The organism is Microcoleus sp. Pol10D4 (genome assembly GCF_036701555.1).
Classification (GTDB): Bacteria; Cyanobacteriota; Cyanobacteriia; order Cyanobacteriales; family Microcoleaceae; genus Microcoleus.
Window position 1 is genome coordinate 1 of the sequence record NZ_JAUBRA010000052.1, and the last position, 50,199, is coordinate 50,199.

The following is a 50,199-nucleotide window of genomic DNA, read 5'->3' on the forward strand; positions in this document are numbered from 1 at the left end:
AGCAGGCATTCACTTTTTCTGAATATTATTATGTTATATTATACCAATATGCGTTTTAAATGCACAACAGCTTAAGCACCAGTTTATGATTTATCAGGAGTATCGATTAACGATTCCCTCTAATGATGAGTATTCTGTCCCTCAGCTACGGATGATGATTCGAGAGACCGAGGAGATTATAGAAAGGCAAATTACTCTTGAAGAATGGAATAGCTTGTGAACTACCACACACTCCTCCCAAAAAAGTTTATGGTATTTTTGCCATCTGAAATAGCTGTGAAGCCGTAAATTCTAATCCATCAAAAAGTGTATCTATTAATAGCGTATCTCCCATATAAGTCTGCGGTGCTGCATCGGGGTAAAAAACTGTAATGCTTCTCGCCTTGCTATCTACTACCCAAACCCGCAATACCTTAGCATCTAAATAATCTCTCGCTTTAGCAGCTAACTGACCGAAAGTTTGTTCGGGTGAAATAATTTCTATGACTAATTCTGGGGCTACAGGACAGGCTTCATCTTGATTCCAGTCAGGAGATAAGCGTTCGTAAGAAACATATAAAAGGTCTGGTACTGGCACCCAGTCTCGCCCCAGTCTGGTTAATCTTACCGCCCATTCTACACCAATTTCTCCCCGTTCCTCACCCCACTGTTCGAGGATTTTTATTAGGCTTCGGGTGAGGCGAGAATGAAATTTTTTAGGTGACATCTTCGGTACTGCTTGCTCGTCAATAAGTTCGTAGGTAATATCGCCTTCTCCTTCGGGAAGAGTGAGAAACTCTTCCAAAGTGAGTTGAGTTTTTGTCTGGAGCATAATATTCCTCTGCTGTGGGCAGGCAAGTTAGTATTATTTTAACTTAAATATTCGTTGACATAATACAAATGTTATGATAAAGATTGGCCAAGTCTCAGATTTTAACGGTCAAATTTGCGATCGACTCCTAGATCGACACCCCCGAAAGGTTAAGATTCTAATCTGACCCTCCTGCAATCATTGCTTCACCTCCTATGGCAGAAACCTTATTGTTCAACGCCCTCCGCGAGGCGTTAGACGAAGAAATGGCCCGCGACTCCGCCGTATTCGTACTCGGCGAAGACGTAGGTCAATACGGCGGTTCCTATAAAGTCACCAAAGACCTCTACAACAAATACGGCGAACTTAGAGTGCTCGACACCCCGATCGCCGAAAATAGCTTTACAGGCATGGCAGTAGGCGCAGCAATGACGGGATTGCGACCGGTCATCGAAGGCATGAACATGGGCTTTTTGCTGCTGGCCTTCAACCAAATTTCCAACAACGCCGGAATGCTGCGCTACACATCCGGTGGCAACTTCAAAATGCCAATGGTAATTCGTGGGCCTGGCGGCGTGGGCCGACAACTCGGCGCCGAACACTCCCAACGCCTAGAAGCATATTTCCAAGCAGTACCGGGTTTGAAAATAGTCGCTTGTTCGACTCCCTACAACGCCAAAGGACTCTTAAAATCAGCCATCCGCGACGATAACCCCGTTCTGTTTTTCGAGCACGTCCTTCTTTACAACCTCAAAGAAAATTTGCCAGAAACAGAATATTTAGTGCCGCTGGACAAAGCAGAAATTGTGCGATCGGGCAAAGATGTCACCATCCTGACTTATTCCAGGATGCGGCACCACGTCTTGCAAGCCGTGCCAGCCCTGGTAAAAGAAGGTTACGATCCAGAAGTAATCGACCTAATTTCTCTCAAACCCCTGGACATGGAGACCATCGGCGCATCCATTCGCAAAACTCACAAAGTAATTATTGTAGAGGAGTGCATGAAAACAGGAGGCATTGGTGCCGAACTCATTGCTTCGATTAGCGATCGATTTTTTGACGAACTCGACGCACCGGTTTTGCGCCTGTCTTCACAAGATATTCCCACACCTTACAACGGCAATTTGGAAAGACTGACAATTGTCCAACCCAATCAAATTGTCGAAGCAGTCCAAAAAATGGTAGCTTTGCGAGTATAAATAGTGATTAGTCAGTAGTCATTGGTTGACTGTTGACTGTTGACTGATGACTGTTGACTGATGACTGATGACTGATGACTAAAATCTGCCAACTGCCAACTGTCAACTGACAACTGCCAACTGACCAATGACTAATAATTAAATATGCAAAAACAACGTTCGCTATTAGCCCTAATTTTTGTTCTAATCATCGCCGCCATTACTGTAATAGTAACAATTCCGACGCGGCTGGGATTAGACTTGCAAGGAGGGTCGCAACTCACAATTCAAGTAAAAACTACGCCCACAATTCCCAAAATTGACCCGGGAATGTTAGAAGCAGTGCGGCGGATTGTCGAAAACCGCGTCAACGGTTTGGGTGTTTCCGAAGCATTAGTCCAAACAGTAGGAGAAGACCAGATTCTCGTGCAGTTGCCCGGAGTAAATGACCCGCAGCAAGCAGAACGAGTTTTGGGCGGCACGGCAAAGCTAGAATTTCTGGAACAACTGCCTGGAACCGAAGCACAATTAGCCATTGAGAGGCAGTTGCAGCAGGAATTGCTGGTCAAACAAGAAGAATTGAGAACTAGCAATAATGAGGCCGCTATTAAAGAAAATCAGGCTGCTTTGACAAGAAGCAATGAGGCGATCGCCAAACTCTTCAAAAGCAGCGGCCTCGGCGGCGAAAACCTCAAAGACGCTCAACCTCAACCCTTGGCCTCTGGGAACAACTGGAACGTTGCTCTTGTTTTCGATACCAAAGGAGGCGAACTATTTGCCCAACTCACTAAAAATTTAGCAGGCACTGGACGCAGTATCGGTATTTTCCTAGACGAAAGAATGATCAGTTCTCCAGTCGTCGGCGTTGAATTTGCCCAAGCAGGAATTACTGGTGGGAGTGCCGTAATTCAAGGCAACTTTACAACGCAAGAAGCCAACGATTTAGCAGTGCAATTGCGGGGCGGCGCTTTGCCTGTGCCGGTCGAAATTGTAGAAAACCGCACGATCGGCGCTAGCTTGGGTAAAGACAGCATTCAAAGCAGTATTAACGCAGGTATAGGCGGCTTAGTTTTAGTCTTGATTTTCATGGTTGTCTACTATCGGCTCCCCGGCGTAATTGCCAATATTGCGCTGTTAATTTATGCTCTGTTAACTTGGGCAGCTTTCGTGCTTTTGGGAGTGACATTAACGCTGCCGGGAATTGCTGGTTTTGTGCTCAGCATCGGGATGGCTGTGGATGCTAACGTGCTGATTTTTGAGCGCACGCGGGAAGAATTACGGGCGGGGAAATCGCTTTATCGATCGGTAGAATCGGGTTTTTACCGCGCTTTTTCCAGCATTTTAGACGGCAACGTCACAACAGTTATTGCTTGTGCTGCTTTGTTCTGGTTGGGCGCTGGTTTAGTTAAAGGGTTTGCTGTAACTCTGGCATTGGGCGTAGTAGTGAGTATGTTTACTGCTATTACTTGCAGCCGCACTCTACTTTTGGTAGTGTTGGGCTTTCCGGCCCTGCGGAAACCTCAGTGGTTCTGTCCCGATTTGTCTAAAACTGCTAATAGTTAACAGTTAACAGTTGACTGTTGACTGTTAACAGTTGACTGTTGACTGTTAACTTCTTCCTTCCTTCTTACATCCGTTACACAATCCGTTGCCGAACTTCCCTATTCCTTCAAATTATGAAATTCAGTGTAATCAAATATCGATCGCTCTGGTGGAGTATTTCCGCCGCTATAATCCTCGCAGGTATAGTGTCGATGGCGATTTCTTGGACTCGTCCAGACATCCGCGCACCGCTGCGGCCGAGTTTGGACTTTATCGGCGGCACTCGCCTGCAATTTGAACTTGACTGCACGAAACCGGAAAATTGTAAACCCATCAATCTTGCTGCTGTCCGTGAAGTCCTCGACGCCCAAGGTTTAGGCGGCAGCAGCATTCAAGTTATCGGTCAAGAACAGCGAGGTTTGTCGCTGCGAACAAAAACTTTGGATGTCGAACAGCGGACTAATTTGCAAACAGCTTTGAGCGAAAAGATAGGCGCTTTTTCTCCTCAATCTACTCAAATTGATACGGTTGGGCCTACCCTCGGCAAACAGTTGTTTACTTCGGGTTTGCTGGCTTTGTTGATTTCTTTTGCGGGAATTACTGCTTATCTGACATTCCGATTTCAGTTGGATTATGCCTTTTTTGCTTTTGTGGCTGTGTTTCACGACGTGTTGGTCACGCTTGGTGTTTTCTCGTTTTTGGGTTTAGTTCAAGGAGTGGAAGTTGACAGTTTATTTGTGGTCGCGCTCTTGACACTTATCGGTTTTTCTGTTAACGATACAGTGGTAATTTACGATCGCGTGCGCGAAGTAATCAAGCTAAATCCGGGACAGTCGATCGATCAAATTGTCGATGATGCTGTCATGCAGACGCTGGGAAGGTCAATTAACACAACGTTTACCACGCTGCTGACATTGTTTTCAATCTTTTTGTTTGGTGGCGAAACCCTCAAATACTTTGCTTTAGCTTTGATTGTCGGTTTTATTGCTGGTTCGTATTCCAGTATTTTCGTTGCCAGTACGCTGCTAGCTTGGTGGCGCAGTCGCACCGGTCACTCCATCCCCGTCCCCGCAGAAGGAATCAACCAGTCAGAGGAAGTTTAATTGACTGTTGACGGTTAACTGTTGACGGTTAACTGTTGACGGTTAACTGTTGACTGACTAATAATAAATCCTCAATAATCAATAACCAATGATAAATGACAAATGACAAATAACAAATGACTACTGACCAAACTTTTCAAATTGAAGTCCAAAGGCTTCACAAACTAACAGTTTACGGCCGCTGGTTAACTGTGATATTGCTGTGGATTAGCGTCGGTTCTTTGAGCATTTGGGGTTTGCGCCGCGAAATAGCTTTGTGGTTAGAACACTTCACTTGGGCGGCGGTGCGCTACGGTTTATCTTTTCATCGCTGGCCCACTCTCGGTTTGGGTTTGTGCTTGGGGATGACTTTAGGAGTGCTAACTTGGCAAAGTCGCAATATGATGCGAGGATTGCCCCACCGGGAAAAACAGGGTTTGGAACAACAAGTGCGCCGCATTCGCCAACAGGGGCCGAGTCATCCTTTGTGGAAGTGGGTTTGCAAAGGTTCACGATAGCAATGGGCTTTATTCTTTAGTCTCAAGCGAGAGGAACGAAAGTTTGACAAGAAGCGGTTTCAACGGCCGAATCCCTAACTTTTATTGCTTCTGCCTTCTTCCTTCTTCCTTCTATCCTTTACATCCGTTACATCCGTTACATCCGTTACATAATCCGTTGCCGAACTTCCTTCTATCCTTTACATCCGTTACATCCGTTACATAATCCGTTGCCGAACTTTCTTCTGCTATATCACGCAAAGGGAGGCAAAATCTGTGCTAGGGAAGACTGTTGAAGTGGAATTTCGATCGCAAATTCTGCTCCTTTTCCCAGTTCCGAAAAACACTTCAATGCGCCGCCGTGTTGGTTCACAACAATTTCATAGCTAATCGACAGTCCCAAACCCGTTCCTTGACCGACCGGCTTAGTAGAAAAGAAAGGGTCAAACAACCGCTTCCGAACATCTTCTGTCATCCCCGGGCCGTTGTCAGAAATTTTAATTATTACCTTTTTTTTATCAATTAACTCGGTGCGAATACGAATCGTAGGAATCAGGCAGGTAGACTTATAAACTGATGATTTAGTCTTTGTACAAGACTGATTTTGCTCGCATGATTGCGACTTTTTCGCGCTTTTATTATCGACATTTTCGTGTTTATTAGACTCAACAAGAGCGTAAATTGCATTAAGTAAAATATTCATAAATACCTGATTGAGCTGTCCGGGATAGCACTGCACCAGCGGCAAGTCGCTGTATTCTTTGTGAATTTCGATCGCCTCGTGCCCCGGTTTCCCTTTAAGCTGGCTTTGCAACAGCATAATCGTGTTGTTGATACCGTCGTGAATGTTGACCTGCTTCATTTCAGCTTCGTCTAATCTGCAAAAATTCCGCAGCGACAAAACGATGTCGCGCACTCTTTCTGCACCTTGCTGCATAGAATTTAAGACTTTCGGCAAGTCTTCTAGCACATAATCGAGTTCGATTTTTTCTGCTTCCGCTTCAATTGCTGCGATGGGTTCGGGACAGTGCTTTTGGTAGATGTCGAGCATCCGCATTAAACCTTGCGTGTACTCTTTAGCGTGGTGCAAATTGCTGTAGATAAAGCCGATCGGATTGTTGATTTCGTGAGCTACTCCTGCTACTAACTGCCCCAAAGAAGACATTTTCTCCGTTTGAATTAGTTGAGTTTGAGTGCGCTGAAGTTCCAGCAGGGCAAGTTCGAGCTGTTGGGCTTGATGTCTCAATTGCGCTTGCGACTCGCGCATCGCCACGGTTGATAACTCGTGAATTTGCAACTGAGAAAGCAGTAGTTGGTGTACGTCTAAAAGTTTGTAAATTTCCGGCTCTACTTGTACTACAATTGGTTCGTGGATTAGTTCGGGCGATCGCTCCAAAGACTGCCGCACTGCCGTCATAATTGAGGTTTCGCGATCGAGAACCAACATATCAGTTTTAGTAAAGCGGTAGAGTATGAACAAAGGCTGTTGAGAAAATAACTCCAAGCTGTAGGGGCGGCTCATATGTTCAAAATAACGCCGCCGCGAAATCATCCCTATAAACTTTCCTTGCTGAGTGATGATGATGCCCGGAACTAAAGGGTTTGCTTGAAAAATTTTAGCAACTTCGTCCCCCAGACACTCAGATTCTAGGAGAAAGTCGTACAGGGTTAATTCCTGTAGAGTCGATCGCAAACCAAGCGGCGATTTTAGGGGACTCAACCCGTCAGTTTCATACACTGCTCCCTCCTTTGGTAATTGGCAGTTGCGGTTGGCTGCTGGAGTCTTGCCTACTATTTAGAAAGCCTTTTCAACTCTTTTTATAGCTTAGTCATCAACTTTCCTCTGCTCCCTCAAATCAGTTAATTCAGCAGGATTATTTTTTGCCTTAAATCGTGCTGGTGTCCCCCGAAACGATATTGCAGGTGAGATTGATTTAACAGCAGACACCCCTTTGAAATCTGACTATGTATTGAATTTTATATATCCAAGATTTTACTAATCCGAATATAACAGTCATAACTATTTTTAATGTTTGATGACATTAATTTGGTTCAGATGGATAGACATCTGCGACCTGTGGCAGTACATTTCGTATTGCCCCTTGCGTAAAATTATATTACAATAAGACAAGAATAGCGACAAATCTGCAGCCGATCGCCCAATTTTAAAATTCAGGCAAAACAGGTTTCCGGCAATTGCCAATAAATCTCAATTGTCAGTTTTTTCGCACAAATGCCGATCGCACTCAACCCGAATATTGTATTGTAGGTAGTCTTCCAGCCAGGGACAGCCGATGGCGAGCAATTTGTCAAGTTCGGCAGCTTATACTTTAGCCGCATCGACACTCCAAAGCTTCACCAACGAAATTTTTCCCGACAGATGCTAAAGTTGTGCGATCGCAACTAAAACTCACATTCCACACATCCGCTTAATGTGCCTTAAAAATTTGCATAAAAGTACCATCTGGCTGCCAACTTGATATTTAAATTCTCTCGCTGGCAAATCCGATACGGAGAATCAAGAGGAAGCAGAAAGAAATAATTCTACTTTACCCGACTTTTCCCCAACTTCAACTTCACTTTGAGGAAATTGGTTTGGTTATGATAATATTTCGATCATTATTATTTCTCCTCCCCCTTGATTTTAGGCAATTCTCATTAGAAACTCTAAGATGTTGATTTGAGGAACCTCCGGGGGTCGGGTTTGATTTGGCGATCGCACTGATCTAAATTGAAATAACATTTGAGGAAAGTAAGCAACGGTTTCCATGTGCGGTTTCCCGAACGAGAGGTGGTAATTGTATACACGGCGGGACGATCGTACTTTCAGTACAATGTCAGTATTTCAACCTGTACACCTGTTGAGCCTGAGTCTCTGAGAGTGTGAAAGTCGCTCTCATCCTTTCGTTGTCTGGATTTGAAGTTTTTCAAGGATTAGGCGGTGCGAGGGTTAGAAGCAGACAGTTAACTAAACGGCACAAGGAGAAAGGGACAGATGGGATAAGCCCAAAAGCGAGAGAGTGAGGGAATTTTCATCATCATACCTTCAGAAAATCACGACAGCAGCAGCAAGATCACCCAAAAGAATGATTGATTCAAAAAAAGTTGCGTGTTATATTTCAATATAATTCTATACAAAAATACTTTTACCTAAAAGGAGAACAAAAAATGGACACACCTACAGAACGCCTACAAGAACCAGTCGGGACAAGAGAACTCGAATCAATACCTGTATCTGAAAAAGTTTCTGCCGACAAAATGAGTGAGGTTAATTTTGAAACGACTCCTTTAGAAACCCCTACTTATACTCAGGAAAAAGTTAGCGTCGAGGAGTTGAAGATTAACGGCGACGATTTGGTTGCTAAAGTTAAAGAACTGATGCACGAAGGCCATATCCGCCGCATCATTATCAAAAATGAAGAGGGACGGATCTTGGTAGAAGTTCCTCTGACTGTGGGAGTAGTCGGCGGAGTCATCGGTGCGGCGTTGTTTCCAGTCATTGCAGCAATAGGAGCGATAGGTGCATTAGTCGCTCACCTTACCATCATCATTGAAAGAACCGAGTAAAAAAAACTCAATTGTCAGTAATGCTGATGTCCGGTTAATTTCCTGTAATAAAGCTTGTTTGTAGTGAGTACGACTATCCTCTGTTGATGGATGAGAAAAAACTTGGCTTTATTACTAAAAACTTAATTGTGGCTATCTAATCGGACTTAAACACATTTCAAGCACAAACCGGCTTTATAAATATAGCAATCCTTGCAGCAGTCGTAATTTTTTTTACGACTCCTGCAAAGGATTGCTATATGCTTGCACAGCAAACATTATAAATAACTCATTTAGCGGGTATTCTTTGTTGAAGTCGGGCTCATCCTATTCCTTTGAGGAGTTGGGGAATCACTCTGAGGGTAGAGCCTGGTTAATACCTTAACGAGTTAGATTCGATACAGATGAAGGAAAAGCCAAAAGTTCTCTAAACTCCCTAAGCAGAAAGCTGTTAAGCACTTAAACTGGGTATGACCAAAACGCCAAATGCTTACACATGAATCTTGCCTGAATCTTGACAATACTGAACAGCTTAGCTCAAGTTTTCCAACCAGAGCATCTCCTACAGACAAATATTTTTTGAATAGTTGTGGCGAAGATAATTATGAAACCTAACGAAGAAAATAGTTCTAGCCGTGAAATTCATCAAGAAGTTCACACAGATGCAAGTAACGGTCACGTCAGTACAACGCGAACCACTACAAGTGTTCCGGGTACAACGGGGAAGGCTTCTAAAGAAGCAGCTCATCACCAAGGTTATGTACAGGGTCAAATGGCGGAAAACCACCGCCAACTTGGAGTCCAAGAAGTCCGCGATAATGAGAATGCTGGTCGCGGGTTACTGTTAGGGATTCTTCTTACTTCTTTGGTAGGCTTAGTTCTGGGCACTGTATATTACTTCAATCGGGGTGAGGAGGCTCCTACTCCTGCTTCTGCTCCTGTGATTGTTGTACCGAAAGCGAATCAACCTTCAGCAACACCTGCTCCGACTCGGACTATAGAGAGAGAAAAAACGATCATTGAAAAGGTTGTTCCGGTTCAACCAAGTCCAGCTCAAAACGCTACGCCTGATCCTCAACCAAGTCCAGCTCAACAGGCAACTCCGGCTCCTCAAGCAAATCCGTCTCCCAATATCAATATTACAATTCCAAATTCACAGCAGCAAGATGCACCCGCTCAGGAAGCAGCGCCGTCTCCATCTTCGCCGTCAAATAATACCAATACTACGGTTCCGACTCCGCAGAATGAGCCAGCTTCGACTCCGCCAACTCCAGCACCTGAGAGTTCAGCTACTCCACCCCCAACTCAGGGTGAGGGCGCTCCAGGAGCAGGTACCAGCGGCGAAACTAATACCGAAAGCCGGAGCGATTCTAATCCTACAGATACGGCTGTACCTGAGAACAAATCCGGCGCAGAGGGTGCGACTGGTTCACCGCAATAGAAGTTGGATGTCGAATTAGTCCGCCAGGGGTTCAAACCCCTGACTCATAGCTAAAGTCCTTGAAAGCTGATATCTGGCACCATTCTCAATTAGCCTTTTAGGAACAAGCTTTCGGGCCTGTTAAGCGAGAATGGTGCAACAATCTCAGACTAACCGGACATTGTGGCTCAACTCAAGAAACCTGGTGTCTGCGATGGAAAACGTTTTAAGATTGTGCCAACCTATCCTAAGAAACTGTTTGGTGAACTAATTTAACTTTCCCTAAAGCCGTCTTCCTGCTGTCAAAGAGTTTCATCACCCCGGAGGAGATGGTCTCGATGACATCGGGAGAACAATAAGACAGAAACTCTTCCGAGGAAATATGACCGGCAAAAAACTCTTGAGCTTTCTTCAAAAAGTTTTCAGTTTCAGCAAAGCCGATAGATTTGATAATAAACGTAGCTACGGGAGAGTTTTTAATATCATAGGGAGATTCTTGATTTCTTCCTATTGCTAACAAATTTAAAACCTCTTTTTCCAACTGAGTGTCTAATGGGTAGGCGATCTGCTTGTTGGGCAAGTAATCCTCCAAAACCGAGGTCTTAAATCCGGGTGCGCGCAATTCTCCCATCATAGTAGAAAGCGGAATATCGCGCCCCAATCGGTAGGAAAGAGCTTCTAAAATGGCGATGGTAATTAGCTTGATACCCAGATAAAGTTTAGCAACTTCGATATTTTTGCGAGTTCGGGCAATCAGGTTAGCGTAGGTTTCATCGTCCGGCTCTTGCATAAACTGCTGGAAAACCAGTTCGGGTTTGAGGAAGTTCAAAAATCCTTCCATTTTTTGCAGAGACCTGCGATATCCGGCAACAGTATAGGAATTAACATTGCTCAATTCGTGGTTAGTTTCTGGCATCAAATTCCAGGTATTGTCTAAGAAATTAGAGGAATTTGGAGATGCAAAATTCTCGACATCTCTATTTGCTAACCTGACAGAACGCTTGACAATTTCTACGGTTTGGGCATCGCTCCATCCGAAGTTAAAATCGCGCTTTATACTTACCAAACGCTGGTACAAAAGTTCGATCGCGCTCAAACCGCTGGGCGAAACGGGACGAAAAGGAATAGTAGCTTCGATGCAAGCTGTTATCTCAGCGATCGTACTAGCTGGCAAAAAAGGCTCCAAAGATTTGCCCGCAATAACGGCACTCAAAAATTCGTTTTGGCCGCCAAACGGAGAGAGAGCCTTGCCGGGAATAAACCCAAAGACTGAGGCCACTAGGTGATACATGGCATCGTCGGGCAGTTCGGTTTCATCTCTAATAACTAACTGCGATCGCACTTCTTTGACAAATGGACAAAGGGCGCTACTAATATTGAAACTAACGCCCTGATCGACTTGCACGTACACGAGGTCGTGAAACAGCGCAGCCAGCACCTCGATCGGATCGACTGACCCTCCGACCTCAAAAATGTGTTCCGACGTGTGAAAGTAGCGCCAAGGCCCTCTCATCGTTTGAATGATTAGCTCAGCTATCTGCTCCAGCTTTGGAATGTCTACTCGACCTCCCAATTGCTCGATCGAGCTTACCAAGCAATCCAAGCACCGTTTTTGTTCTGCCAAAAGCTCCATTTACACACCTCCAGTGCATTCCCTGATTGTCTTGCGCTTGATTGCATGGTATCAAAACGCGCTGCGATCGTGCCATGATTTGTCACTCAAAAATTTCAAATTTTAGGGGGAAACAGGGAGAGGGGGCGAGGGAAAGAGGAAGAGGGAGGAAGAACGAGGGAGAGGGAGGGAGAGCGAGAGCGAAAAATTAAATATTAAAAATTCGGCCGTTGTGGAGATTCGGGCAACTTGGGCGATCGGTATCATAAATTACAGTAAAAATGACAAAAAGTGGGTAAAAACTTGATGAATTTTAGATGAAATTATCAGGGGTTTTTGACAAAAGCTGTGGGTGGGTGGCATTGACACCAGCTTCAAGCTGCGGTGGTATAAATACTGCGTCCTGCCTCAGAATAAGATTCGTAGACGTGCTGATAAACCTCTTGATATTGGGGCTGATACACTTCAGTTGAGTAGCTTTCGGGAAATCTATCTAAAGCTTCCTCGATCGCCACTTTAACTGCTGCCTTGGTTTGCTGTCGCCTCCCCCACTCTAACACTAACAGAAGTTACACAACTGTCACCAGTGATCCTGGCACCATGCAGCACAAAATCAGACAATAAACATGGGAAAATCGGGGCGTTTCAGTGGCTCAATTAAATAATTGGACAACATCAATCCAGCTTAAATACCCCCTTAATTCCTTAGTCCCCCTCTGCTGGGACTTCGTATGTTTAGAAGTGATTTAAATCCCCGAATCAACTGTTAAAGACCCAACTTCTTTAAGAATTCGGCGATCGGGGTATTGTGTCTTTGGAGACGTTGCTGACTTACTGCATCCGATCGATCGTCCGATACTGCACCGCCTCCGCCACATGATTCGTTTTCAAGCTTTCATCCCCCGACAAATCAGCAATAGTTCTAGCAACCTTCAAAATGCGATCGCTAGCCCTCGCCGAAAGCCCCAACTTCCGAATCGCCATCTCCAATAAATTCCGAGAAGCATCATCCAACTGACACCATTTGTTAATGTGACTGCTTTGCATCTCCGCATTACAGCGCAAACTAGATTCCGACTGAAAACGGCGAGTAGCGATCTCTCGCGCCCGCTGCACCCTCACCCGCACCGGTTCCGACTCCTCGCCAGTCGGCTGTCGGGTAATTTCCTCGGGTTTCAAACGATTAACTGCCACTTGCAAATCGATCCGATCCATCAAAGGCCCCGAAAGTTTTGCCCAATATTGCTCCCTCTTTTGCGGCGAACAAGTACACTGTTGGATAGAATCGCCGTAATAACCGCAAGCGCAAGGATTCGTACTAGCAACTAAAGTGAATTGAGCCGGAAACATCACTGATTGTCTAGTGCGAGAAATCGTCACATAACCATCTTCCAGCGGTTGTCGCAAAAACTCCAAAACATCTCTTTTAAACTCAGTTAATTCATCCAGAAAAAGAATGCCGCGATGTGCTAAAGAAATTTCACCCGGACGGGGAAAACTGCCACCACCTACCAAAGAAGGGCCAGATGCTGAATGGTGAGGACTGCGAAAAGGTCGATCGCCCACCAAGCTGCCCCGATCCTTCAACAACCCTGCCACCGAATGAATTTGAGTTACATCCAAAGCTTCTTCAAAAGTCAGCGGCGGCAAAATACCCGGCAAACGCCTCGCTAACATAGTTTTACCGCTTCCAGGCGGCCCGACAAAAATTAAATTGTGTCCACCAGCGGCCGCTATTTCCAAAGCGCGGCGGGCGTGAATTTGTCCCTTGACATCCTTTAAATCTAAACCGGGAAACCGCGTTTTTGCTAACTGTTCTCGACCGTTTACTTCTACCGGCGAATACACATTAGGATTGTTTAAAAAATCAGTAACTGCAAAAATATTTTCAAAACCATAAACAGATATTCCGTGTACCAAAGCCGCTTCGGCTGCATTAGCAGCCGGTACAATCAATCCCGAAATACCCATTTCTCGTGCAGCAGCGGCGATCGGCAAAACCCCAGCCACAGCCCGCAAACTCCCATCTAAAGAGAGTTCCCCTAAAAACAAATGATCTCCCAAAAGTTCAGCGCTGACTTGTTCGGATGCTGCTAAGATGCCAATGGCGATCGGCAAATCAAAACTCGGCCCTTCCTTCCGCAAATCCGCCGGAGTTAAATTAATCACAATACTCCGCATAGGAAAACCATATCCCGAATTTTTTAGGGTAGCCTTAACCCTTTCTTTAGCTTCTTGCACCGCAGAATCGGGCAATCCCACAACCACAATTTTCGGTAGCCCGCCTGACACATCAGCCTCAACACCCACTTTTACCGCGTCAATTCCAACGATCGATGCACTCCACACCCTAGCAAGCATTTTTCTTAATCCTTAATTTGCCTGTCCTTGATTCATCATCTATTATGATTAAGAATGACTAATGAATATCGGGAGAGGCAAGAAAAACTTTTCCTTGTCTCTTCTTTTTCTCCTCTTCCCTCTCTCCTGCTGGGTCTTCCCTCTTCCCGACATCCGTTACATCCGTTACATCCGTTACAAAATCCGTTGCCGAACTTCGTTAACACCCATGACAACTCAAGAAACGCTTTTCAGTAAAATCATCCGTAAAGAGATTCCGGCAGACATCGTTTATGAAGACGACTTGGCCCTGGCGTTCAGAGATATCCATCCGCAAGCACCCGTCCACATCCTCGTCATTCCCAAACAGCCTATTGCCAAATTAGCGGATGCCGAGTCGCAAGATCATGCTCTCATGGGACACTTGCTGCTGACTGTCAAACGGGTAGCAGAACAACTCGGACTTAGCAACGGCTATCGCGTCGTCATTAATAGCGGCAGCGACGGCGGCCAAACTGTAGACCACCTCCACCTTCACATTCTCGGCGGACGGCAGATGAAGTGGCCCCCAGGCTAAAGGCTAATTTTTACTCAGAAGTTACGGACTCATCCTCGGAAACCCGGTTGATTTCTATTGCCAAGCGCCTCAGAAACCGGGTTTCTTCTTTCGTCAATAAACCCGGTGGATTGGAGATTATTGAGAATGCAGCCCGATCGCACGAGACACCAGGTTTTCACTATTTTACCGCTAAAAAATTACGATCTAAGAATCCACAGGTTATATGTGAATAAATATTAAAAAAAATCTCTTCAATACCTAATTAAGAGATATTTAAATAGAAAGAATCTCGACCTGAACCCAAATAATTGGCTCGAACTGCTGAACCACCTTACATACAATAGATTCAGCACTTCTGTTCGCTGTACTTAAGCCGTGTTCTTTCTGTAAAATTACTTGATAAATAACCATAAATCTTTACTAAAAATCAAGGTTTGTAAATGTTTGTAAAACATTTAACTTATCAGCAGTAATCCCTTGGCAAACTTTAGAGAATGGTGTTACTAATATAAGTGTGGGGCATCCCCACAACGAACCTTGAAAATTCAATTAAGCAATCATAAACCAAATGACAACAACCGTACAGCGTCGCGAAAGTGGCAACGTTTGGGAGCAGTTTTGCAATTGGGTAACTAGCACGGACAACCGCATTTATGTGGGTTGGTTCGGGACTCTGATGATTCCTACTCTGCTGAGTGCCACCGTCTGCTACATTATTGCCTTCGTCGCGGCTCCTCCTGTGGACATCGACGGCATCCGCGAACCAGTTGCAGGTTCATTGATGTACGGCAACAACATCATTACTGGTGCTGTTGTTCCTTCCTCTAATGCGATCGGCCTTCACTTCTATCCCATCTGGGAAGCAGCTTCCCTCGATGAATGGTTGTACAACGGCGGCCCCTACCAATTGGTAGTATTTCACTTCCTGATCGGCATTTTCTGCTACATGGGTCGTGAATGGGAACTGTCCTACCGCTTAGGAATGCGTCCTTGGATCTGCGTCGCTTACTCTGCACCAGTAGCAGCAGCAACCGCAGTATTCTTGATTTACCCGATCGGACAAGGCAGCTTTTCTGACGGTATGCCCTTGGGTATCTCCGGCACATTCAACTTCATGATCGTGTTCCAAGCAGAGCACAACATCCTGATGCACCCCTTCCATATGTTGGGAGTGGCTGGTGTCTTCGGCGGTGCTCTGTTCTCCGCCATGCACGGTTCCTTGGTAACATCTTCTTTGGTTCGCGAAACAACCGAAACTGAATCTTTGAACTACGGTTACAAATTCGGTCAAGAAGAAGAAACCTACAACATCGTTGCAGCCCACGGCTACTTCGGTCGGTTAATCTTCCAATACGCGAGCTTTAACAACAGCCGTTCTTTGCACTTCTTGTTAGGTGCATGGCCAGTAGTCGGTATCTGGTTTACCTCTTTGGGTATTTCCACGATGGCGTTTAACTTGAACGGTTTCAACTTCAACCAATCGATTATCGACTCGCAAGGTCGCGTGATCAACACTTGGGCTGATGTCATCAACCGCGCTAACCTGGGTATGGAAGTAATGCACGAGCGCAACGCTCACAACTTCCCCCTCGACTTAGCCGCCGGTGAAGTCACCCCAGTAGCAATGGTTGCTCCTTCCATCAACGGCTAAATTTAGCTTTTGATTAACAAAAAGCGCTCCTAGAAATAGGGGCGCTTTTTGTTTGGGCAAGTAGAATTTGATAGATTTCCTTCTGTTAAATCCATTAAGGAATGAAAAATAAATAAGGTGACTAATAGAGCAATAGTTTACCTTGTATCAAGGCTTCTGGGGTTTAATTGTGAAAGTTATTGATTTTTCATTCCTAAATCGGTTAAATCCCATACACTGCACCTTGCCGAACTTCCCGATCGATCTGATATATTGATTAAGAATTATTATTTTTGGCAATCATCAAAGTGGCGATATTTAACAGGCACAAATTTGAAAAACTCACGGTTCATAAATCCAAAACATTAGCCTGGGCGATCGCACTTTTCAGCGGCATTTTGATGGCATTGACAACCGCACCAGTAAATGCTTGGCTATTGGCTTGGGTAGCATTAGCTCCCCTGTGGGTTTTGGTTGTCAGTTATGAAAACCCAAAAATAGAAGAACAAAAACAAAAATTTCTCTTTCTTCCTTCTTTCCTCAACATCCATCCGTTACATCTTGTACAGTGCTCGTTGCCGAACTTCCTTCTTCCTTCACTCTGGGGAATTGGCTATCACGGATTAGCTTTATCTTGGATTATGGGAATTCACCCGATGACTTGGTTGGGAGTTCCTTGGTGGCCGAGTTTGGCGATCGCACTTTTTTGCTGGGCATTCATCACCCTCTGGGGAGCCGCCTTAGTCGCCGTTTGGGCGTGGCTATTTGTAATTCTCAACTCCCTCACTTTACCCGGCAAAAATCCTATTGTTATTCTTAACTCCCCCCCTTTACAACGGGTGGCTGGCGCGGGTAGCTCCGATCTTATTCTTAACTCCCCCCCTTTACAAGGGGGTGCTGGCGCGGGTAGCTCTCAATTTTCAGCATTAACTCGCGTTTTAATTGGCACAGCTTTATGGTGCGCCTTAGAAAGTATTTGGAGTACAGGTTCGCTGTGGTGGACATCCCTATCATATACGCAAAGCCCGCACAATTTAGCAATATTGCACCTCGGTCAACTCTCCGGGCCCAGCGCAGTAACAGCCGCTATTGTAGCAGTAAATGGCTTAATCGCAGAAGCTTTTATTGAAGGAAGAAGGAAGAAGGAAGAAGGAAGAAGGAAGAATTGGATTGCTTATATTTTGCCTGCTAGTTTGTGTTTAGTTTTGCATATTGCAGGATGGAGTTTATACAATCGCCCTTTGAATCAAGAAGCCGCAACAGCTTTAAAAATTGGCATTATTCAAGGCAATATTCCTAACGAGATTAAGTTTGATTCAGGGGGTTGGGGGCGCGCTTTGGAAGGTTACACCAGTGGATACAAAGAGTTAGCCGACAGGAAAGTCGATGCTGTGTTAATTCCAGAGACGGCTTTGCCTTTTATCTGGACCAATGAGTATCAACGTTCTACTCTTTCCTTTTACAAAGCTATTCTCGAACGCGGCGTTGTCGCTTGGGTTGGAGGATTCGGACAGCAAGATAATAGTATCACTAACAGCTTATTGGCGATCGATCGCACAGGAGAAATTGTCGGCCGCTACGATAAACTAAAGCTAGTGCCTTTAGGCGAATATATCCCTTTTTACGAAATTTTAGGCGGGATTATTAATCGGCTTTCTCCCTTAGATGCTCATTTAGTACCCGGCAATTCTCAACAATTGTTTGATACGCCGTTTGGTCGCGCCATTGTTGGAATTTGTTACGATTCAGCCTTTGCTGAAAATTTCCGATATCAGGCGGCGAATGGAGGCGAATTTATGATCACCGCTTCCAACAATGCCCATTACAAACCGCCAATGTTGGCTCAACATCATGCTCTCGATGTGATGCGGGCAATTGAAACTGATAGATGGGCAGCTATCGCAACTAATACGGGTTACTCTGCTTTTGTAAATCCTCGCGGCGAGACAGTTTGGAAGTCTGGAATTAATACCTATGAAGTCCGAGATGCTACTATTTATCGGCGGCAAACTCGGACTTTGTACGTGCGGTGGGGAGATTGGCTGATGCCTGTATTGTTAGTATTGGCTGGGTTAATGCGGTTGATTGTTAGAAATTAACCAGTAGGTTATACCATTTTAGATTTTCGATTGGTATCTAAAATCAAAAATCTAAAATATAAAATGGAATGACTCTACTTATCTTTCACCTGTTCGTGAACGCTAGGAGATAAAGAAATTAAATCGTCGATATTGCGCTGCATGGCAGCACAAATATTGTCTAAAGGCAAATCATTGGCATCGTGCCCGAAGGGATTTTCTATTTCAATGCCGATTTCTTCGATGCCGAACAAAGTAAAACTAATTAAAGCCACAACTAAGCCAGTTCCCCAAGTCAAATCTTTCACCATTTGAAAGGGCAGTGCCAAACAGTAAAGCAACAATAGTTGTTTCAGGTGAATCGCGTAAGCCAAAGGGATAGGCGTCTTCAAAATCCGCTCGCAGCCTCCTAATACATCTATCATAGAATTGAGCAACTGATTCATAGCAGTTAACTGATAGACATCCAGGCAATTGCGCTCGTACTGCTCGTGCATATAATCCTCAATCCAAAAGGCAATTTCTAGGGGCGGATTGTTCATTGATTTGAGCTTTTGGTACTGCGCTGGCGACATTAACGGCTCCAACTCTGGATTGACTGATTGTTGCCGCAAGTGCAGTTTCATCGCCACTGCAAAGGCAGGTAACAGGCGCAGGGCTGACTTTTTGAGTTCTATATCCTTCGGGTCTTTTTCCTCAATGGCTACCCAGATTTGGCGCGCTAAATTGCGGACATTATTGACTAAAGTTCCCCAAGCTTTTCGACCTTCCCAAAATCTTTCGTAGGCTGTATTTGTCCGAAAAACTAACAGTAAACCCAGGACAATACTCGGTACAATACTCGATAAAATGGGCATGGAAACAGGCAACTTAAAAAAGTGCAGCACGGAAATAAAAACTCCAAAGCTGCCGCACAGCAAAACGCGGGGCAAAATTGAGGGAATGACAGACCCCCGAACCTGTAATGCAATTTTAAACCAAGGCGGTCGATCGCCACTCATGCAAGTCTCCTCATTAAATTAAATTAGCCCCGCCCTAGCGCGGGCAGCGCAAATGCCTGGTAAACTTAGTTCTTTGGCTGTCACCAGTCGATTGGAGATTCGAGATTTTAGATTGGCTCCACAGATAAATCTGGAGGGTTTGAACTTAGGTCTAAAATTTTTGGTCTCTACGACTGCTGTCAGCGCTTGTATCCCTATTTGGGTGGGGTGAGAGCTTCCAAAAAAAGCTTTCCTACAAACAACCTTTGGATTTTACCCAAAAAACTCATCTTTACGCTCAATCTAAAACCTAAAATCTAAAATCTACAATTGATTCACGGAGGAACTTAATTCGGTAAGATTAACTATGTATCTTTAAACCTCAGCTTCCGTGCAAGAGCTACCGACATCTGTGCCCCCGCATTTTCACCGATTGCCAAACCAACGGTGGCAAATTTATTCGCCTCAACCACAGCAAGCCGAACAGTTTGCCACTGAAATCGGTTTGTCGCCCTTGCTGGCACAGGTACTGATTAACCGGGGCATCGATTCTCTGAAAGAAGTGCAAGGGTTTATCGAACCGGAATCTCTGGTTTTGCCCGCGCCAACCGATGAGTTTCCAGATTTGGCTGCGAGTGTCAAATTGTTGCGGGAGGCGATTTCGGGAGGGCAAAAAATTGCTATTTGCGGCGACTACGATGCTGACGGGATGACGAGTACGGCTTTGTTGCTACGAGCTCTCAGGGCTCTGGGCGCGAATGTGGATTATGCTATTCCCAGCCGGATGCGAGAAGGTTATGGGATTAACGATCGCATTGTAGAAGAATTTCACTCCGAAGGTGTCGCTCTCATTCTCACGGTTGACAACGGAATTGCAGCCTACGGCCCGGTTGCTAGAGCGCGAGAACTCGGTGTCAAAGTTATTATTACAGACCACCACGATTTACCTCCAAAACTGCCGCCTGCCGATGCTATTCTCAACCCGAAATTAATCGCTGAATCTTCGCCATATCGCGGTTTGGCTGGCGTAGGCGTTGCTTATGTTTTGGCTATTACTTTGGCTCAGGATATGCAGAAAGTTGGGGGATTAGTGAATCCACTGCTGGAGTTATTCACGTTGGGAACTATTGCGGATTTAGCGCCTTTGACTGGAGTTAACCGGCGCTGGGTGAAGCGGGGTTTGCGGCTGTTACCTCACTCGCAATTGGCGGGTATTCAGGCTTTGATTCAGGTAGCTGGAGTCCAGCCGGGAAGTGCGGAAAGTTTACCTCTTCTGAATTCAAAAAGCCAAGCTAGCAATACGTTAAAGCCTGAAGATATTGGTTTTCGGCTTGGGCCCCGGATTAATGCTGTGGGGCGGCTGGCTGATCCTCAAATTGTGATAGAGTTGCTGACTACGGACGATCGCGAATTGGCTCTCAAAAACGCGATGCAGTGCGAACAAATTAATCAGCGCAGGCAGGAGTTGTGCCAGGAAATTGAGCAAGAAGCTATCGCTTGGTGCGAGAAAAGTGATCTCGATTTGCAGCAAGAACGAGTTTTAGTTGTCGTGCAACCCGGTTGGCACCACGGGGTGATCGGGATTGTGGCGTCTCGGTTGGTGGAACGCTACGGCGTACCTGTGTTTATTGGTACTTTTGAGGATGAGGCTGGCGAAAACGAGGCTGTAGAGACGGTAGCCCATAAAATTGTTCGGGGTTCGGCGAGGGGAATTCCTGAGTTTAATGTATTTGACGGGCTGAATTTTTGCGCGGATTTATTAACTAAATTTGGCGGGCACAAAGCGGCGGGCGGTTTTTCTATGCCGGCTGATAATCTAGAACAATTCCGCAATCAACTGTCAATTTTTGCAAATCAATGTTTGCAACCGGAACACCTAAAACCGCTGGTTTCAGTTGACGTGCGAGCGGATTTAGCTGAGATTAATCTAGACCTTTACCGACAAATTGATGCTCTGGAACCTTGCGGGATTGAAAATAAGGCTCCTGTATTTTGGACACCTAATGTTTGCATAACTGAACAGAAAATTGTTGGTAAAGGAGGTCACGTTAAACTAACTGCAACTCAAGATGGAAATGTATCGGCTAGTGTGAAGGCGATTGCTTGGCGTTGGGGGGAATATTTTCCTTTGCCTCGGCGGGTTGATATTGCTTACCGATTGCGGGAAAATAGTTTTAATGGCAAGACATCGGTGGAGTTAGAATTGTTGGGCGTCCGGTTGCCCGCAAGTGTTGCTAGTTCCAGGCAGCCGATGTTCGGAAAAGTTGAGTTTGATTATTGCGATCGCACTTATTCTTGCAGTCTGTCTCCCGCCGGTTCGATCGAGGAATTGAGAATTCGCAACTCTCAAGGGCAAGTTTTGGCTGTTGCACCCGGACAAAACATCGGTTTGTTAGGTAACTCCCGCAAAGATGCTAGAGAAGTCGATGTATCTCTACCTTTTTTTGAGAATTTGATTCAAACTGCTAAACACGCCCTTGGTATTTGATAAGTCGCTATTTGATAAGAAAGCTCGTGCTGCTGGGAAAATTGGCGATCGAGCGTTGTGAATTTTGAATAATTTAAAACTCAAAACTCCCAACTCTTGATCGCCCCGGAGCGTGCTATAATTACAGGTCGCCGCCTTTAGCTGCCAAGAGAAAAATCACGATCGGGCCAGAAAGCACGACGGCTGCGAGTAAAGCTACCTGAACAATGAGTTGGTAGTCTACACCACCCAGACCACTGAAAAGATCGGTTATAAAGTCCATTTGTCCTCCTGACTGTAGTGATTAAGTCTAGATTGTTGAATTAGAAAATCCGCTTCTGATTTTACCGGGCGATCGACCATATTTTTTAAGGAACTTTACAAAATTCAACAAAATGTAAACTACGATCGACCTCTCAGTCACAGGAAACCAGGGACTTGATGCCCCTTCCCGGAAACTCCCCCCAATCTCAAATCTCAAATCTCAAATCGAACCCCCTTTCGGGATATCCGTCTCCGGCGGGCCCTGGCAATTGATATACTTTAAGAGCCCCAATTTCCTAAAGTTTGGCATTTTCCACACAATGCTCCGAATCTAAAATCTAAAATCTAAAATCTAAAATCTAAAATCAAACTATGGCTACTTGGCGTTGCGTAAAGCAGTGCGGTGCTTGTTGTTACCTCGACCCAACAGAGCGCCCTGACTTAGACGAGTATTTATCTGAAGACGAATTAGCGGTCTATTTGAGCTTAGTCGGAGATGACGGTTGGTGTATAAATTTTGACAAAACCACCAGAGAATGCGGAATTTATGCCGATCGACCGCGCTTTTGTCGGGTAGACTCAGAGGTGTTTCAGGATATGTACGGCGTTGAGCCGACTGAATTGAACGATTTCGCGATCGAGTGCTGCTTGGAACACATTGAAGATCTTTATGGCGATCGATCTTTGGAAATGATCCGCTTTAACTCGGAAGTCGGAATTCTCGCCTTACCTGACAACTAACCGGCTTGATGCCCCTTTGGGCTTTTGTCCCTCCGGCTCATTTTCCCGATCACCCTCTCAATTCTTTAATCAAAAGTCTAAAATCTAAAATCGAACGATCGTCTGCCGCTTTCTCACCGGGAGAGTGTCAAAATAAACAAATCAAAGAAATATCGCGCAGTTGAGTTGATCCATGAGCAATCGAGAGGGTTTTACAGGGGGATTTATTGCCGGAGCCGCAGTTGGCGGCTTGGTGGGTGCAGTTTTGGGCGCGGTGCTGTCGCGGCGCGCTGCTGAAGCTTTGCTGAGTGAACCTTCAGAAGCAAAGACAAGAAAGATCCGCCAGAGGAAAGCCAGTCAACTCGAAGCCGACAGCATGGAAGTAGCAAGGCTGAGTTTAGAAGATAAAATTGCCCAGCTAAATCAGGCAATAGATGACGTGCGGCTGCAACTCGGCGACGTAAACGGCAACGCGCCGGCGCCGGGCGGCGAGGGTTCGATCGCCCAAGACTCCTGAATCCATTTAAAATTTTAGATTAGTCTGGCAGATCGATGCGGGCGATCGGTCAACTGTCGCACATTTCTCTCTTCATCTTTCCAGCCAAAAGGGGGAGATAGAAGGAACAAGGAACAACAAAAACGCTCCCCCTCTCCCCATCTAAGCCTCTCCCTCCTCTGTCACTCCCCCCACTCCCACTCCCCCCACTCCTCCAGCTATGCTAAACTCACAGTTAAAGTGTCTGTAAACTTTACTCAAACTACAAGCAAAATTTATGAGTTCTTCAATAGGCCTTTTGGCAACCACGCTGTCCACATTTCTGCAAATCTATGTAGCCCTGATGATTATTCGGGTGCTGTTAAGCTGGTTCCCTAACATCAATTGGTACGACCCCCCGTTTTCGATTTTGAGTCAGTTAACAGATCCTTACCTCAATCTATTCCGCTCGATTATCCCCCCCTTGGGAGGGATTGACTTTTCACCACTGATTGCGTTTTTTGTACTTCAGTTCGGAGCGGAATTCTTGATCGGTCTTTTGACCAGCTTGCAAACATCCTTGTAGTTTGAAAAGCTTAAGTTTTTAAGCATCGAGCGTAAATTGTTTGGCCGACCTAGCTGCCGGCAACTAAATTTTAGATTTGACATTTTTAGATTAACTCCCCGGTTGAAAAGCTGGGGAGTTAATCGTAAATTAGAAATGAGAAATTGCCGGCTACTCAACAATCGAAAATCGAAAACTGCATCGCAATTTCACCGGCAGCCAACCCAAAATCTCCAAGAGTTTCGTTAGCGCCGAACCACGCCAGTAAAACCTGTAGCTTTAAATTGCTTGAGTTTCAAAGGTGTTCGTTGATTGGCTGCAACGGAAATTCTGAGCTGAAAATCGCTAACTCCGGGAGGAACTTCTTCTATAGAACCCAAGCGAGTGCGGTTTTGCATCACCGGATTGTCGTCGGCATCATAAATGCGGCCGAAAATATCGGCATTAACAACTGGTTTACCGGTGCTATTTTCAGCTTTCCCAGTAATCAAAAAGCAGGTAGCTTCCATAGAACTGCCGCTGGTGACTGTTCCTTCTCCCATTTCTGCCGGACATTCGCGATAAGAAAGGTCGGAAAGTTTAATCTGCGTCAGAGCCCAAGCAGGTGGAGTGAATACCAAACTAAAAATTCCGATTAGGCAAGTAGCAAAAAAAAGGCTGATAGCTCGAAATTTCATAAATGGCGGGGCAAGTATATTTTAATTCTCAGCTTAGCGCGAATTCAGCCTCAAATTCCTACTTATATGAATTCTGAAAACTACAGCTACTTTTTGAAGAAATGGCATTAGTCTAGACCTAAATGCTGTCGCAAGGCTTGGCGCATCACATCGACTGGGACGGATTCTTTATCCAGCCAAATTTTTAAGGCGGCTGCTCCTTGTTGAACTAGCATTTCGAGTCCGTCAATAGCTCGTGCTCCCCGAAGCTGTGCATCTTTGAGAAACTGGGTAGGATTAGGGGTGTAAATTAAATCATAGACGATCGCACCTGCTGAAATTCGATCGATCTCACCAGCGGCAACCGGCGACTTTTCCCCCTGCGGATACATCCCCACAGGCGTCGTGTTCACCAGCAAATCTGCCTGCGAGATTAAACTTGACAAATTATCCCAAGTATGCACCTGCAAATTCTGCACGGGCATTGGAGAATTGACCCAACTCTGCTGAAATTCCGCTAAATTTGATTCGCTGCGGCCGACAACGTGAATCTCTGCACATCCCAATTGAGCACATCCAGCCACAACAGCTCTCGCGGCCCCGCCATTTCCCAAAATTACTGCTACTTTCTGACTCCAATCGGAACCCCCCCTAGCCCCCCCTTGGTAAGGGGGGGGACATGATTCCACAGCCGTATTGCCGCTTTCTAAGGGAGATGTCGGCTCTTTAGCCCCCCCTTGGTAAGGGGGGGTTGGGGGGGTTTGCAGCGGCGCGAGAAAGCCTTCAACGTCAGTATTTGTGCCGCACCAACCTTTGTCAGTCAGGTATACGGTATTGACTGCGCCGATCGCTCGGGCGATCGGGGAAACTTCCGACAGCAGGGGTAAGATGGCTTGTTTGTGCGGAATCGTGATGCTAAATCCCCGAACGCCGATCGCCGCAAATCCTGCAAGAGCAGCTTTTAAATCCTCTGGTTTTACCGGAAACGGCAGGTAAACAAAATCGACTCCCAAGTGGGAAATAGCAGCATTGTGCATCGCCGGCGACAGAGAATGTTCGACGGGATGACCAATTACTCCCAACAGTTTAGTAGTGCCTTTAATCATTTTTGTTAGTTGACTGTTGACTGTTGACTGTTGACTGTTGACTATTGAGTTTTGTTAGTTTTCATACCAGATCCTGCTACAGTTGGGCCCTTATTCTTTAGTCAGCTAGGAGTGAATCTCGTTGGTTCAGAAGCGATTTTCCTCGCCGAGTGACTGTAAACAGTCAACTGTTAACTGTCAACTGTTTGCCGAAACTCTTTGGCGTCAGCCAAAATCGGATTGACATCAAACCAATAATCTTCGCCGTAACGGTATTCAAACACCCAGAGACTCCGCAGCAATATTTGGTATTTAGTTTCCCCGTTCACAGTTTTGGTAACGGATACTTGGCGCAGCAATTGCCACTCATCAGGTTCGATCGCCAAAGTAAGCTGGTGGCGGCGCTGGACGATCACATTTTCCAAAGTTTCCCGCGACAGAGGAGGGTCTTGTTTCTGCAGACAGCCATACAGTAGTTGCAGCAAATTGCGGACATGACCACCGCTGACTCGACACAGGCGATCGAGAGTTTCCGCAGAGTCGAAAACTTTGCCCACCAAAGCATAGCGCTGCGAAGGATGCACCGTCGGAAAAGCCCGCGCCAGAACCATCTGCCGCAGCAATTCCACACCCTCAGAGCACTCTGAACCGTCGCTCAACTGCACCGGCACCATCGGCAAAACCTTCGGATCTACCCCAAATCGATTGGTCAACTGGCCCAAATCGTTAGAGAAAATCAGCACCAAAGGAATTGTATACACGACGTGGCAATTTAGTCTTGCCAATTGTTCGCCGCGATCGACAAAAAGGTATTCCGGCTGCAGTCGCCCCGTCGGTTTCGTGCACAGGTGTATGCGATCGAGATTGTCGATAATTACTACAAGTCCTTGTTTCCCTTGGCGTTTGAGTTCTTGATTAGCCGGCTCCAGTAACTCCTTATTAAGCGCATCTAAAATTACGTTAGTTCGCGGCTCCAAATATTGCCTCAACTCCGATCGCAGATTCGGAGCATCTTTCGCTTTAGCAGTAATTTTGCCAATTCCCAACGCCAGAGAAAATTCTCCCTCCGTGCTGGCATTTATTTCCCCAAAACCCGGAACATTAGCTTCCGCGCTCAAGTCTATTTGAGTTTGAAAAACATCAGCAATCCCTTTAAGCAAAGCTTTAAAACCCGTCGGTTGCAGCTTAATTTTCATTTTCTCGATGCTTTCGCTCACCTGACGAGCAACGCTCAACAAAATGTCAGTGATATCTACATCTGCCATGTCTAAGTCTTTACTCGACTCAAAATAAACAACATGAAATCCTTGTTGCTGCAATTGAGCTTGCAGCCGCAGCAATTCTGTTGATTTACCAGAGCCGATGTGACCGGTGAATAATTGACAGGTAGGTGCATCGGGGGACAGACGGCTGATGGTACGCTCCAATTGTTCGACGATTGTGCCACCCCGCACTGAAGAGAAATCGATATAGTATTGTCGGTCTTGTTGATTTGCTACTGCCAGGGTGTAGCTAGGATTGCAGGCGCTATAAAATTTCTGTAAATTTAGTTCCATACCCTGTTCGCTCAAAACTACATTATGCCCTAATAGCTTATTCGTTTCGCTACTTGACTAATCAGAACAAGTGGTTCGTTTATTCTGCTGTTTTATTTTGCGGTCAATATCTTGATGTAGCTCATACAATTTTAGATTTGAGATTGGGAATGGCTCATCACTATTGCGCTTTATATCTGACCTAGCGTGGTATTTTTTGGGGAAATTTTTATCATAATAGGCGCTAACCAATTATACCTAATTTTTGCCCACAGGGAATGAAGGGAAGTCACTAATACCCGATAACTAGGCAATCGATCTGTCTGTGCCACGATTTTGTATATTGAAATAAACGACGAAGAGTGGGCGATAATGTTCTCGCGTCAAAGTGGCTATTTGAGTACGGTTAACCGAATAGATAAAGGGCGGGAACTTGCACCCGCCCCGATGCGGTTATCAAGTCAAGATCAACTCAAATCTCAAACCTCAAATCAAATTGCAGCAGCAAATCCAGTGGCAAATTTAAAACTGTTGGCTGCACCGATTCAGCAGATTTGGCACCGAGCAAAAACCGATACTTGCGAAGGACAACAGTCGTAGAGAGATCAAGATTTTAGGCTCTTATTCAAGGTCAGAGATTCATCTGTGGAGTAAATCTAAAATCTAAAATCTAAAATCGACTGACAGCGCTATTTTCCATAAATCTTACCATTCGTTCAGGTACACCTCCTGAAGCGTGGTTTTGACCTGTAACCAGCCTCTGGCTAGCAACAACGTAAACTTGAAAGTTGGGAAAAACTACAGCCAAGAATAAAACTGATGCTAGAATTTTACCAATTTCAATAATTGTATAAACACGAGGCAGAGCCTCTGGATATGCGTTACCAGGCTCAGCGTGGGAACGAGAAAAACACTTAAAGATTTTGGATGTAAGAAACGATATCCAGTCTCTTACTACAAAATCACAATCCTCCGCGACCTCTATCGCCCAAAGTGAATATCCTATAAAAAAAGGGCTGGCAATTATACCAGCCCTTCAACTAATTTGAGATGTTAAATTAGCAGTAATCTAACATCTCAAACCTCAAATCAATCTAGCTTCTGTCGATCGCAGCCACAGGCTCAAAACTCGGAACCACAATTTCACCATTCTGCTTAGTCAACTGGTTGTACAGCCTTTCGGTATTCGGGAAATTAGCAGCCGGTAGAGTCGGAAAGCGGCGGTAAGGAACAGTATCCTCACCAAAAGCCTCCGCATATTCAACGCTGTTCAACATCGCGTTGATAAAGCCCTTAATCCCTTTACTTGCCAAGATTTGGTTATAAGTCCGAATCTCCGCTTGATTGCGAGGAGCACGGCCCAAGAAGTGCTTCGTACCCAACTCAATCACCTTAGTATTGGGATAAGGTGCGTAGAACTGTTTGATGTACAGCGACGAGCAGCCCAAAGCCTCAATGAACTCCTTGAGATTGATTTCATTGTTGCCCAGTTTGCTTTCCAGCGCCGTGAATTCATTCTTCACAACGTAGGGGTTTAAATCGCGTTCAAAAATTTGACGGTAAGCAGCTTGAATTAAAGTTTTCAAAGCTACTTTGTCCGAAGTAGTCGTCAGCTTGAACATCTTAGTTTGTTCACGCCGCTTGCTGACACCTTGAGCAATCCGACTTTGCAACTCGATATCGCCTCGATTGCCTGCTGCACCGAGTTCGATAAACCGAGGAGTTTCTGGCGTCTGAGCTTGGAGATTTTGCTCAGCGACGGAACCCGATCGCATCGTCCGCATCGACAAACCACCGGGAGTCACATAGCGCTCGTAGGGAACTGTATCTTCCCCAAAAGCTTCGTTGTACTCCATGCTGTCCATGATGCTATCGACCAGCGCGTAGAAACCCTTCTTGGCGCAAATGTCAAAGTAAGCGTTCATTTCCTGACGGCCGTAGGTAGGGCGTCCCAGGAGTCGGCGGTGAATGTACTCGATCGCCTTACAAACGTAGAGCTTGCTCCAGTACATATTGCGGAACACGTCCGACTTCGCCAACATCCGAATAAACTCGCGCATCGGAATCTCGCCGTTTTCCAGCTTAATTTCCGCTACCTTTTGGCGCTGGCCGTCGAACACATCGCGACCAAACACTTGCAGGTAAGCAGCCCGAATCACCGCTTGTGTGGAACTTTCGGTAAATTTGACACTGGAAGCATTGCTGTAGCTGCTAGAGACACCGCGGGCAGTTTTCTTGGAAGCAACATAGTTGCTCGGTAACTGATCTAATTTAAAGACCTTGGGGCCGAGAGAGCCGGGAGCAGCACCGCGAGCCGCCGGATTGCTCAACTGATTGTCAATACCTGCACCTTGACGGATCAGGATACGGCGAGTGTCTTTGCCGAAGGGAGCCGGACGGCTCTTGGGGTTGCGAGTTTCTTTCGGGAAAATCGCGCCGAACTGAATTTCTAAGGGGTCATTGCCAACACCGTAAACGTGCTGGTCTGGCAGAGGCTGGTTGTAGCCAGCAAACAAGGTGATGAACTGAGGAACCTTGCGGAACGGAGCGCTGAAATTGAACAAATCAATTTGCGGGCCCCAGTTGCGACACTCCTGAGCTTCTTGGCCCAAACCGCGCAGGTAAGGCACTGTTTCTTCGCCGAAGTAATCGGAATACTCCTGGGAATAAACCATCGCGTCTACCAGGGCTGGCAGGCCGCCTTTGCTGACGATCGCAAAATACTTGCTAAATTCCTCCCGCGAGCTCAAACCGCGGCCGAGGAAGTGGCGGGCGGCAAGTTCTACAGCGCGGCTGTTGACAAACGGCTCGTAGAATTGCTGACGGTACAGAGGAGATTTGCCAAGGCGGCGAATAAACTCTTTCATCGAGATTTCGCCATTTTTGACCTTGGATTCCAAGTCAGAAATGCTTTGGCTGTATGCGCGGGTAATATCGCGCTCGAATACTTGGCGGTAAGCTGCTTTGATTACTTCTAGCTTTTCTGCCGAAGACAGACCGGTTTTCATGACGAATTTCGCCCGTCGCTCGGCTGCGTTGAAGTAAATTTGAGGCAGTTGCAAGCCTTGCTGGTCGTTGCTTTCGCGCTGCCGCACCTTGTCTGAAGGTGTGGGAGCTTTGAATTCGGTAATTGCTACGTCGAAATACTGTCCGACGATCGCACTTGCCTCTGCATTGTTTCTGAAATAGCCCAAAGATGCTGCCTTCATTTCCTGCATTGCCACAATTGTGGCCGCCGAAGAGCAAGCATTTTCGATGATTTCCCGCAATCCGCGCACGTTCACCGAAATAATGTTCGGGTCGCCAGCGACAATTGCGTAGGTGATGTAGCGCAAAAACCAGCTCAAGTCGCGCAGAGATTTGGTCATGTTGCCCGGGCCGTAGCGCGAGACATTGATCGGCTGAAATCCTGCGGGGATTGGGCCGCTGTAGCCGCCACCGTTGCCAGAAAATAGATTTCCTAGCCCCAAGAAACCACCGCCGCCACCACCGCCGTTGCCACCGCCTGCGCGGCTTTCAACGTAGGTGACATTTCCCAGTTTCATGCCTTCAGAGACATTCGCCGAGCCGCGGCGAGCCGCGCCTGCTACAGCCATCGCAGGTTCTTGTGGTCTTTCCAAAAATGCCAGCGGGGAACCGCCGGTAAAAATCCGGTTGGCTGCGCGGGATACTATCAGTTCCGAGTTTTGGGTCAGCGTCGCAGAGATATCGATCCGAAGAGCCCCTGAACTGAAATAACTTGCCAGTTCGCTGAGTTCGCCCCGCTGTAGAAAGCGGTCTTGCTGTTCTGCTTGCGAAATTGTTGCGACCGGTACAGTTTGATATAGTTGCGGACGCGCAACCGAGCTTCCACCACTTGCTTTTACAGTCATTAGACTCCTTAGCTCCCTATCCAAATAGTTGCAGCATTTAACCAGACTAACCTTGCCTTCTGATGCAGGTCAAAGTAGGTATTTTTGCTTTGTTTACTTTTTGCCTTTACCTGTCACGAGGTTCGGGCGCGCTTACTTTCTTAGATTAAAATGTTTTGGTTTCATCTTTCTGCCTGCGGGGAAATGTCCTATCCGAAGGCAGGCACGGGGTACTCCCTCCGCTGCACTCCGCCGGCATACCCGTGGAAAAAAAGACTCGGCAGGAGAGTTGCCTTTGGGCGATTGTAGCCAGTGCCTTGAATTAAAGGAAAAGAAAATCAAAAATTTTCTTCTGCCTGTTTCGGGGCTTTTGACTTTCTGCGGAAAGACGCCTCCGCTTTACCCGACAGTTCAGCGGTGGGTTATTGACAGTCCTTATTTGTTAAAAAGCCTGTCGAGATTTATTGTATAGATTTAAGAGAGCTTATATGAGAAAAAATGATAAGTTTTATTACGCAGAAGCTGTCAGGGCTTGGCTACCAGGGGTTAGTCGATCGCCCGATCCCTCTGTTTCAGGCTTGCCAAACTATCGCGCAGCGACACTTTTGTGGCGAGTAACGCAGCAAAAGAAGTGCTTGGCGTAGCCGTGTTACCCCGTAGCTACTGACAACCAATCTCAAAACCCACGCACTATTACCTCACTTATGGATACTACGCCTGATATCAGTGCTGCCGTGCGGCGGCTTTACGATACTTTCCCTTTCCCGCCCGATCCTTTGTCAGATGAACCGCCCCCAGGATACAACTGGCGCTGGAGTTGGCCTGATGCTTACAATTTTTGCACTGGCCAAAAGCCGCCAAAACTCGATATTCGGATTTTAGACGCTGGCTGCGGCACTGGTTCGAGCACCGATTATCTGATTCACCTCAATCCTGAAGCTTCGGTGACGGCGATCGACCTGAGTGAAGGTGCTTTGAAGGTAGCACAAGAACGCTGTCGCCGATCGGGGGCGCGCGAAGCTGATTTCCGCCACCTCAGCCTGTACGATGCCGCCGAGTTAGAGGGCGAGTTTGATTTGATCAACTGCGTGGGCGTGCTGCACCACTTACCCGATCCGATTCGGGGCATTCAAGCGCTGGCGGCGAAGTTGGCAAGCGGCGGTTTGATGCACATTTTTGTGTATGCTGAGCTCGGACGCTGGGAGATTCAACTGATGCAAAGGGCGATCGGACTTCTTCAAGGCCCGCAAAAAGGTGACTATCCCGATGGTGTGAAAGTCGGTCGTCAAATCTTTGCTTCTTTACCAGAAAACAACCGTCTTGTCAAGTACGAAAAACAGCGTTGGGCAGGAGAAAATCAGCGGGACGAATGTTTTGCTGATATGTACGTTCACCCGCAGGAAATTGACTACAATATCGAGACTTTGTTCGAGTTAATTGATGCTTCGGGATTGGAATTTATCGGTTTCTCAAATCCGGGATATTGGCAGTTAGAAAGACTTTTGGGGAAAGCGCCGGAATTGATAGAAAGAGCTCAGGGTTTGACGGAACGGGAGCTTTATCGATTAATTGAATTGTTGGATACGGAAATCACTCATTACGAGTTTTTCTTGGGCAAAAAGCCTGTTAATAAAATTGATTGGTCGGACGATCGGGCACTTTTGGCGGCAATTCCAGAGTTGAGTGGTTGTATGCACGGTTGGCCTAGTCAACAAGTGTTTGATTGCAACTACCAATTGCTCAATTTGTCAAGTGCGGAATTTGAGTTTTTGCAAGCTTGCAATACCAAAACTGTGGGAGAGATTTTGGCGGATGTGGAGATGGGATTGGATGAAGTGCGATCGATCTTATCAAAACAGCTAATTTTGCTAACACCAAGTTGAGTCGTAGGGTGCGTCACTTGCCGTTATTTTCGCTAACAATCGATAATCTCGAACTGACGCACCTTACCATTTCTGTTAAATTCCTAATTAATCAAGGCTTTACAGTTAGAGGATTAACAGCCGTAATTTGTGAATAAGGAGCGAAATCAGCAATGTTAAAAGTTAGGATATGGGTTAAACCATGAGCTAGCATAGCAGCAACTAGCCGCGCATTTTGTATCTACGAGAAACGGCATTTAACCTCTGTCTCCATAAATGCTCTCTCTGCTAATAGCTTCATCTGAAAGAGTGGGGAGATTTAGGGTACGATGACTGTCAACCCATTCTTGAAATGCTATTGACCATTCTGTTGGGGTAGCTGTTTCATAAAATGGAGGTTGTTGAGGTTCAATTAGCTGTTTGAGCATCGCATCTAGTAATGGTTTAATTTGATCCGCCGTGCGGTTGGTGATTTTTGCCAAAACTTGAGTAATTGTCTGTATGTCTTGTTGGTGAGATTGCTGAAGATTGTGCAGCATAATTATCCTTGAGTGCAAGTTTTTGGGCTGATGAGAGCGGGGTCGATCGCACTTTTTAAATTGATTTTAATATTATAACTGTAGCGCAAAGCCTAGGAAGTAGGCGATTGCTCGTTCCCAGGCTCCAGCCCATTGGTGACAAATTAAGAGTGAAACCATTGATAAATCTCGCATTTAGCTAAGTCTAGATCCCCCTAAATCCCCCTTAAGAAGGGGAGTAGGGGTTGACTTTGAGAAGACTCTTGTCCCCCCCTTGTTAAGGGGGGCTAGGGGGGATCTGAGCTTAATAGTCAAACAGCAGTCTGTGATTGGGTTTGACGTTAAGTTGTCACGAATGGACTCCAGCCTGGGAACCAGTTAATCCTGGATGCAGGTACTAGGATTTTCTGTCATTGCGAACGTAGTGAAGCAATCTCAAAGCTGACGCACCTTTCCCAAATCCCAAATCCCAAATGGATTGACACAGGCCCCCGTCTGCGGCTACGCTTTGAAGTTAGAGGTTGCTTTGCTTGTAGAGGAAGTAGCCCGCGTCGCCCAAAAATCTAGTTGCACTGCCCAAAGCTGCTACCAACAGCAATGGACAGCTAACCGCCAAACTGGTATCAGCAGTCTGGAGGCTAACGGAGTATGATAACACTCTCTGTAGCCGCCCTGCTATGCGTTGAAAAGCGGGGCGGCTGGGTTTTTGGGTTTTTCTAGAAAACCTAAAACCAGGAGAACATAATTATGTCACAGGAATTCTTGCCTGACGACAACAAATTCGATCGGCCAAATGACGGCTCAGCAGCAGAATCGGAACAGGATGTGGTGTGTGTAACGGTGACAGGTTCGCCCAAGGGTGTCAGGGAAACCATACTCACCTTGTAAGTAACCGGACACAATTAATTACATCAAGCCTTTTGAAGAGGCAAGGTTTTTAGGCGGTATTTTGGGTAATTAATTGTGTCCTACTACTTACCGCCTGGGATTTGCCCAAGTTGGCGATTGGAGTCCCCTACAACGTGCAGCTAATCTGAACCAAGTGATGAGTGTGCTGATTCGCCGTCGGAAGCGCAAAGCGTAGGTGTTTGCTCGTTCCCAGGCTAAGGCCTGGGAACACATTCCATGAGCATCTGCCTCCTGTTTTTGTTTTTATCCGCTAGCGAGGCAGAGCCTCTGGATCTCGGTTCCCAGGCTAAGGCCTGGGAACCAGTTAATAAGACAAATATCAGGCACGTTATTTTACTCAATCAGGATAAGAGCATATCCTGATTTAGAGGCTGAAACATCTATAAATCAAGCTAGGCGGGGAAACTCCAATATCCCCGCCTAAGCCCTAGAAACCCTGCTATTACGTGAAAAAATCGGTATTTCCTCTTTAACCATTCATTTTAATTTTCCAAATTCTATATGAAAGTATCTTTCTTTTTTACTAATAGTTTGATATTCACCATTCAAATCAGCCTGATTTGTTAAATACTTAGCCGCTAAATTAAAATCAAAATCAAATGTTTCTGTGTAAGTGTTTCTTAAAGTGTATTCTTGTATTTTGTTAAGATTAAATCGTCGGCTTTCAAATATAGAAAGTAGTTTACTGTCATCAGAAAACCATAAAGAGTTCTCTAACAAATCTGAATCTATATCAACAACATTACCTTCAAAAGTGACAACTAAATCTTTATTTCTCTCAAATTTACTAGAAAGGTTTGCACCTCCCTGGGCATCAACGAAAACTGTATCAACTCCTGTATTGATAGAACCTGATTTCTGTTCATTATCAATTTCCATAATTCTTAGCGACTTAGCTCCCATCCGACCGAGAAGCACTATTAATTCATCATCCTTTTCTAAAGCTAAGTTTTTATGATAATGTTCAAGACGAGTCAGACGTAAACCGTCACGGGGATGTTGAGTATAAGTGCCAATTGAAAGATTGCGACTTCTAGGATATTTTGTTCTAGCCATCTCAAGCGATATAATTTCCACTTTCTCCATTTGACTAGCGATATTTGGTAAAATATTTGCGATAGTCTTTCTTATAAGCATCTTAGGAAATTGAGTAGACAAGGCTTCAAGAAAGTTAAATTCACCATCCTTTATCTTATCAGTAGGTGACAGAAAACTAAATATAAAATCAATAGGACTAGCTTTAACTTTAGCTTTGTTTTCTTCTTCTTCTAACAGTTTTGCAAATTGTTCTTCGCTTTGTCGTATAATTTCAGCCTCTTGTTGTAACAAAAAACTTTCTATGTTATAGTTTTTGATTGAAAAAGATTCTCTTTCACTTTCAGTATCAATAGTTGTGTTAGCATGAGCAATTTTTATGATTTTCATTTCTATTCACTCCTCTTCTAGCCTAAATTACTGTATTACAATCACATTTTTGTGCCTAAAACTTGTCACACTTGCAGCTAAATCAGGAAATTACAGACTTTTCCTGATTTAGATGTCTAAACTATTACTAATCGGTCGGCTGCTCCAGTACCGGATTTAGTAGCGCGTTAGTACAAGTTATCTTTTCGCCATCATCTATCATATCCCCACTAACAAAACCAATCACATTATGTGCTATTGATATGTTAGTTTCAGGAAGTGGGTTAATAAACCATATTTCCCTATTAGCATTAGATTGAAAAGTATATAGCCTTATATTTTCCCCTATTTGTTTTAAATACTTAACAACAGATTGGTCTAAGATAATCTCGCGATTTTTACAGACAGGATTATCTAAAATTGCAGTGCCATCATCTTGGTCACTGAACAATAAACCATAGTAAGGTTTAGCAACTACATTATTATTCTCATCTTTCTTTTCGTAAATGAATTCAAGAGTTGTATTAGAATCTGACATGAATTTTTTCGTTTTAATGTTTAAACACGAACTATAACACACATCAACCATTCATGTATAGACATTTAATAAAAATCTGCTAAACCTACGAACCGATTCAACTTTAGCAACAGTCCTACACAACGCTAAAAATCCGAACCGCACTCACCGCGCTGTGACCGCTCAGACCGTGGCAGCCGTACCAAACACGCTTAGGGTAAGATTTAGGCAGCGGTGGCAGTGCTTAAAATACAATCAGGCATATCCTGACCGAGGACTTGAAAGTGCTACACTTAAGAAAGTGATTATTTTCCAAAAAAACTTACTAAAAGACCGTTAACAGTAAATAAAAATGCACTCAACACAAGACAAATTATTGCGGGGTTAAGTAATTTTTTTATTTTATTGGCTGTTGTAAAATAGTCTACACTTAATTCTTTATTCAGTTGTATAAACTTACTTTTAGATTGTTCAGGAAGCTCATATAAAAATATATCTGTATTGTTTTCAGTTGCATCTGTATAAGATGTAATATCTACTTTAGAATTAGATATTGATGCCAAACCCAATAAAGTTATTGCAGAAAAACAGGTAAAGAAAGCTAATATTTTAGTAATTTTGTAACTTGGTTGTGAATCTGACAATTCTAGAATGAATCGTAGTAACACACCCCCAAAACCCAAAAAGGTTGCTACTCGCGATCTAAGATTGTCAATCTGACTCTTAATATGATTTAAATTATCTTTAGTATAGGTATAGGCTAAGTCAATAATTTCAACATTAGCAATATTAATATCAGAATCTTCCATATATTTACACCAAGATTTGAGGCAATGCCATTTTTTAACAATTTAACCACGATATAGCAGCGGTAGCAACTGTACAGCCGATCGCCCTTACGGACAATCATCGCGACCGCTCCAACCGTACAGTGTTGACACTTGCTCCGAACCGCACTCACCGCTCTCTCAGTGCCACCGCTCCCACACCCTCCCAGTTTTTAAAAAAGCAGTAGGTTGTGACGTGCGAGTGTGACGGAAAAAAGCTAGACCGCCACCGCTCCAATCCGATCGCTCCGACCGTGGCAACCTTGCCAGACGTTAGGCCCACGCTAGACCCGCAAACTTTGCCTGTGATGCAACTCTGCCAGCCTTGCTACTGCCACAGGTGGAATCATCCCAAAACCCGCTAGACCCCGCCAGATGGTGCATTTTTTAGCCTTGCTTGTGGTGTCGAGTCGATCGCCCCGTGTCGATCGGACTGCCGCCAATTTTGGAGTCTTATTGGTGGAAAACCCTACTAAATTCGGCAGACATCAAAGCCTGTCTTGCTTTTGCCGCAGACCATGAGAAAACTGATCCGCCTTGGCTACTTTCAACGTCAGGGTTCTTTTTTTCTCACTACTTGCTCAAACCTGAAATCCTGACCTCAACAAACCAGGATTATTTACAGGTATAATTACGCTTATTAGTACAAAATATTGCTTTATGGACTACCACGACATCATCACAATTGAACCGGGAAAACGCAGTGGCAAACCATGTATTCGGGGAATGCGAATCACCGTCTACGACATCTTAGAATATCTCGCCGGTGGCATGACGGAAGCAGAAATTCTGGAAGATTTTTCAGAATTAACTTCGGCAGACATCAAAGCCTGCCTTGCTTTTGCCGCAGATCGTGAAAAAAAGTTATTTGTGGCATCCCTGTGAAACTACTGTTGGACGAAAACCTCTCAGACCGAATTCTTCAAAGAATTATCGGTTTGTATCCCGATTCTGCTCATGTCAAGACCCTAGGACTGACAAATACTGATGATGCAGAAATTTGGGAATATGCAAAGGCAAATGATTTTGTGATTGTTTCCAAAGATTCTGACTTTCATCAACGGAGTTTACTTTACGGTCATCCTCCCAAATTTATTTATCTCCGTGTTGGCAATTGCTCAACATCTAAAATTGTTCAAATTCTGCGAGATGAAATCGACATCATTAGTCAGTTTGGAGATAGAGAAGCAGAGAGTATACTGGTATTGTCGTAGCATGAAACAAAAAAAGCAAAGACTGAGGAGAGATCAACTTAAGGAGTTTACAGGAGTGAATAAAATATCCAGCAAGTTAAGCTAATATAAAGTTGTCGATCTCAGCTCAATAATCCACTGAAAATGATGAAAGCAGACACCATCGAAATTGTTGGTTTTCATGGACATATTTACTTCGACGCTGATAATCGCGATGCCGCAGCGCGTGTACGAGAAGGATTGACTCAGTTTGAGGTGCAGCTTGGGCGTTGGCATGACAAACCCATTGGCCCCCACCCGCAAGCAATGTATCAAGTTGCATTTTTACCAGACCAGTTTGGCAAAGTCGTTCCCTGGTTAATGCTGAATCGTGAGGGGCTCGATATTCTCATTCACCCTGAAACAGGCGACGATGTGGCCGACCATACGAAACATTCTTTGTGGCTAGGAGAGAAACTAGAGTTGAATGTCGAAGTCCTGCGACCTAAAACAGGTAACGCCAGCTTATGATCGATCCGCGCGCAAGGCGAGGGCGTTAGTTCAGACTGACTTATCGCTGATAAGAGATAATTAGCCGCCGATTAGAGACATGGTGCGGCGACTATAATTTCCTGTATTTATTAATAATCGTTATAATATCCTTAACAAATGACTGAAGAAATGTATGAAAATTAGAGCAATCATCCATCCCGCAGAAGAAGGTGGCTATTGGGCTGAAGTTCCCGCACTTCCCGGGTGCATTACCGAAGGAGATACTATGGAAGAAGTGGTGGCTAATTTAAAAGATGCGATGGTCGGTTGGCTCGATGTTGCTAATAGTCGTGAAGCAATTGCCTCCACAGATAAAGTTGTTGAAATTGCTGTATGAAATGAAATCTATTTCAGGAAAGCGACTGTGCAAAATAGTAGAGCAGAAAGGTTGGGTTTTGAAAAGAGTTACTGGCAGTCATCATATCTATGAAAACGCCGAAATAGAACAAATTTTGTCAATTCCAGTTCACCGGAATCAAGATTTGAAAGTTGGAACCTTAAGAGCCTTGATGAAAACAGCCCAGCTATCTGAGGAAGATTTACAAAGTTTGTCTTAGGTATAATGTATTTTGAGAGCGATCGATTTCGGGTAGTTTACCCGCCGATTTGAGACATGGTGCGGCTGTAATTTCCTTGAGTAGTTCCCGAATCCCGCTGCTTGAAATTAATCTCCGGTTTAATCTCTAATATGTGTCGCACTCGATCGCGCAATTCAACCGTAGACACCCCATCCCGTAAAGCAGTTTTTAAGTCAATTTGACCGGTTTCGTTTAGCAGACAAGGCCGCAGCCACCCGTCAGCAGACAAACGCATCCGGTTGCAGCGATCGCAAAAACACTCGGACATTTGGCTGATAAATCCTAAAGTGCCCTTCGCCCCCGGAATTTGAAACACATCCGCCGGCCCATTTCCGCGCACACCCGACTCGGCTAACCCGTATTTGTCGCTAATTTGTTGTCGCAAATCTGCTGATGCTACCCAACCCTTATCGCCAAATAAATCCCCATTCCCGATCGGCATAAACTCAATAAATCGAACGTGCCAATTCCGGTTAATTGTTAACGCCGCTAAATCCAATATTTCGCTGTCATTCACACCGGGAATTACCACCACATTCAGTTTCAGCGGGTCGAATCCTGCTTGATAAGCCGCTTGAATTCCCTCCCAAACCTGTGTCCATCGCGATCGTCCCCGACTGCCAATTATCTTATCAAAAGTCTCCGGTTCCAGGGAATCCAAACTAATATTAATCCGGCGCAAACCAGCATTGTAGAGATTTTCCGCCATTCCCGCCAGCAAAAAGCCATTAGTTGTCATTGACAAATCTCGCGTTTCCGGCATCGAGGCGATCGACCTTACCAATTCCACCACCCCAGGCCGCAGCAGCGGTTCCCCACCCGTCAACCGAAACTTCGTAAATCCCACGGGTATAAAAACTTCCCGCAACAGAGTTAGCAATTCCGAGTGAGTTAACAACTGCTGCTGCAATACATAGTCCAACTCGCTACCTTCCGGCATACAGTAGAGACAGCGGAAGTTGCAGCGGTCTATCAAGCTAATCCGAAGGTAGTCTACGGTATCCATGTCAATAGTTTGTAATATTATTTAATTATAAATGCTGACTCGATTTTCTGCAATTATTGATAGAGAGCAATAAACCTGCATCAATTTCTTTTCACCTTCCCCCACCTCTCTTACTCTGCGCCCTCTGCGCCCTCTGCGGTTAATAAAAAAAATATCATTCACAACTCAAATAAACTTGCTAAATATATGTTTTTTGAATTTGAAGCTGATTTTGTAGAAGCCCTGCGCTGCATTCCGATGCAGGTACGTCTCAAGTTAGATACTTGCGGCATTAAATTGAAGTTGCAGGATTGGAATCATTTTAACCAAGCAGAACGTCAAATCCTTGTAGAAAAACCTTGCTTGACACCAGCAGAAATTATTGATTACCGAGAAAAGCTAAATCAAATATTAATTCAACACACAGGCAACCCAGGAACTGATTTGGCGGTTGATGAAAATCCCCCGTGGATGGATGCTGCAACTGTACCGGAGTCTGTTTCTGCAAAAGCGCAAGAGCTCGGCGTGACAATTTCTTTGCCACAGTGGGCGAGTTTGCAGCCGCTACAGCGATTTGCTTTGATTAAGCTTAGTCGATCGAGCCACGAGAATAAAAATTTCATTCCGGCGCTTCAAGAGTTTAAGGTTATTGAATGAGATCGAATTTGAATTAACTCTTGTACCGCGCAGAGGCAGACAAGGGAGAGTTACCTTATCGATTCGGGCGATCGGTCTCTGTCACTTCTCACTAAGTGAGGGTGACTCAGTGAGAACCAAAGGAACAATGTGTAACCAAGTGCAGTGTGGCGGTGGGAGAAGTAGAGTGAGGTCGATCGGACATTTAACGGCTTGAGGTTTCCGAAGCGCCAGACACCAAATTCCGAAAATATGATTAATTTTATTTTAAGTATTGTTACCGCAGCGTGGTATTATTTTTCTGAGTTTGCAAAGCACTCGCCTGCTACCTGCATTAGTTTCTGAGCTTCGTGAACACGCAAAACACACCCACCGAACCCACACCAGCAACCGAGGATATTCCTCAAGCTGGCACAGTCTCAACAGTCTCGACAGTCTCGTCCGAGACAACGAATCCCATGCAAGACTTTTATCGCCTCCAACAAGAGTTGTTGGCGTACACCCTTGCTTTTACGGCGATTATTTTTATCTCCGTTTGGATTTTTTACTCCCTCAACATTGCCCTGAATTATTTGCTTGGGGCGGTCACAGGTGTGGTTTACTTAAAGATGTTGGCTAGAGACGTTGAACGAATCGGCAGCCAAAATCAACGCATCAGCAAGACAAGGCTCGGTTTGTTTTTCGCGGTGATGATAGTAGGAACACAGTGGAATCAGCTACAGATTTTACCGATATTTTTGGGATTTCTGACTTACAAAGCTGCGCTGATGGTTTACGTGATCCGAAGTGCATTAGCACTAGATTACAGGTAAGTCAGGTAAGAAGAGCAAAACTCAACTCATCGATTTGTATGGGGAAGCCCGTTGAATGGCAATGCTTGACGTTCTAAACACCTTTAATCGTTTCCCCCTCGCCAAATTGGAAGTTGGCCAGCAGTTGTACTGGCAACTCGGCAATCTGAAAGTTCATGGACAGGTTTTTCTAACCTCGTGGTTTGTAATTGCTGTTTTAGTCGTAGTTTCGATTTTAGGAACCAGCAAAATCCAGCGAATTCCCAGCGGAATGCAAAATTTTATGGAGTATGCGCTGGAATTTATTCGGGACTTGGCTAAAAACCAAATTGGGGAAAAAGAATATCGCCCTTGGGTACCGTTTATTGGTACATTATTTCTGTTCATCTTTGTGTCAAACTGGTCTGGCGCTCTAATTCCTTGGAAGCTGATTAAGCTGCCATCAGGCGAATTGGGAGCTCCTACCGCTGACATCAACACGACGGTAGCATTTGCACTGCTGACTTCTCTAGCATATTTTTATGCAGGTCTCAGCAAAAGCGGCTTGGGGTATTTCGCCCACTATGTTGAACCGGTGCCTTTCATGTTGCCGTTCAAAATCATAGAAGATTTCACTAAGCCTCTGTCCCTAAGTTTCCGTTTGTTTGGCAACATTCTTGCGGACGAATTGGTGGTCGGAGTGCTAGTGTTGCTAGTGCCTTTATTTGTTCCTCTGCCAGTGATGGTTCTGGGACTATTTACGAGTGCAATTCAAGCTTTGATTTTTGCTACCTTAGCCGCCGCCTACATTGGTGAAGCTCTAGAAGGCGGTCACGGCGAAGAACACCACGATTAACTAACGATAAACGGCGAAGAATGAAGGAGGAAAAAGAAAATTTCTGAACTCAAACTTCCTCCCGTTAAATCGGACAATTCTGTAGACTATCTGTTCTCAATTTTGTACTTTAGATAAGGAAAATCATCATGGACTCAACAGTTGCTGCCGCTTCCGTAATTGCCGCCGCTTTGGCAGTAGGTTTAGCCGCAATCGGCCCTGGCATTGGTCAAGGAAATGCAGCAGGTCAGGCTGTAGAAGGGATTGCTCGTCAGCCGGAAGCAGAAGGTAAAATTCGCGGCACCTTGCTGTTGAGTTTGGCGTTCATGGAAGCGCTCACAATTTACGGTTTGGTCGTAGCCCTAGTGCTGCTGTTTGCCAACCCCTTCGCATAATAATTGAAAATTTTAGATTTGAGGTTTTGGCGATTCTAATCCAAAATCTCAAATCTAAAATCGATTAAGCGAATTAGATGGAAGCCGTCAAAAAATCATGATGCACTGGACAGTATTACTAGCAGTTGAAGAAGCGGCTAAGGAAGGGGGACTGTTTGATATAGATGCTACGCTGCCTCTGATGGCGGTGCAGTTTTTAATTCTAGTCGCAGTCTTGAATGTAATTTTTTACAAGCCGCTCAGCAAGTCAATTGACGATCGCGCCGATTACATTCGCAACACTCAAGTCTCCGCCCAAGAACGCTTGGCAAAAGCTCAGCAACTAGCGCAGCAGTACGAGCAAAAACTGGGAGAAACTCGCAAACAGTCTCAATCAGTAATTGCTGCTGCTCAAGCTGATGCCCAAAAAATTGGGGCAGCAAAAGTAGCTGAGGCTCAACAAGAAGCTCAAGTCGCGCGAGAAAAGGCTGGGCAAGAAATAGAGCAGCAAAAGCAAGAAGCAATGCGCTCACTAGAACAACAAGTAGACGCGCTCAGCGGCCAAATTCTCGAAAAGCTATTAGGGCAGTCGCTGGCCAAATAGCGAGACCGAAGAGTTTTAGATTTTTGATAGAATCTCAAATCTAAAATCGCTTCACCCAATCTGCACGCGCAATTATGGAAGAGTATCATGGGGACTGTTTTATTGCTAGCCACAGAAGCTAGCGGCGAAGGTGGTTTCGGTTTAAATTTCGATATTTTAGAAACCAACCTGATTAACCTGGTCATTATTATTGCAGTGCTGTTTTATTTCGGGCGCGGATTTGTAGGTAAAATCCTGACAGAGAGGCGTTCGGCCATCCAAGAGGCGATTCAAGAAGCAGAAAAACGCCAAAAAGATGCAGCAGCAGCTCTAGCAGAGCAACAGCAAAAACTGACTCAAGCGCAAGCAGAAGCCGAACGCATTCGTGCCGCTGCTGAAGAAACTGCCAAGAAAGCAAAAGAAGCAATTCTAGCTCAGGCAGCGCAAGACGTTGAACGCATGAGAGCAACAGCAGGTCAAGAGTTGGAAGCGGAGCGGGAAAGAGCGATCGCCCAACTGCGATCGGCGGTTGTATCTTTGGCATTAGCAAAGGTGGAAAGCCAGCTAAAAACTAGCTTGGACGACAGCGCTCAACACCAATTAATCGATCGCAGCATTGCGTTACTGGGAGGCTAAAACGTGAGTACAGTCAGCACAGAAGTCTTACAGCCTTACGCATCTGCCTTGATGTCACTGGCTCAGTCCAACAATCTATCAGAGAAGTTCGGCGAAGATATTCGTTCCTTGCTGAGCCTGCTAGAAGGTTCGGAAGATTTGCGTCAATTTTTAGGCAATCCGCTGGTAAAACCGGATGCTAAAAAAGCCGTGATTCAGCAAATAGCGGGTGAAGAAATGAGCCCCTTGATGCACAGCTTTCTGAAGCTATTAGTAGACAAAGGAAGAATTCTTTTTTTAGAAGGAATTGGCAAACAATACTTGGCAAGGCTCCGAGAACTAAACCAAACAGTATTGGCTGAAGTTACATCGGCAGTCCCGCTTTCAGACGCTCAACAGCAGACTGTTCGCGAGAAAGTGCAGGCGATGACCAGCGCTAGAAGCGTAGAAATTGAAACCAAAATAGACGCAGATTTAATCGGCGGTGTGGTAATCAAAGTAGGCTCTCAAGTAATTGATGCCAGCCTGCGGGGACAATTGCGCCGTCTAGGAATTCGCTTGAATTCCTGAGAGTTAATAGCTGATGACTATTAGCTAATTTAATTAGCAGTTAACGGTTGGTAGTTTTGAACAACTGATAACTGACAACTGACAACAAACAACTGACAAAAAACAACTGACATGGCAGCAATCAGACCTGACGAAATTAGCAGCATTATTCGCCAGCAAATTGAACAGTACGACCAAGATGTAAAAGTCTCTAACGTCGGTACTGTTCTGCAAGTAGGCGACGGCATTGCTCGGATTTATGGCTTGGATAAAGCCATGTCTGGGGAATTGCTAGAATTTGCCGACGGCACCGTGGGTATTGCACTGAACCTCGAACAAGATAACGTGGGTGCAGTGTTGATGGGCCAAGGCCTCGGCATTCAAGAAGGTTCGGCAGTTACTGCTACTGGCAGAATTGCTGAAGTCCCCGTGGGTGAAGCAATGTTGGGACGGGTAGTTGATGCTTTGGCCCGTCCGATTGACGGCAAAGGAGAAATTAAAACTACTGAATCTCGCTTGATTGAATCTCCGGCACCGGGGATTGTTTCTCGCCGTTCTGTTTACGAACCCATGCAAACAGGAATTACCGCTATTGATGCGATGATTCCGGTGGGAAGAGGACAACGGGAACTGATTATCGGTGACAGACAAACCGGTAAAACTGCGATCGCGATCGACACGATTATTAACCAAAAATCGGAAAACGTGATCTGCGTTTACGTGGCGATCGGTCAAAAAGCTTCTACAGTAGCTAACATCGTCAACGTCCTGCAAGAAAAGGGCGCGATGGACTACACGATCGTAGTAGCAGCCAACGCTAGTGACCCCGCAACCCTGCAATACTTGGCCCCCTACACAGGTGCTAGCTTAGCCGAGTATTTCATGTACAAAGGCAAGCACACTTTGGTCATTTACGATGACCTTTCCAAACAAGCACAAGCTTACCGCCAAATGTCTCTGTTGCTGCGCCGTCCTCCCGGTCGCGAAGCTTATCCCGGAGACGTGTTTTACCTGCACTCTCGCTTGCTAGAACGCGCTGCTAAATTGAGCGACGATTTGGGCGAAGGCAGCATGACTGCTTTGCCAATTATCGAAACCCAAGCTGGTGACGTTTCTGCTTACATTCCGACGAACGTAATTTCGATTACCGACGGTCAAATCTTCCTTTCTTCTGACTTGTTTAACGCTGGTTTGCGCCCGGCAGTAAACCCCGGTATTTCGGTATCGCGGGTAGGTTCGGCGGCTCAAACTAAGGCGATGAAAAAAGTAGCCGGTAAGGTGAAACTGGAATTGGCGCAGTTTGAAGAACTGGCAGCATTTTCTCAGTTTGCTTCTGACTTGGATAAAGCTACTCAGAATCAATTGTCGCGCGGTCAGCGCTTGCGGGAACTGTTGAAACAGCCCCAAAGTTCGCCTCTGCCGATGAACGAACAAGTGGCTGTAATCTATGCCGGTATTAACGGCTATATGGATGACATTCCTGTGGAAAAAGTCAGCAAGTTTACTGTTGGTTTGCGCGACTATTTGCGGACTAGCAAGCCGAAGTACGGCGAAATTGTTCAAGGCGGAAAAGCTTTGACTGATGAAGCTGAGAAGCTGCTGAAAGAAGGCATCACTGAATACAAGCAAAGTTTTCTAGTTTCTGCGTAGACAAGTAGGAATTTTGAACCGCAGATGAACGCGGATTAACGCAGATAATCTGAAGTTAATCTGCGTTACTCTGCGTTAATCTGCGGTTTTAATTAAGAAGATGCGGGCAAGGATGTAAGGAGAAAGTTATGGCAAATCTGAAAACTATTCGCGATCGCATTAAGTCGGTCAAGAACACTAAAAAGATTACAGAAGCAATGCGCTTGGTGGCCGCTGCAAAGGTGCGCCGCGCTCAAGAACAGGTGACTGCTACTCGGCCTTTTGCCGATCGACTGGCAGAGGTATTATACGGTTTGGCGGAACGCTTGCAGTTTGAAAACCTGGATTTGCCGCTGCTGAAAAAACGCGAAGTGCGATCGGTGGGACTGTTGGTAGTTTCGGGCGATCGGGGTTTGTGCGGCGGCTACAACAGCAACATCATCAGATACGCTGAAAATCGCGCTAAGGAAATCAAAGCTGAAGGCTTAGACTACAAATACGTGTTGGTAGGACGCAAAGCTACTCAGTATTTCCAGCGCCGCGAACAGCCGATCGATGCTACTTACGCTAACTTGGAACAAATTCCCACAGCACCGGAAGCAGCCATGATTGCGGACGAATTGTTGTCGCTATTTCTGTCAGGAACTGTGGACAGAGTTGAGTTAATTTACACCAAGTTTGTGTCGCTAATTAGTTCGCGTCCGGTAATTCAAACTTTGCTGCCCCTCGATCCCCAAGGTTTGGAAACTCCCGATGATGAAATTTTCCGATTGACATCGCAAGGCGGGCAGTTTCAAGTATCGCGCGAAAAGGTTTCTGCACCTACTAAGAAGAGTTTGCCCCGCGACATGATTTTCGAGCAAGATCCGGCGCAAATTCTGGATGCTCTTTTGCCCTTGTATTTGAACAACCAATTGCTGCGGGCTTTGCAAGAGTCTGCTGCTAGCGAGTTGGCTGCGCGGATGACGGCGATGAACAATGCTAGTGAGAATGCTAGCGATTTGATCGGTAGTTTGACGCTGACTTATAACAAGGCGCGGCAAGCGGCAATTACTCAGGAAATCCTGGAAGTTTGCGGCGGTGCTGAGGCTTTAAACGGTTAAGTTAGAGTAGACAATTTGTTGATTATATGCTATGCGTCTGGGGGAACTCAGGCGCTATTTTTTTGGGTGAAAAGATGATTTTCTTGACCTCTGTTTCTCCTGCGCCAAACCCTGCGATACAAATCCTGCCCAATAATAGGGACTGACAAACGGCAATTCTTGGCGACAAAGCAAATCTAAATGCAATCGCACATTTTTGACAATTTCTGCTTGTTGTTCTCCTTTTTGTTGGTGCTCAAAATAATCCTCTAACTGCCGTTTATATTTAGCAGACAACTCATCGCCTGTCAAGCTTCGTAGCTTAAATTGTGCTTTTCGTAGCGATTCCGAACGGCTATTATGCTGCTTTTCCTGATAGTATAAAATGCAAAATAAAGCGGTTGCTAAATCATCCACAGCCCACAAGGTACTGACCACATTTCGCGCCCCCGCACAGAGGAAGCCGCTAGCAATGGAGAGCGGGTCGTCGGTAATTTGGGTAAAGGTTAAATTAGTTTCGCAGCAGGAGATGAACACTTCGGCTAAGTCGGAAAATCTCCAGGTAAAAACACGACCGAGGTTGATATCGCCATCAAATAAATGCAGTTTTGATTCTAGGGAATTATTCAGATCGGCACTGGCGTGATGGCTGGAATGAAGGACTTGCACTTGGTTGAGTAAATTTTGATAGTTGCCGATCCTCGCTTGCTGATATTGGAGGCGAGAATTTTTATCAAGTTCGTGCATGGTTTCCAGGGTTTCGCACTCGTAGCCAGCGCAAACGAGGTCGCCTGTGTCATTTTCCACAATTCCCATTGTGGCAGGTTTGAGGTTGCCTCGCTGGTGGCAAAAGTTGAGAATTTGGCAACTGGGAACGATGCGGAGGCGGAATTTATCGCTGAGGTATTCGGGTTGTTTTTGGGGCGGGGTTTTGGCCGGGGTGATGGTGGGTTTGCTGAGAGGTTTTAAGCCGCGTGTTCTGTCGGAGGCTGTATTGCTGTGGGGAATGGGAATGTTGTTTAAAGGTAAGGCAGCAAAGGGGATTTGATGCAGGTACAGGTGAGGGATTATAATCAGTTCTTGAATGCCGTTGAGAGGTTGGGAAATTAGTTGATTAATTTGCAGGTGATTGGCGAGTTCGTGGAGAAATTCACCCATTTGATTTTGCCATGCGGTTCGGTTTTCTTTATAAGGCTTTAACCAGTTGTTGAATAGCCAATATTGCAAAGTTTCATATCCTTGTCCTTCGCAGGTGTGGAGTTGGGTTGATTGATTTTGCCGCAAGATGAAAATGTGGGTATGCTCATCAGTGGTGTAAAAATTGAGGATGGCGGTTTCGGGATCGGGAATTAAGGCTTGCATCTGGTCAAAACTGAGGGGGCTGGTTGCAATTGAGTCGCCAAAACTTGGTCTTTGTCGCGAATTTTTAGCCAAGCTTGCTGTTTTTCAGATTCTAATTGTTTAATCTTTTCGATGATAGCGTCGCCGTTGGGGGTTTGCTGGCGAGTGGTGGCGATCGCTTTTGTACTGTCATTTTCAGAAATACGCAAGCGATCGCTTTGTTGTTGCAGGCGCTAGTATTCTTCGACTTCGGGGGGAATTTCGCCTTGGGGGTAGAGGTTCTTGCTGGCGAATAAGTCGGCGAGGTGGCGCGATCGGGAACCGTCTGCCGTTTCGACGGCTTTATCGTATTGTTTGAGGTTGATGTAGCATTGGACGGCGTTGGCGTAAACGGAGATAGCTTCTGCAATGATTTTTGGGCGGCGATCGTCGGTGGTTGAACCTTTGCGGAGTTGTTCGACTGCTTTTATGGCGGGTTCGTATCCTTTTAAGGCGAGTTGCCAGTCGCCTTTGATCAAAGCAATGTTACCGAGGTTATAGCCGGCTGTAAAGGATTCGGGTGGCATGGTTTCGGGGGTAGCAATTTCTAGGCAACCTTGATATTTTTGTATTGCTAACTCTGTTTCCTGCAATTGGCGGTAAGCGTTACCAAGATTGTTGAGAGAAGCAACTTCACCAATGGGGTATTTGATTTCCAAACAAATAGCTAAAGACTTTGCATAGTAGGCGATCGCGAGTTTGTAATCTTCCAGGAAGAGGTAAGCGTTACCTAAACTTCCGAGTGAAGCTGCTTCCCCTTGCCGATCTTTAATTTCCAGACAAATGGCTAAAGACTTTTCGTCACCAGCGATCGCGAAACTGTTAGTCACTTTGATGCAGATTACGCTTGCGAATGGGGGAGCAGAAATCGGTTGTTTAGTGCTTCGCCAAGACCGACAATGGTTAGTCGTAGCTCAAGCCGCACAAAAGCAGACAAAAATATTAGAAATTCCTCTGGAACAATATCAGGAAATTCCTCAGAGTTTGATTTATGCGGTGGCACGAACTCAAGCGACGGCTGTTTTTGACAACTTAAGTAAAGCCGACCAATTTGCAGGCGATCGCTATATTATCGCTCATCAACCTAAATCAGTTTTATGTACTCCAATTATTCGGCAAGAAAAACTCGTCGGTATTGTGTACTTGGAAAATAACTTAACAGTGGGAGCATTTACTAATGAGCTATTAGAAATTCTCCAGATGCTCGCAGCTCAAGCGGCGAACTCTATTGATAATGCTCGTTTATATAAACAAATAGAGAAATATTCCCAAAGCTTAGAAGCAGAAGTAGCGCAAAAAACGGAAGATTTAAGGCAAAAAACTTTTGATTTAGAGCAAGCCTTTAAAAGCTTACAACAAACCCAAGCACAATTAATTCAGAGCGAAAAAATGTCATCTCTCGGTCAACTGGTAGCTGGGATTGCTCACGAAATCAACAATCCAGTAACATTTATTCGTAGTAATGTTGCACATATATAGCAATCCTAAATCATTATCAAGACTATGATATAATTATATGCAATACTTGCTTGTGACAATAAAAAATGAAT

The 50,199-nt window shown here is 45.3% G+C and carries 53 protein-coding genes; 33 read left to right on the forward strand and 20 right to left on the reverse strand.

Annotated elements, in window-relative coordinates; genetic code table 11:
- Positions 1-247 precede the first annotated feature (247 nt).
- Positions 248-811 (reverse strand): Uma2 family endonuclease, encoded by a 564-nt coding sequence (locus tag QUA36_RS22320; protein WP_333369816.1) that lies wholly within the window; start codon positions 809-811, stop codon positions 248-250.
- A gap of 194 nt (positions 812-1,005) precedes the next feature.
- On the opposite strand from QUA36_RS22320, the gene QUA36_RS22325 reads away from it, so the two are divergent.
- The 4 genes from QUA36_RS22325 to QUA36_RS22340 all read left to right on the forward strand — a co-directional run bounded on the left by QUA36_RS22325 (position 1,006) and on the right by QUA36_RS22340 (position 5,110).
- The gene (locus tag QUA36_RS22325) at positions 1,006-1,989 is read left to right on the forward strand and encodes an alpha-ketoacid dehydrogenase subunit beta (RefSeq protein ID WP_333162835.1); all 984 of its coding nucleotides are present in this window, start codon (positions 1,006-1,008) and stop codon (positions 1,987-1,989) included.
- A gap of 144 nt (positions 1,990-2,133) precedes the next feature.
- On the forward strand, positions 2,134-3,531 hold the full coding sequence (secD, locus tag QUA36_RS22330) for a protein translocase subunit SecD (RefSeq protein ID WP_333459152.1): 1,398 nt from the start codon (positions 2,134-2,136) through the stop codon (positions 3,529-3,531).
- Between the two features lie 113 nt (positions 3,532-3,644).
- On the forward strand, positions 3,645-4,613 hold the full coding sequence (secF, locus tag QUA36_RS22335; RefSeq protein ID WP_333459153.1) for a protein translocase subunit SecF: 969 nt from the start codon (positions 3,645-3,647) through the stop codon (positions 4,611-4,613).
- A 116-nt stretch (positions 4,614-4,729) separates the two neighbouring features.
- Positions 4,730-5,110: a hypothetical protein gene (locus QUA36_RS22340; protein WP_333162841.1), complete on the forward strand. Its 381-nt coding sequence runs from the start codon at positions 4,730-4,732 to the stop codon at positions 5,108-5,110.
- A 232-nt stretch (positions 5,111-5,342) separates the two neighbouring features.
- On the opposite strand, the gene QUA36_RS22345 is transcribed toward QUA36_RS22340, so the two are convergent.
- Positions 5,343-6,827, reverse strand: coding sequence for an ATP-binding protein (locus tag QUA36_RS22345; RefSeq protein WP_333162843.1), 1,485 nt, complete (start codon positions 6,825-6,827; stop codon positions 5,343-5,345).
- Between the two features lie 434 nt (positions 6,828-7,261).
- Positions 7,262-7,429 carry a hypothetical protein gene (locus QUA36_RS22350; protein WP_333459154.1) on the reverse strand — a complete coding sequence of 56 codons (168 nt, stop codon included), beginning with the start codon at positions 7,427-7,429 and terminating at the stop codon, positions 7,262-7,264.
- An 828-nt stretch (positions 7,430-8,257) separates the two neighbouring features.
- Between QUA36_RS22350 and QUA36_RS22355 the strand changes: the two genes are divergently transcribed.
- Both QUA36_RS22355 and QUA36_RS22360 read left to right on the forward strand, forming a co-directional pair.
- Complete coding sequence (locus QUA36_RS22355) at positions 8,258-8,656, forward strand: DUF4342 domain-containing protein (RefSeq protein WP_333162845.1); 399 nt, start codon at positions 8,258-8,260, stop codon at positions 8,654-8,656.
- Between the two features lie 583 nt (positions 8,657-9,239).
- Complete coding sequence (locus tag QUA36_RS22360; protein WP_333451686.1) at positions 9,240-10,076, forward strand: hypothetical protein; 837 nt, start codon at positions 9,240-9,242, stop codon at positions 10,074-10,076.
- Between the two features lie 226 nt (positions 10,077-10,302).
- Here the strand turns inward: QUA36_RS22360 and QUA36_RS22365 are convergent, their stop codons facing one another.
- The 3 genes from QUA36_RS22365 to QUA36_RS22375 form a co-directional block, all read right to left on the reverse strand.
- Positions 10,303-11,688 (reverse strand): hypothetical protein, encoded by a 1,386-nt coding sequence (locus QUA36_RS22365; RefSeq protein WP_333459155.1) that lies wholly within the window; start codon positions 11,686-11,688, stop codon positions 10,303-10,305.
- Positions 11,689-12,041: 353 nt separating this feature from the next.
- Positions 12,042-12,227, reverse strand: coding sequence for a hypothetical protein (locus tag QUA36_RS22370; RefSeq protein WP_333160749.1), 186 nt, complete (start codon positions 12,225-12,227; stop codon positions 12,042-12,044).
- A gap of 271 nt (positions 12,228-12,498) precedes the next feature.
- Entirely contained in the window at positions 12,499-14,028 is a 1,530-nt protein-coding gene (locus QUA36_RS22375; protein WP_333459156.1) for a YifB family Mg chelatase-like AAA ATPase, read from the reverse strand.
- Positions 14,029-14,236: 208 nt separating this feature from the next.
- On the opposite strand from QUA36_RS22375, the gene QUA36_RS22380 reads away from it, so the two are divergent.
- From QUA36_RS22380 to lnt, 3 genes are all read left to right on the forward strand, one after another.
- On the forward strand, positions 14,237-14,584 hold the full coding sequence (locus QUA36_RS22380; RefSeq protein ID WP_333162855.1) for a histidine triad nucleotide-binding protein: 348 nt from the start codon (positions 14,237-14,239) through the stop codon (positions 14,582-14,584).
- Positions 14,585-15,134: 550 nt separating this feature from the next.
- Complete coding sequence (gene psbA, locus QUA36_RS22385) at positions 15,135-16,217, forward strand: photosystem II q(b) protein (RefSeq protein ID WP_333459157.1); 1,083 nt, start codon at positions 15,135-15,137, stop codon at positions 16,215-16,217.
- Positions 16,218-16,504: 287 nt separating this feature from the next.
- Positions 16,505-18,295 (forward strand): apolipoprotein N-acyltransferase, encoded by a 1,791-nt coding sequence (gene lnt / locus QUA36_RS22390; protein ID WP_333459174.1) that lies wholly within the window; start codon positions 16,505-16,507, stop codon positions 18,293-18,295.
- 74 nt (positions 18,296-18,369) lie between these two features.
- On the opposite strand, the gene QUA36_RS22395 is transcribed toward lnt, so the two are convergent.
- Positions 18,370-19,275, reverse strand: coding sequence for a bestrophin family ion channel (locus tag QUA36_RS22395; RefSeq protein WP_333162857.1), 906 nt, complete (start codon positions 19,273-19,275; stop codon positions 18,370-18,372).
- Between the two features lie 370 nt (positions 19,276-19,645).
- Here QUA36_RS22395 and recJ point away from each other — a divergent pair, with 370 nt between their 5' ends.
- Positions 19,646-21,742 (forward strand): single-stranded-DNA-specific exonuclease RecJ, encoded by a 2,097-nt coding sequence (gene recJ, locus QUA36_RS22400; protein ID WP_333459158.1) that lies wholly within the window; start codon positions 19,646-19,648, stop codon positions 21,740-21,742.
- A gap of 121 nt (positions 21,743-21,863) precedes the next feature.
- Here the strand turns inward: recJ and psb30 are convergent, their stop codons facing one another.
- Entirely contained in the window at positions 21,864-22,004 is a 141-nt protein-coding gene (gene psb30, locus QUA36_RS22405; RefSeq protein ID WP_015175616.1) for a photosystem II reaction center protein Ycf12/Psb30, read from the reverse strand.
- A 353-nt stretch (positions 22,005-22,357) separates the two neighbouring features.
- Here psb30 and QUA36_RS22410 point away from each other — a divergent pair, with 353 nt between their 5' ends.
- The 3 genes from QUA36_RS22410 to QUA36_RS22420 all read left to right on the forward strand — a co-directional run bounded on the left by QUA36_RS22410 (position 22,358) and on the right by QUA36_RS22420 (position 23,766).
- Positions 22,358-22,726 carry a YkgJ family cysteine cluster protein gene (locus QUA36_RS22410; protein WP_333459159.1) on the forward strand — a complete coding sequence of 123 codons (369 nt, stop codon included), beginning with the start codon at positions 22,358-22,360 and terminating at the stop codon, positions 22,724-22,726.
- Positions 22,727-22,898: 172 nt separating this feature from the next.
- Positions 22,899-23,222, forward strand: coding sequence for a hypothetical protein (locus tag QUA36_RS22415; protein ID WP_333459160.1), 324 nt, complete (start codon positions 22,899-22,901; stop codon positions 23,220-23,222).
- A 256-nt stretch (positions 23,223-23,478) separates the two neighbouring features.
- Positions 23,479-23,766 (forward strand): YggT family protein, encoded by a 288-nt coding sequence (locus tag QUA36_RS22420; RefSeq protein WP_333162866.1) that lies wholly within the window; start codon positions 23,479-23,481, stop codon positions 23,764-23,766.
- Positions 23,767-23,990: 224 nt separating this feature from the next.
- Here the strand turns inward: QUA36_RS22420 and QUA36_RS22425 are convergent, their stop codons facing one another.
- The 3 genes from QUA36_RS22425 to QUA36_RS22435 form a co-directional block, all read right to left on the reverse strand.
- The gene (locus QUA36_RS22425) at positions 23,991-24,422 is read right to left on the reverse strand and encodes a hypothetical protein (RefSeq protein ID WP_190657424.1); all 432 of its coding nucleotides are present in this window, start codon (positions 24,420-24,422) and stop codon (positions 23,991-23,993) included.
- 107 nt (positions 24,423-24,529) lie between these two features.
- Entirely contained in the window at positions 24,530-25,507 is a 978-nt protein-coding gene (locus QUA36_RS22430) for a shikimate dehydrogenase (RefSeq protein WP_333459161.1), read from the reverse strand.
- Between the two features lie 170 nt (positions 25,508-25,677).
- On the reverse strand, positions 25,678-27,042 hold the full coding sequence (locus QUA36_RS22435) for a P-loop NTPase fold protein (RefSeq protein WP_333459162.1): 1,365 nt from the start codon (positions 27,040-27,042) through the stop codon (positions 25,678-25,680).
- A gap of 315 nt (positions 27,043-27,357) precedes the next feature.
- Here QUA36_RS22435 and QUA36_RS22440 point away from each other — a divergent pair, with 315 nt between their 5' ends.
- Positions 27,358-27,621 (forward strand): hypothetical protein, encoded by a 264-nt coding sequence (locus QUA36_RS22440; protein ID WP_333459163.1) that lies wholly within the window; start codon positions 27,358-27,360, stop codon positions 27,619-27,621.
- A 494-nt stretch (positions 27,622-28,115) separates the two neighbouring features.
- Here QUA36_RS22440 and QUA36_RS22445 read toward each other — a convergent pair whose 3' ends face one another.
- Entirely contained in the window at positions 28,116-30,893 is a 2,778-nt protein-coding gene (locus tag QUA36_RS22445; protein WP_333459164.1) for a phycobilisome rod-core linker polypeptide, read from the reverse strand.
- A gap of 467 nt (positions 30,894-31,360) precedes the next feature.
- Between QUA36_RS22445 and QUA36_RS22450 the strand changes: the two genes are divergently transcribed.
- Positions 31,361-31,516, forward strand: coding sequence for a hypothetical protein (locus tag QUA36_RS22450; protein ID WP_333162876.1), 156 nt, complete (start codon positions 31,361-31,363; stop codon positions 31,514-31,516).
- Between the two features lie 60 nt (positions 31,517-31,576).
- Positions 31,577-32,755, forward strand: a complete 1,179-nt coding sequence (locus tag QUA36_RS22455) for a class I SAM-dependent methyltransferase (RefSeq protein ID WP_333459165.1) — start codon at positions 31,577-31,579, stop codon at positions 32,753-32,755.
- A gap of 236 nt (positions 32,756-32,991) precedes the next feature.
- Here the strand turns inward: QUA36_RS22455 and QUA36_RS22460 are convergent, their stop codons facing one another.
- Positions 32,992-33,273, reverse strand: coding sequence for a hypothetical protein (locus tag QUA36_RS22460; protein WP_333459166.1), 282 nt, complete (start codon positions 33,271-33,273; stop codon positions 32,992-32,994).
- Positions 33,274-33,730: 457 nt separating this feature from the next.
- Here QUA36_RS22460 and QUA36_RS22465 point away from each other — a divergent pair, with 457 nt between their 5' ends.
- Together QUA36_RS22465 and QUA36_RS22470 are read left to right on the forward strand one after the other, a co-directional pair.
- A complete protein-coding gene (locus QUA36_RS22465) occupies positions 33,731-33,904 on the forward strand; it encodes a hypothetical protein (RefSeq protein ID WP_333227457.1) in 174 nt (57 codons plus the stop codon).
- A 95-nt stretch (positions 33,905-33,999) separates the two neighbouring features.
- Complete coding sequence (locus QUA36_RS22470; RefSeq protein ID WP_333113881.1) at positions 34,000-34,140, forward strand: hypothetical protein; 141 nt, start codon at positions 34,000-34,002, stop codon at positions 34,138-34,140.
- A 498-nt stretch (positions 34,141-34,638) separates the two neighbouring features.
- Here QUA36_RS22470 and QUA36_RS22475 read toward each other — a convergent pair whose 3' ends face one another.
- From QUA36_RS22475 to QUA36_RS22485, 3 genes are all read right to left on the reverse strand, one after another.
- On the reverse strand, positions 34,639-35,586 hold the full coding sequence (locus QUA36_RS22475; RefSeq protein ID WP_333113879.1) for a hypothetical protein: 948 nt from the start codon (positions 35,584-35,586) through the stop codon (positions 34,639-34,641).
- Positions 35,587-35,713: 127 nt separating this feature from the next.
- Positions 35,714-36,103, reverse strand: coding sequence for a hypothetical protein (locus tag QUA36_RS22480; RefSeq protein ID WP_333113877.1), 390 nt, complete (start codon positions 36,101-36,103; stop codon positions 35,714-35,716).
- Positions 36,104-36,387: 284 nt separating this feature from the next.
- Positions 36,388-36,891, reverse strand: coding sequence for a hypothetical protein (locus QUA36_RS22485; RefSeq protein WP_333113876.1), 504 nt, complete (start codon positions 36,889-36,891; stop codon positions 36,388-36,390).
- 678 nt (positions 36,892-37,569) lie between these two features.
- Here QUA36_RS22485 and QUA36_RS22490 point away from each other — a divergent pair.
- The 5 genes from QUA36_RS22490 (at position 37,570) to QUA36_RS22510 (ending at position 39,190) form a co-directional block, all read left to right on the forward strand.
- Positions 37,570-37,794, forward strand: coding sequence for a DUF433 domain-containing protein (locus QUA36_RS22490; protein WP_106332354.1), 225 nt, complete (start codon positions 37,570-37,572; stop codon positions 37,792-37,794).
- Complete coding sequence (locus QUA36_RS22495; RefSeq protein WP_333113875.1) at positions 37,791-38,123, forward strand: DUF5615 family PIN-like protein; 333 nt, start codon at positions 37,791-37,793, stop codon at positions 38,121-38,123. The genes QUA36_RS22490 and QUA36_RS22495 overlap by 4 nt, the downstream gene beginning before the upstream one ends.
- Before the next feature lie 123 nt (positions 38,124-38,246).
- On the forward strand, positions 38,247-38,612 hold the full coding sequence (locus QUA36_RS22500; RefSeq protein ID WP_333113873.1) for a DOPA 4,5-dioxygenase family protein: 366 nt from the start codon (positions 38,247-38,249) through the stop codon (positions 38,610-38,612).
- A 154-nt stretch (positions 38,613-38,766) separates the two neighbouring features.
- Positions 38,767-38,970 (forward strand): type II toxin-antitoxin system HicB family antitoxin, encoded by a 204-nt coding sequence (locus QUA36_RS22505; RefSeq protein WP_333087965.1) that lies wholly within the window; start codon positions 38,767-38,769, stop codon positions 38,968-38,970.
- 1 nt (position 38,971) lies between these two features.
- On the forward strand, positions 38,972-39,190 hold the full coding sequence (locus QUA36_RS22510; RefSeq protein WP_333087963.1) for a type II toxin-antitoxin system HicA family toxin: 219 nt from the start codon (positions 38,972-38,974) through the stop codon (positions 39,188-39,190).
- Between the two features lie 37 nt (positions 39,191-39,227).
- Here QUA36_RS22510 and moaA read toward each other — a convergent pair whose 3' ends face one another.
- Entirely contained in the window at positions 39,228-40,217 is a 990-nt protein-coding gene (moaA, locus tag QUA36_RS22515; protein WP_333459167.1) for a GTP 3',8-cyclase MoaA, read from the reverse strand.
- Positions 40,218-40,403: 186 nt separating this feature from the next.
- Between moaA and QUA36_RS22520 the strand changes: the two genes are divergently transcribed.
- The 9 genes from QUA36_RS22520 (at position 40,404) to QUA36_RS22560 (ending at position 47,290) form a co-directional block, all read left to right on the forward strand.
- Positions 40,404-40,853 carry a nitrate reductase associated protein gene (locus QUA36_RS22520; protein ID WP_333459168.1) on the forward strand — a complete coding sequence of 150 codons (450 nt, stop codon included), beginning with the start codon at positions 40,404-40,406 and terminating at the stop codon, positions 40,851-40,853.
- A 329-nt stretch (positions 40,854-41,182) separates the two neighbouring features.
- Positions 41,183-41,644 (forward strand): ATP synthase subunit I, encoded by a 462-nt coding sequence (locus QUA36_RS22525; RefSeq protein WP_333037348.1) that lies wholly within the window; start codon positions 41,183-41,185, stop codon positions 41,642-41,644.
- Positions 41,645-41,699: 55 nt separating this feature from the next.
- Positions 41,700-42,458, forward strand: coding sequence for a F0F1 ATP synthase subunit A (gene atpB / locus QUA36_RS22530; RefSeq protein WP_242717111.1), 759 nt, complete (start codon positions 41,700-41,702; stop codon positions 42,456-42,458).
- A 128-nt stretch (positions 42,459-42,586) separates the two neighbouring features.
- On the forward strand, positions 42,587-42,832 hold the full coding sequence (gene atpE / locus QUA36_RS22535) for an ATP synthase F0 subunit C (RefSeq protein ID WP_242717122.1): 246 nt from the start codon (positions 42,587-42,589) through the stop codon (positions 42,830-42,832).
- 97 nt (positions 42,833-42,929) lie between these two features.
- A complete protein-coding gene (locus tag QUA36_RS22540; RefSeq protein ID WP_006631106.1) occupies positions 42,930-43,415 on the forward strand; it encodes a F0F1 ATP synthase subunit B' in 486 nt (161 codons plus the stop codon).
- Positions 43,416-43,502: 87 nt separating this feature from the next.
- Positions 43,503-44,030: a F0F1 ATP synthase subunit B gene (locus QUA36_RS22545; RefSeq protein WP_190740265.1), complete on the forward strand. Its 528-nt coding sequence runs from the start codon at positions 43,503-43,505 to the stop codon at positions 44,028-44,030.
- 3 nt (positions 44,031-44,033) lie between these two features.
- Positions 44,034-44,579 (forward strand): ATP synthase F1 subunit delta, encoded by a 546-nt coding sequence (gene atpH, locus QUA36_RS22550; RefSeq protein WP_333459169.1) that lies wholly within the window; start codon positions 44,034-44,036, stop codon positions 44,577-44,579.
- 111 nt (positions 44,580-44,690) lie between these two features.
- Complete coding sequence (atpA, locus tag QUA36_RS22555) at positions 44,691-46,208, forward strand: F0F1 ATP synthase subunit alpha (protein ID WP_333037344.1); 1,518 nt, start codon at positions 44,691-44,693, stop codon at positions 46,206-46,208.
- 128 nt (positions 46,209-46,336) lie between these two features.
- Positions 46,337-47,290 (forward strand): F0F1 ATP synthase subunit gamma, encoded by a 954-nt coding sequence (locus tag QUA36_RS22560; protein WP_333168390.1) that lies wholly within the window; start codon positions 46,337-46,339, stop codon positions 47,288-47,290.
- Positions 47,291-47,344: 54 nt separating this feature from the next.
- Here the strand turns inward: QUA36_RS22560 and QUA36_RS22565 are convergent, their stop codons facing one another.
- Genes QUA36_RS22565 through QUA36_RS22575 form a run of 3 tightly spaced genes read right to left on the reverse strand, consistent with a single transcriptional unit; the run spans position 47,345 to position 49,479 of the window.
- Complete coding sequence (locus tag QUA36_RS22565) at positions 47,345-48,631, reverse strand: CHAT domain-containing protein (protein ID WP_333459170.1); 1,287 nt, start codon at positions 48,629-48,631, stop codon at positions 47,345-47,347.
- On the reverse strand, positions 48,619-48,819 hold the full coding sequence (locus tag QUA36_RS22570) for a hypothetical protein (protein ID WP_333459171.1): 201 nt from the start codon (positions 48,817-48,819) through the stop codon (positions 48,619-48,621). Before QUA36_RS22570 ends, QUA36_RS22565 begins: the two co-directional genes overlap by 13 nt.
- 24 nt (positions 48,820-48,843) lie before the next feature.
- Positions 48,844-49,479, reverse strand: a complete 636-nt coding sequence (locus QUA36_RS22575) for a tetratricopeptide repeat protein (RefSeq protein ID WP_333459172.1) — start codon at positions 49,477-49,479, stop codon at positions 48,844-48,846.
- Here QUA36_RS22575 and QUA36_RS22580 point away from each other — a divergent pair.
- Positions 49,433-50,128 carry a GAF domain-containing protein gene (locus QUA36_RS22580; protein WP_333459173.1) on the forward strand — a complete coding sequence of 232 codons (696 nt, stop codon included), beginning with the start codon at positions 49,433-49,435 and terminating at the stop codon, positions 50,126-50,128. The two genes, QUA36_RS22575 and QUA36_RS22580, sit on opposite strands and share 47 nt — an antisense overlap.
- Positions 50,129-50,199 lie beyond the last annotated feature (71 nt).

Excerpts from the sequence above, each read along its gene's own strand:
- QUA36_RS22520 (WP_333459168.1), top strand. The coding sequence starts at position 40,404 with ATGTTTTTTGAATTTGAAGCTGATTTTGTAGAAGCCCTGCGCTGCATT.
- QUA36_RS22320 (WP_333369816.1), bottom strand. The coding sequence starts at position 811 with ATGCTCCAGACAAAAACTCAACTCACTTTGGAAGAGTTTCTCACTCTT.
- psb30 (WP_015175616.1), bottom strand. The coding sequence starts at position 22,004 with ATGGACTTTATAACCGATCTTTTCAGTGGTCTGGGTGGTGTAGACTAC.
- secD (WP_333459152.1), top strand. The coding sequence starts at position 2,134 with ATGCAAAAACAACGTTCGCTATTAGCCCTAATTTTTGTTCTAATCATC.
- secF (WP_333459153.1), top strand. The coding sequence starts at position 3,645 with ATGAAATTCAGTGTAATCAAATATCGATCGCTCTGGTGGAGTATTTCC.
- atpA (WP_333037344.1), top strand. The coding sequence starts at position 44,691 with ATGGCAGCAATCAGACCTGACGAAATTAGCAGCATTATTCGCCAGCAA.
- atpB (WP_242717111.1), top strand. The coding sequence starts at position 41,700 with ATGGCAATGCTTGACGTTCTAAACACCTTTAATCGTTTCCCCCTCGCC.
- QUA36_RS22420 (WP_333162866.1), top strand. The coding sequence starts at position 23,479 with ATGAGTTCTTCAATAGGCCTTTTGGCAACCACGCTGTCCACATTTCTG.
- QUA36_RS22485 (WP_333113876.1), bottom strand. The coding sequence starts at position 36,891 with ATGGAAGATTCTGATATTAATATTGCTAATGTTGAAATTATTGACTTA.
- QUA36_RS22540 (WP_006631106.1), top strand. The coding sequence starts at position 42,930 with ATGATGCACTGGACAGTATTACTAGCAGTTGAAGAAGCGGCTAAGGAA.
- QUA36_RS22580 (WP_333459173.1), top strand. The coding sequence starts at position 49,433 with ATGGCTAAAGACTTTTCGTCACCAGCGATCGCGAAACTGTTAGTCACT.
- QUA36_RS22480 (WP_333113877.1), bottom strand. The coding sequence starts at position 36,103 with ATGTCAGATTCTAATACAACTCTTGAATTCATTTACGAAAAGAAAGAT.
- QUA36_RS22545 (WP_190740265.1), top strand. The coding sequence starts at position 43,503 with ATGGGGACTGTTTTATTGCTAGCCACAGAAGCTAGCGGCGAAGGTGGT.
- QUA36_RS22560 (WP_333168390.1), top strand. The coding sequence starts at position 46,337 with ATGGCAAATCTGAAAACTATTCGCGATCGCATTAAGTCGGTCAAGAAC.
- QUA36_RS22490 (WP_106332354.1), top strand. The coding sequence starts at position 37,570 with ATGGACTACCACGACATCATCACAATTGAACCGGGAAAACGCAGTGGC.
- QUA36_RS22425 (WP_190657424.1), bottom strand. The coding sequence starts at position 24,422 with ATGAAATTTCGAGCTATCAGCCTTTTTTTTGCTACTTGCCTAATCGGA.
- moaA (WP_333459167.1), bottom strand. The coding sequence starts at position 40,217 with ATGGATACCGTAGACTACCTTCGGATTAGCTTGATAGACCGCTGCAAC.
- QUA36_RS22445 (WP_333459164.1), bottom strand. The coding sequence starts at position 30,893 with ATGACTGTAAAAGCAAGTGGTGGAAGCTCGGTTGCGCGTCCGCAACTA.
- QUA36_RS22360 (WP_333451686.1), top strand. The coding sequence starts at position 9,240 with ATGAAACCTAACGAAGAAAATAGTTCTAGCCGTGAAATTCATCAAGAA.
- QUA36_RS22365 (WP_333459155.1), bottom strand. The coding sequence starts at position 11,688 with ATGGAGCTTTTGGCAGAACAAAAACGGTGCTTGGATTGCTTGGTAAGC.
- QUA36_RS22380 (WP_333162855.1), top strand. The coding sequence starts at position 14,237 with ATGACAACTCAAGAAACGCTTTTCAGTAAAATCATCCGTAAAGAGATT.
- QUA36_RS22410 (WP_333459159.1), top strand. The coding sequence starts at position 22,358 with ATGGCTACTTGGCGTTGCGTAAAGCAGTGCGGTGCTTGTTGTTACCTC.
- QUA36_RS22505 (WP_333087965.1), top strand. The coding sequence starts at position 38,767 with ATGAAAATTAGAGCAATCATCCATCCCGCAGAAGAAGGTGGCTATTGG.
- QUA36_RS22350 (WP_333459154.1), bottom strand. The coding sequence starts at position 7,429 with ATGCGGCTAAAGTATAAGCTGCCGAACTTGACAAATTGCTCGCCATCG.
- QUA36_RS22375 (WP_333459156.1), bottom strand. The coding sequence starts at position 14,028 with ATGCTTGCTAGGGTGTGGAGTGCATCGATCGTTGGAATTGACGCGGTA.
- QUA36_RS22355 (WP_333162845.1), top strand. The coding sequence starts at position 8,258 with ATGGACACACCTACAGAACGCCTACAAGAACCAGTCGGGACAAGAGAA.
- QUA36_RS22325 (WP_333162835.1), top strand. The coding sequence starts at position 1,006 with ATGGCAGAAACCTTATTGTTCAACGCCCTCCGCGAGGCGTTAGACGAA.
- QUA36_RS22470 (WP_333113881.1), top strand. The coding sequence starts at position 34,000 with ATGTCACAGGAATTCTTGCCTGACGACAACAAATTCGATCGGCCAAAT.
- QUA36_RS22460 (WP_333459166.1), bottom strand. The coding sequence starts at position 33,273 with ATGCTGCACAATCTTCAGCAATCTCACCAACAAGACATACAGACAATT.
- QUA36_RS22510 (WP_333087963.1), top strand. The coding sequence starts at position 38,972 with ATGAAATCTATTTCAGGAAAGCGACTGTGCAAAATAGTAGAGCAGAAA.
- QUA36_RS22455 (WP_333459165.1), top strand. The coding sequence starts at position 31,577 with ATGGATACTACGCCTGATATCAGTGCTGCCGTGCGGCGGCTTTACGAT.
- QUA36_RS22475 (WP_333113879.1), bottom strand. The coding sequence starts at position 35,586 with ATGAAAATCATAAAAATTGCTCATGCTAACACAACTATTGATACTGAA.
- QUA36_RS22565 (WP_333459170.1), bottom strand. The coding sequence starts at position 48,631 with ATGCAAGCCTTAATTCCCGATCCCGAAACCGCCATCCTCAATTTTTAC.
- QUA36_RS22395 (WP_333162857.1), bottom strand. The coding sequence starts at position 19,275 with ATGAGTGGCGATCGACCGCCTTGGTTTAAAATTGCATTACAGGTTCGG.
- QUA36_RS22435 (WP_333459162.1), bottom strand. The coding sequence starts at position 27,042 with ATGGAACTAAATTTACAGAAATTTTATAGCGCCTGCAATCCTAGCTAC.
- QUA36_RS22450 (WP_333162876.1), top strand. The coding sequence starts at position 31,361 with ATGAGAAAAAATGATAAGTTTTATTACGCAGAAGCTGTCAGGGCTTGG.
- QUA36_RS22500 (WP_333113873.1), top strand. The coding sequence starts at position 38,247 with ATGATGAAAGCAGACACCATCGAAATTGTTGGTTTTCATGGACATATT.
- psbA (WP_333459157.1), top strand. The coding sequence starts at position 15,135 with ATGACAACAACCGTACAGCGTCGCGAAAGTGGCAACGTTTGGGAGCAG.
- atpE (WP_242717122.1), top strand. The coding sequence starts at position 42,587 with ATGGACTCAACAGTTGCTGCCGCTTCCGTAATTGCCGCCGCTTTGGCA.
- QUA36_RS22415 (WP_333459160.1), top strand. The coding sequence starts at position 22,899 with ATGAGCAATCGAGAGGGTTTTACAGGGGGATTTATTGCCGGAGCCGCA.
- QUA36_RS22340 (WP_333162841.1), top strand. The coding sequence starts at position 4,730 with ATGACTACTGACCAAACTTTTCAAATTGAAGTCCAAAGGCTTCACAAA.
- QUA36_RS22430 (WP_333459161.1), bottom strand. The coding sequence starts at position 25,507 with ATGATTAAAGGCACTACTAAACTGTTGGGAGTAATTGGTCATCCCGTC.